Origin of the sequence: Ponticaulis koreensis DSM 19734 (genome assembly GCF_000420665.1) — a bacterium.
Classification (GTDB): domain Bacteria; phylum Pseudomonadota; class Alphaproteobacteria; order Caulobacterales; family Hyphomonadaceae; genus Ponticaulis; species Ponticaulis koreensis.
In genome coordinates this window covers 460678-518032 of sequence record NZ_ATVJ01000002.1, presented here as the reverse complement: position 1 = coordinate 518032, position 57355 = coordinate 460678, and the positions used below count along the sequence as shown (strand labels likewise).

The following is a 57355-nucleotide window of genomic DNA, read 5'->3' as shown; positions in this document are numbered from 1 at the left end:
ACGTTTTTCTGAGCCAGCACGCTGTCGATAGCGCGGGTCAGGCTTTCAAGCCGACGGAAAGTCGGAATAACAACGGAGGTGCGGATTTTTGTCATTTGACTTTAAACCCCACACGTTTTGCGGCGACTTTCGGTGTGCAGATTTCGATATCGAGTTCCCGGGCGCGATCGAGGATTTGTCGTAGCTGGCTTGGTGTCATGCCATGTTCGCTCGGTGTCTCGGAAACGTCATGGGTGAAAATGATCATCCAGCCGGGAGTGTGGTGCAGGCAATCAAGTGCCGCATAGGCCCGGTCGAAGCTGTGCTGCGTGTGATCAATCTCGAATGCGCGGAGCTGAGCGCGATCGACAACACCGCGGTTAATCCCCGGAAGTATACCACGGAGCGTGAGAAAATCGCCCGCGAGATGTTTCTTCACGTCGAAGCGCGTCTCGCCATACGGGAAGGCGAAACTGTCCACGCTGTATGTTTTACAGATCTCTTTCAGAAGTTCGATGTTATGCTCGACGTCCGCCATGACTTCGTCGTGTCGGGCCTGCGCGCAATCGAGATGCGAGTGAGAGTGTGCGCAGATCTCATGGCCAGCGGCATTCAGTTCTGCGACCTGATCGGGCGTCGTCACGAGGCCCATATGGGAGTCACGCCCCATCAGACCTGTGGCGATATAATAGCCCCCGCGAACACCATACTCTTCAAGGGTGCGTGCGCCTGTTTCCGCCGCTGAAGCCGGGCAGTCATCGAATGTGACCGAAAGAATAGGGCGATCCGTGATGACCGTAGCTGGTGCAGCCTTCCGATATTGCGTCAGGCGGCGCTCGATTTTAGCAAACAGAGACCGGTTCGGCTCATAAGGTTTAGGTGCCAGCATGACGGGCTCCTCCATAAACGGCTGCGCGGAATGTCTTCAGCGCAAGTAAGCGGATGGCGCGAGGCATCAGCCAGACCGGCATGCGGCTGACATAGCGGCTGACCTCGCGGATCAGGGAACGGCCCGGCAACCGGCTGAACATGGATGCCATGCGATAAAGCGGTGTTTGCGCCATCACATCGGGATGTCGTTCAACGGCCAGCCAGAAATTAGCGCCGGATTGTTCGTATTTTCGCAGCAAATCCTGCGCTGTGTCGAGGCCAAGGTGAGTTGCCGTATTGTCGATATGTTCAACCGGATACTGGCGTGAAACACGAATGCCCCATTCGACGTCTTCCCAGCCCCAGCCGCTGAAGGCCGGATCAAACGGGACGTCATTCATAATATCTCTGTGCGCCAGAACATTACTGGTGAACACGTAGCGGCCCGGCTCTTCAGAGCGGATCTGGGCAGGTATACATTCGGAACGTTCTGATTGGGCGCGGTGCAAATCCGTCTTCGATGAGAAAGGCGTTAGCTTCATGGAGAAGCCCCCCACAACAAGGCGAGGAGCGGGATCGTCCTGAACGCATTTCAGATAACGTACAATGAAACCTTCATCATCGGGGATCATGTCGGCATCGAGAAAGACGAGCCATGGCGCGCGCGAGCTGGCCTGAAGCCGATTTCGGCCCGCAGAGCGGCCTTTATTGTGCTCGGCAGTGATCAGACAGGCCGCGCCCGGAAAGGCATCTACGCTCTCGCGCACCGCGTCGGTCAGCGCGATATCCTGACTGCCATCATCATAGACGATGATCTCGACAGCTTCAGCGTAATGACATGCCGCCAGCATGCTCAGAAGCTGGTTGGCACTGTCCTTATAAGTCGGCACCAGAATGGACAGGCGCGGTGTCACGTCTGTCCAATTTGCGTTGGTGTGAATGGTTTCGCCGTCAGTCGCTACGGGAATGCCTGCAGAGGCAGGCGGAGCCTGACGCGCGCCTGCTTCAGCGATCATTCGTGTCATCCCCCAGTAGGCAAGGCGCTGTCATGATCATGATGTAGAGGTCGAACCAGAAGCTGGACCGGTTCACATATTCCATATCAAGACGCACACGCTCCCGAACGAGTTCGGTCGTGTGAACAGGGCCACGAGAGCCGTTGATCTGTGCCCAACCAGTAAGACCCGGCTTTACGCGGTGACGGTGCGCATAGTCGCCAACCAAGTGGTGAACCTCGGTCTCTTCGGTGGTCATGCCGACGGCGTGAGGGCGTGGGCCAACCAGAGACATTTCACCTTTCAGCACATTGATCAGCTGTGGCAGCTCATCAAGGCTGGTTTTGCGCAGGAAGCGACCAAGGCGCGTGACGCGGTCATCACCATCAGTTACCTGCGTGATGATACCTTCTTCGGCCTTTTTGTCCGGACGCATAGTGCGGAACTTCCAGACGCGGATAACCTTATTGTTGAACCCGTGACGCTTCTGTTTGAAGAAGACAGGGCCCGGGCTGTCGAGTTTGATCAAGGCGGCAATAATCAGCATGAATGGCGAGAACGCGACCAACATCATCGCGCCAATCACCACATCTGAGATGCGTTTTACAAACGCACGGCGTGCGTCGGCTGGCGCGCCGGAAACGTATGCAGCAGGTGCATCGGCAACTTCAGCGAGGCTTGCGCCTTCCGGATTATAGTCTTCCAGATCGAGCAAAAGCACCACGCGGTTCGGAAGGTAGCGCAGACGCTCGATCAGCAGGCGAACGCGGTCTTGTGCTTTGGATGTTACAGTCACAATAATGCGGTCAACGCTTGGCAGGTTGTCCCACGCCAGCAGGTCATCCAGAGTGCCGACAACCGGAACACCATGCATACGGTGTGGCGCACGGCCCAGGCGGTCATCGAAAATTGCTACGATATTCAGTTCACGGTCTTCGGAGTTCCGCTCGATCAGGCGTGAAGCGTGCGCTGTCGCACCAACAATAACGACGTTCTCCGACAGTCTGCCCTTACGGATAAGATGCTTTGTCCAGCTTACATGGTGGGCGTGTGCAGCGAGGACATAAACGCCAGCGAGCGTACCGGTGCCGGCAAAATACATGAAATTACCGCCAAGACCGATCAGCCAGCTCGCAGACAAAAGTGCTGCCAGTGTCAGGCTCGCGCCGAGGGCGACCTTTGCCATGTGGTCGAGAATTTTTTCTGTAAACGGAAAGCGATAAGCACCTGCCGACCACATGCCCCAAACCACGAGAGGCGGCATCGTCATGAACGGAAGCGCAACGCCCAGCGGGAGATCCAGAAAGGCGGTCCCTTGCGCGGAAACAGCAATCAGGGACAGCAAGCATAGGCCTACAATATCGATGATACGTGCGCCCAGACGGATTGCTTTGCGATCAATAACGAATTGCTGCTGAAACGGGCGGGCATCCTCCAGACCAGGACGCTTAGCTTCATGCACAGACAGGCGCGCCTGTTTGGGCGCGCTTTGTGTCGATGGCTGCGCATCTAGCGATTGTGCCGTCTGGTTCATATGGGTCCACCTTCTCTCCGGCATTGTGCATAGCGAATTAGAGACAAGATTGAGTAAGGTGGTTCGGTGAAATTTTATCGAATCTCGCGCAGAGGCGGCTTAATACATCCAATATCCTGCGGCATTGCTTGAATAGCCCAGCGCTTCATAGGTGGCGTCGATCAAAGACTGTCCGCGCGGGTTCAGAAGAATGCCGCCGCCCATCCGGTTCATCGAATAGGCGAAGATGAGATCTGCATCGGGATCGAAGAATACACAACTGCCACCCATGCCCACATGGCCGAACGCGTTACGCCCGATGATGAAGGATGAATCATGTCCGTGACGCAGATGGCGGTTATCCATGCTGCACATAAAGCCCTGACCGAAGCGGGTCGGGATCATCAGTGTGGCGTCATCGCGCGTTGCCGTCGAAACATATCCCATCGCGCCAACGCGTGCGTTGGAATAGAAGTCGGAAGGATGGGATGGTGACAGCGCAAGAAATAACTGAGCCATACCGCGAGCGTTAGATGCGCCGCCGGCGCCGCCGAGATGGGCTGCGCGCCCGTCGCGACTATCGATCTGCAGTGCGCCATTGTTGAAGAAGCTCTTATGCTGGAGCGATTCCGGATCAGTCAGCATTTTCTGCGTGAACGGAGAAAGCGGTGCACCCGGCTCTGGTTTGAACGGGATCATCGGCGCGACACGAGGTTCGTGTTCTTCAGGCAGTCCAATCCAGAAATCTGTGCCCATTGGTTCTGCGAGTTCTTCGCGAAAGAAATCGCCGAGTGATTTTCCGGAAACACGACGAACAAGTTCTCCTACCGTCCAGCCGAAGGTGAGGGCATGATAGCCGTTCCGTGTACCCGGTTCCCACCATGGCGTTTCGTTGGCGAGCAGAGATACAGCTTTATCCCAGTCCAGAAGTGCGCCCGGTTCTACCGCATCATGGAAGGAAGCCACGCCCGCTGAATGGTTCAGCATCATCAGAACGGTCGTATCTTCTTTTCCGTTGCAGGCGTATTCCGGCCAGTAGTCAGCAACCGGTGCATTCAAGTTCAACTGGCCACGTTGCACGAGAAGATGCGCGCAGAGCGCTGTGGCGGCTTTTGTGCAGGAGAACACAATAGAGACGGTATCTTTCGTCCAGGGCGTGCCGGTTTTGAGATCGGCTGTTCCGCCCCACAGGTCTGCCAGACATTCCCCGTCTTTATAAACGCAGAGAGATGCGCCGACTTCGCCACGCGATTCAAAGTTCTGAGAAAAGGCATCAGCGACGCCGCCAAATTCAGGATCAAATGTTCCATCCACTGCAAAATCGGCTGACATTCTCTCATCTCCCATTATTGTGACGCTACTCTGGATCGGCGCGAAGGCTGCAACAGTGACGAAAACTCACGACAATTCAATAGAACTGAGCGGATTATCGGTTCGGACGAGTAGTTTCCTGCTCGGCGTGAGCGTGGTCTTCTTTGCGCTTATCTATGCTGCAGGCTTTCATTTCGATGCAGGGTATCCTCTCAGTGAGCCGTTCTGGAGCGTTGGGTCGCTAGTGCTCGGCGTCGCGTGTCTGGCGCTGATCTGGTTCGATCTGCGGGAATTCCGTCTGCCAAACCTGATCACGCTCGCAATGGCGGTGAGCGGACTATTGTTTACGTATGCGGGACAAATGCCAAACGCGCTGTATGCTGTAGCGCTAAACGCAATTTCGGGCCTCGTCGCGTATCTTGGCATTCTTGCGTTGGCATGGGCATCAACAAAATTGCTTGGCCGACAGGGAATCGGTCTTGGCGACGGAAAGCTGCTCGCTGCAATAGCCTGCTGGATGGGACCGCAGGTTCTGCCACCTATTCTAATGATATCGAGTGGCCTTGGAATCTTCTTGTCTCTTTTGTTGCAAACTTTGCTGCGGCGATCAAAGACTCAACCGACAGGGTACATTCCGTTCGGTCCGGCCTTGTGTATGTCAGCATGGTTTCTCTGGAATTTCAGCGATTTGTGGCCGTTTATGCCATAAATCAGGGTTTGTTTGCGCTAACACAAATCGGTATTGCAAAAATACATCTAATTCCGAGCGCACCAAAATTTGTCACTGACTGTCAAAAAACCGTTACGATCGTCGCTTAATCGCCCCTTATCCGAGGGTAGCAGGAATAAAAGAAAAGCCGCTGCCTCTCTGATCGACCAAATTCGCCATAAGCTCATTTGAGGGGGCTCAACGTATGAAAATCGCAGGATCCCTGCGCGCACTTGCTCTTGCAAGCGCCGCAGCAGTTGCACTTGTCGGTTGCTCCGACACCAACATCTCATCGCCTGGTGCTCCAGCGCCGGTTCCAACACCGACACCGACGCCAACACCAACACCAACGCCAACAGCGACGATCAACCTCGTTCCTAATGCAGGCTGCCCGACAGGCACTTCAGAAGAACTGTTCGACGCGGTTGCTGCTGATGGCTTCTCTTCAGTTAGTGTTTGTACGCTCGGCTCAGCGACAGGCGGCGAACTGACAGCAGACGTCACAATCCCTGCAAACACACACGTTGCTATCCAGGGTCCTGTATTCGTTGGTCAGGATGGTGGCACTTCCGCAACCCTCACAATTGAGGCCGGCGCAGTTCTGTTCGGTGCTTCTTCTACAGGCACAGCGAACGCGACGGACGACTATCTGGTTGTGACACGTGGTTCTCAGATTGTTGTAAACGGTACGGAAGCGGCGCCTGTTCGCATGACTGCTCGTGCAGCAGTCAACGACGAAGAAACGGGTTCTTCTATCATCGCAGCTGGCACGAACGCTCAATGGGGTGGTCTTGTCATCAACGGTTTCGCACCGATCAACGACTGTTCTGACGCAACAGCAACTGGCGGCACAGCCGCTTGTGAGAAATCCGGTGAAGGTGCTTCTGGCTTCTTCGGCGGCGGCGACCCTGCCGACGATTCAGGCGTTCTGAACTACCTCATCGTTGAGTATGCTGGCGCACGCCTCACAAACGATGACGAGCTGAACGGCATCGCGTTCCAGGGCGTTGGTTCTGGCACAGACGTTGATTACATTCAGGTTCACAACAATCTCGACGACGGTGTTGAGTGGTTCGGTGGTACTGTTGACGCGAAACACGTTGTCATCACAGGCGCTGGCGACGACTCTCTGGACTGGACCGACGGTTGGCAAGGCCGTCTGCAGTTCGCTGCAGTCCGTTCTACAGTTCCTTCTTCTGGTGACCCACGCGGTATTGAGGGTGACAACCAGCGTCCAAACGACGCTCAGCCATTTTCCAGCCCGACCATCTCTAACTTCACGCTCGTTGGTACAACTGGCAACCAGCAGGGCATGCTGCTCCGTCGCGGTACACAGGGTGTATTTGTGAACGGTGTCATCACTGACTTCGCGACGGGTATCGACGTTGACGATCAACAGACATTCGACGGCTTCACAAACGGCGATCTGGTTGTTGAATCTATTCTCGTAGACTCTCCGGAGCCATTCGCAACTGACGGTGACGGCGTTCCAGCGTTCAACGCTTCTGTCGTTGCGCGTGACAACTCCCTCGTTGACCTCTTCTTCCCAGGTTCTGCTGAAGCTAGCATTACACCAACTCAGGTTGCTGCGGCTGATCAGGCATTCTTCGGCGCGAACATCGGCTATATCGGTGCGTTCGGTCCAACTGAAGATGTTGACAATAGCTGGGCGAACTTCGCTCTGCCGGGTACTCTGTTCGACGAAGCGGTTGTTGCTTGTCCAACAGGCACGACAGCTGCTGGTGACATCACAGTTGCAGCGACAAACGAAACAAAACTGCTCTGCCAGATCGACGGTACAAACGCGATCACAACAGACCTTCGTCTCACAAACGGCGACGACATTGTTTACGAACTCGTGAACCCTGTCTTTATCGGCGTTGACCGTGGTGCTGACCCTGCGTCTCCACTGCCAGGTTCTGTTTCTGCGACACTCACAATCGACGCTGGCGTAACTGTCGTGTCTGAAGGTAATGACGACTACCTTGTCATCGCTCGTGGTTCACGCATCCTGTCAAACGGTACTGAAGCTGACCCTGTTGTGTTCACAGCTAAAGGCGTTCTCGACGGAACGACTGCAACTGACCGCACGACAAAAGGTATCTGGGGTGGTCTGGTCATCAACGGCCGCGCACCAATCAACGACTGTGCTGATGCGACAGCTGTTGGTGGTACGGTTGACTGTGAGAAATCAGGTGAGGGTGCTTCCGGCTTCTTCGGCGGCGCGACATCTGACGATGACTCCGGCCAACTCTTCTACACTCGTGTTGAGTATGCGGGCGTACGTCTGACAAACACAGACGAGCTGAACGGCATTGCATTCCAAGGCGTAGGTTCTGGTACAGACGTCAGCTACGTTCAGGTCTTCAACAACCTTGATGACTGTTTCGAGTTCTTCGGTGGTACAGTTTCCGCTGACCACGTTGTTGCGCTCGGTTGCGGTGACGACTCTCTCGACTGGACTGACGGCTGGCAGGGCTCCATGCAGTACGCAATCGTCTATCCGGGCGAAGGCGACATGTCTGGCGACCCACGCGGCATCGAGGGCGACAACCAGCGTCCAAACGATCTGCAGCCGGTTTCTACACCACGTCTGTCTAACTTCACGATCATCAACTCTGGTGACGTAGCGGTTGACGCTGGTGCAGTTCTGCGCCGCGGTATGGCTGGTACGATCTCTAACGGCATCATCGTCGGCTTCGACGACGGTATCGACGTGGACGATCAGGCTACGATTGACAACATCACAAACGGAACGCTGGAGCTTCGCTCTATCTTCCTCGATAACGTCAACAACTTCCGCAACGATGGTGACAACCCACCTGCACCAGCAGCTGGCGATAACATTGTCGAAGGCACAAACACTCTGTCTGGCTTCACATTCCGTGCGGGGCGTCCGGGTGTTGTTCCTGGCGCGAACGAAACAGCTGTTCCAGCATACGACGTAACAGGCATCGGTACGCTCTCTGCAACGACTTATGTCGGTGCTGTTGAAGATGCGAACGACACATGGTTCCGCGGCTGGACTGTCAACGAAGACGGCGACGTCACAAACTAATCTGAGAAGGGGCCGGGAATTTCCCGGCCCCATTCCTCACCTGCGAAAACTACGTCACTGGGATCGCAATCCCGTTCTTTTTTATTTTTGGGGGTCACAATGTTCACCCGTAATTCGCGTGCCCGACTTGTCCTTCTGACCAGCGCGTCTTTCCTTTTCGCCCTTCCGACATTCGCTCAGGAAGCAGAGCCGGTAGAAACACCACAGGAAGAAGCAACTGATCAGCGTACACTCGAAACAGTTCAGGTGCGCTACCGCTACATTCCGGATGAACGTCGTTCGACTTCAGAGGTTTCAAGCCTTCTCGACGCTGGTGATTTCCAGCTTCAGGGCGATGGTGATGCTGCGGCGGCTCTGCGCCGTGTGGCCGGCGTTACGACAGCCGACAACAAATTCGTTTATGTTCGTGGTCTGAACGAGCGTTATTCCAGCGCGACCTTGAACGGGTCTCCGCTGCCGAGCCCGGCACCGCTTCGCCGTGTTGCTCCGCTCGATCTTTTCCCGACATCTGCTCTTTCTGGCATTCTGGTGCAGAAAACATACTCTCCGAACCTGCCAGGCGAGTTCGGTGGTGGTCTCGTAGACATCCGCACACGCGCCGTTCCTGACGATCGCTTCCTGAACGTTTCATTCGACATTAGCGGCGACACAGAAACAAGTTTCCAAACCGGTCTTCTGTACCATGGTTCTGATACCGACGTACTTGGATTTGACGATGGTGCCCGCGATCTTCCGGGCTTTGATATCGCATCGGAAAATTACGATTTCGGTCGCGCCTTCACGGACGATTCTTCTCTGCTCGTGATGCAGGAAGGTGACGTCGGCCCTAATTTCTCATTCGGCGTCACAGCTGGTGATGCATATGACCTCAGCAGCGATATCACTATGGGTATCCTTGGGTCTGTAGGATATTCAAACGAATGGTCTACGCGCGAAGGTATTCGTGGACAGGCCGTGCGTCCGTCTATCAACAGCCCTGAAATCGCAGCCGAAGAACAGCGCGACCGCCGTTCTACGCAGAACACTGTTGGCGTGAACGCGCTCGCAGTCATCGGCTTCGAGCTTTATCAGGACCATGAAGTGCAGTTCACTGCGCTTGGTACACGCTCTTCTGAGAAAGAGGCGCGTACAATCATCGGTACAACCGAAGAAGATGCAGGTGTCTTCCGTGACGACTCTCTTGAGTGGTTCGAACGCCAGCTCTGGACAACTCAGATTCGCGGCGAGCACGTCTTCCCGAACCTGATGGATCTGGAAGTTGAATGGCGCGGATCTTACTCTGAAGCCCAGCGTGATGCACCGTTCCAGCTGTCTAACCGTTACCGCGAAGACGCGAATGGCGACTTCATCCTGTCGTCATCTCCGGCTGCAAACCGCATCCAGTATTCTGACGTACAGGACGACACCACAGATTTCGGCCTCGATTTCAAACTCCCGCTACAGTTCAACGGTGACCTGTTCAGCGAAGTAAACCTGCTTGCAGGTTACTCATATGTCGAGAACGACCGTTTCGCATCTGTCCGTATTTTCGACATCACCGGAATCGGTGGTCTGCCAAACGCGACTGGTACTCGTCTCGATTACATCTACAGCGCGCTGTTCAATGGTGGTCCGGGCTCTGTTCAGGAAACGGGCGGTATTCAATTCCCTGAAGCATATATCGCGACGCTCGAAGTCGATGCTGCTTATGTTCAGGTTGATGCACAGGTTACGCCATTTGTTCGTGCAGCCATTGGTGGACGCTTTGAGTCTGCTATTCAGGCGGTCGACACGATCACGCTGAACGGCCCGGCTGAAGGCAACTTCGTTGAGGCATGTATCGAGCGTCAGGCTGACCAGAGCTGCGATAGCAAGGAAGACTTCCTGCCAGCGGCGACGATCACCGTTACGCCATTCCAGGATTTCCAAATCCGCTTTGGTTACTCTGAAACGCTGACACGTCCACAGTTCCGTGAGCTTGCGCCGACGCAGTTCGTGAACACTGAAACTGACGTATCTTTCGTTGGTAACCCGTTCCTTCAGAACGCGTCCATCAGCAACTATGACATCCGCGCCGAGTACTATTTCGACCGCGGTCAGTTCCTCACCTTCGGCCTGTTCTACAAAGAGATGGAAAGCCCGATCGAGGAAGTGCTCGTCAGCATTGGTAACGTAACAAACACAAGCTTCGTGAACGTTCCAAGCGCAGAGCTTTACGGCTTCGAAGTCGAATACGAGCAGATCCTGCCAATGTTCGACTGGACGAGCTGGGACTTCTTCCGTGACCGCGACTTCACTGTGAAGACCAACTACACTTGGTCTGACTCTGAGATTAGCGCTGACGGCACAATCGCGATCAATGGCGGCACGCCGACGTCGCCGGTTCTGTCCACTGTGTCTGCTGCGGGTCGTATCGAAGACGGTCGCCAGCTTCAGGGCCAGTCAGAGCACCTGTTCAACCTGCAACTCGGTCTGTCTAACAATGACACCGGTTCAGAAATGAACGTGCTTCTGAACTATGCAAGCGAGCGTATCCGTTCAGGCGAATCTATCGCTGATGGTCTGCCTGCGATCATCGAGCAGCCGCCAATGACTGTGGACTTTGTCTACAGCCGTCCGGTTGATCTTGGTGGTGCAGAATATGAGCTGTCATTCAACGCATCGAACATTTTTGGCGATGACTTTGAAGCCTACCAACAGGGCGGTGGTGTCACGGTTGATGTGGACACTTACAGTCTCGGTCCAGCGATTTCTTTCGGCATCAGCCGCGAATTTTGATCAGTTTTCCACTATTGTTCGTACACAATCGTGTTCGCACAATTTACAAACCCGAGCCGGGCGACGACACTCGCCCGGCTTGAACAGTAGAATGACAGAGAAAACATTTGGGTGAGTCCTCCGCACTGACTGGCAAACTGGCCGATATCGCGGCGCGTAAAGGCGCTATTGGGCGAGGTGTCGGTATCGCTCTGGACGTCGTTTTTGTAATTCTCTGTGCCTGGCTCCTGGCTCGGCTTTTCTGGTCTGTGCTCACGCCCGCCGCTTTCGTCGATGTGCCTGTCGCAAATGCTTCGGCGCGCACATCAGTAAGCCAGTCTGCAGATTTCGCGGCCAGCCCTGCAATTTTCAGAAGTTTCAATCCATTTACGCGCACGCTGGACGGTCAGGTAGAGGCGGTTGAGGAAGAGGCGCCTCAGACGACGCTGAACCTGTCGATTCGATCAGTATTTGCTTTTGGCGATTCAGAGCAGAGCTTTGTGCGCATTCATACGCCTGACAATGAAGTACGCCGCTATTACGAAGGCGATACCGTTGTCTCTGGCGTCAGCCTCGAACAAATCCAAAGTGATCGGGTTATCCTGCTGCGTAACGGCGTGCGCGAAACGCTTTACCTGAATGAACGCAATGCCATTAGTCGTAATGATCCGGAACGCGCTGCGTCAACTGAAGCAGCGCCTCAAGCCGGCAGCCCGGGGAATTACACTGTCAGCGCGGATGAATGGTCGTTCGAAACTTTCTATCGTGACGTGACCATCAGACGTGTTGTGCAGCCGGACCGGTCAACCGTGCTGCAAATTCAGGGTACATCGAATGCTGAAGGTCTTGCGCGTGTTGGACTACGCGTAAACGATAAGCTGATCACAGTGAATGGATATGACATGTCAGATGAGTCTTTATCCGACCTCTATGACGTGTTTCAGGAAGAAACCCGTTTTGACTTTGAAGTCGAACGGAACGGGCAGATTGTGCCGATACGTGTAAATGTCGGCGAGTGATGGGAATTAAGATGGCGAACTTTCTGAAAACGTCAGTGGTGTCGGGCGGCATTTTTGCGGCGCTCGCAGCTGGTAGCCTTCTCGTCTCACCGATTGCCATGGCGCAGATGGACACGCCGGCTCAGCAGCGCCACCGTATCAATCTTGATGATGTCGAACTCACCGACCTCATTGAGGATGTGTCTATCGTCATGGGCTATACATTCATCGTGCATCCGCAGGTGCGTGGCCGCGTAACTGTTACCTCGCAGACAGCGCTGACGACGGATGAGGTTTTCGACGTGTTCCTGGCGACACTTCGCGTACACCAGTTCGTCGCTATCCCGTCCGGCGATCGCACATACCGGATCGTCCCGGAAGCTACTGCCTCCAGCTCTGCCGGCATTCAGAGCCGCGGCCCGAACGGCGACAGCTTTGTCACCCAGATCGTGCAGCTCAATTATTTCAGTGCCGTCGAGGCAGCGCAGATGCTGAACCCGATCCTCAATCCCTCAGGGCAGGTCGTTGCCAACCGCAACAGCAACACGCTGGTGATTGTCGATTACGCGTCCAACATGCCGCGCCTCCGTGAAGTCGTTCGTCAGCTGGATGAGGACGGCACGACGATTGAAACCATAGCGCTTCAGAACGTACCGGCGCAGGAGATGGAGACCGTTCTCAACGGGCTGCATGACGAGTTTGCACTCAACTTTACTGCTGTTGCGTCCGATACGACCAATTCTATCATTCTGCGCGGTGAAGAACACGCAGTGGCCCGGGCGTTGACTGTGGCGCGTGAGCTTGATGCTGCCGAACGCGTACGCGACAATATTCGCGTGCTTCCGCTCTCTAACGCCAAAGCCGAAGAGATCGTCCCTGTGCTGGAGCGCCTCAGCGCTGCGATTGCTCAGCAAAACGGAGCTGGCGAAGGTAGTGGTGTTGCGCCGACAATTTCATTCCACGAAGCAACTAACTCACTCGTGCTGAGCGCAGAGTATGAGATGCTGAACCAGCTCGAGCGTGTGGTTCAGGAACTCGATGTGCGCCGTCCGCAAGTGATGGTCGAGGCGCTGGTTGTTGAAATGTCTGACAACGCGGTCAACGAACTTGGCCTTCAGTTTGTTGTATCAGGCACAGGCAATGACATTCCATTCGCCTCCACGAATTTCTCGCGTTCCGCGCCGAATATTCTGGCACTCACAGGTGCGCTCGTCTCTGATGGCGGATTGACCGGCTCTGGCAGCAACACGTTCCAGAGCGCAGCGATCTCGTCTCTTCTCGGTCTGGAAGGCTTGACCCTCGGTGGTGGCGGCATGAGCGGAGACACGCTGTTTGGTGTCATTCTGAATGCCGTTGAGAACGATGTTGAATCGAACATTCTCTCCACGCCAATGCTGATGGCTGTCGACAACGAAACCTCGTCCATCATTGTCGGCCAGGAAATACCGGTGACGACAGGCGAAGTGCTCAGCGATAGCAACTCCAATGCGTTCCGAACGATTGAACGCCAGAATGTGGGTGTTCAGCTGGATGTGACGCCTCAGATCGGTGAAGGCGATTCTGTGCGTCTCTCCATCTATCAGGAAGCGTCCAACATCGCTGATGCGGTATCCACATCGGGTGAGTTCATCACGAACAAGCGCTCTATCGAGACAACAGTCATCGCGGATGATGGCGAGATCATTGTGCTTGGTGGTTTGATTGAACAGACAAGCGCGGTGAGCGCCTCTCAGGTGCCGTTCCTCGGCGATCTGCCGGGTGTCGGGCGTCTCTTCCAGTCTGAAGGCGTAACCAATAGCCGGACCAATCTGATGGTGTTTATTCGTCCGACCGTCGTTCGCGATTCAGAGGATGTGCGCATGACGACAAGTCAGCGTTACCGCTACATCCTCGCGCAGGAATTGATGAGCACGGGTGCTGAGACGTCTAACATTGATCGCTTTGTCCAGGACGTGCTCGGCACAGTGCCGCCGGCGCAATAACCAAGATGACGAACTGAAGACAGCTTATGGCCAGCCAACGGGCAGCAACCATCTCGTATAATTTCGCCAAGGATCACGGCGTGCTTCTGCTTCCACCGGGAGCCGAAGGCGGTGAAGCGCTGACCCTTGGTGTTCGCGAGGGTGCGCGCGTCCTGTCTGTTCTTGAGGCGCGACGCGCTGTCGGTCCAGTCGCACATCTGAAGTCGCTATCCCGAACTGAGTTCGACCAGATTTTGTCGACCGTTTATGCGGCCAAAGGCATTGATGACGAGTATCAGGAAAGCGGCCTTGAAGACCGTGAAGACCTGGCCTCTCTCGTTGAGGGGATTCCACAGACGGCTGACCTTCTGGATGCTGAAGACGATGCGCCGATCATTCGTCTGATCAACGGTCTGATCTACGAAGCGGTCAAGCGCCGCGCGTCCGACATTCACATCGAGCCATATGAAGACAAGCTCTCCATCCGCTACCGGATTGATGGTGTTCTGCAGGACGTGCTCTCGCCCTCGCGTCGTCTGGCGCCGCTGCTTGTCTCACGTATCAAGGTCATGGCACGCCTCGATATTGCTGAGAAACGCATGCCGCAGGATGGCCGTATCTCTCTGGCACTCGGTGGACGCTCCATCGATGTGCGTGTCTCCACGCTGCCATCACGGTATGGCGAGCGCGTGGTTCTGCGTCTTCTCGATAAGGAACAAGCGCGTCTGAACCTGCTCGATCTGGGCATGGACCAGTCCACGCTGGATGCCTTCAAAGCCGCGCTCAAGAGCCCGAACGGCATCATCCTTGTGACGGGTCCGACCGGCTCCGGTAAGACAACAACGCTCTATTCCGGCCTCACTCTTCTGAACGACCAGTCCCGTAATATTCTCACCGTGGAAGACCCGATCGAGTATGGTCTGGATGGTGTCGGCCAGACGCAGGTGAACACCAAAGTCGGCCTCACATTTGCTGCCGGTCTGCGCGCTATTTTGCGTCAGGACCCTGACGTTGTGATGGTTGGCGAGATCCGTGACATCGAGACGGCCGAGATCGCCGTTCAGGCCTCGCTCACCGGCCACGTGGTGCTCTCAACCGTTCACACCAACTCCGCGATTGCCGCTGTGACGCGTCTTCGCGATATGGGTATTGAGCCATTCCTGCTGAGCTCAACGCTACGCGGCGTTCTGGCTCAGCGCCTTGTCCGCCGACTGTGCCCGTCTTGCCGTGAAGCCTATACGCCAGAAGACTTCGAAGTTCGTGCTCTGGGCCTCACGCCATCACCTGATCTTGTTTTCTATCGCGCCAAAGGCTGCCTCTCTTGTAGCAATTCGGGCTATTCCGGACGTGCAGGCGTGTTCGAGATGATCACGGTGGACAGCTCGCTCAAGCGTATGATCCATGACGAAGCGTCTGAGCAGAACATGGAAAACTATGCCTTCCGCGAAGCGCAAAGCCTGTTCCAGAATGGCGTAAGACACGTTTTGAACGGCATCACCACAGCCGAAGAAGTACTTCGGGTCTGTCGCCCGGAAGGAGAGGGCAATGCCGACATTTGATTATGTCGCGCTCTCACCGGAGGGAAAGCGTGAAAAGGGCGTAATCGCTGCCGATTCAGCGCGGGCTGCGCGCCGCGAACTTCGCGTGCGCCAGATGACGCCGCTCAAGCTGGAAGAGGCAAAAGAGAAGCCGAAGTCAGCGCTATCCAGCCTCAGCGCTGCGTCCGTTTCGCAATCTGATTTGCTGCTCATTACGCGCCAATGGGCGATTATGATTGGCTCCGGCACACCGGTAGAGGAAAGCATCGCGGCAGCTGCCGCGCAGGCAGAAAAGCCGGGTGTACGTAAAACGCTGCTCGCGATCCGGAACTCTGTGACGGAGGGCTATCGCCTGTCGGAAGCGTTGGGCGAACATCCGAAGGTCTTTAACGGGCTTTATCGGTCCATCGTTGCCGCTGGCGAAGCGTCTGGTGATCTGGGCGCAGTGCTTGAGCGTCTTGCAGAGTATCTGGAACGCTCGCGCAAGGTTCGTCAAACCGTGCAGACAGCGCTCATCTACCCGATGGTGCTGGCCTTCACGGCGCTTCTCGTCATGGTTGGCCTGATGACCTTTGTTGTGCCGCGGGTCATCGAGCAGTTCACGACGATGAATCAGGAACTCCCAATGCTGACGCGTATCGTCATCGGCATTAGCGATGTTCTGCAAAATTACGGTCTGATCATTCTGGCCGTCATCGTTGCTGCCATCTTTGGCCTGACGCGGCTTTTCGCGCTGCCGAAAGTGAAGCGCATAGTCGACGGGGTGATGCTGAAATTGCCGGTTATCGGCACCATGCTGACGCAGGTGAATACCGCCCGTTTCGCGCGAACCCTTTCTACGCTGCTGGGCAATGGTGCCCCGGTTCTGGAAAGTCTATCCGCAGCACGCAGCAGCCTCGGGAACCTCGTGTTTCAAAACGCGGTGTCAGACATCATTGTGAAGGTCCGCGAGGGCGCAGGCATTAGCCGCGCCATGAAGTCGACCGGCGTCTTTCCGGCGCTGATCACACAGCTCTCCTCCAGTGGTGAGGCGAGCGGTCAGCTGCCCGACATGTTGCTGCGCGGCGCGAAATATCTGGAAGACGAGTTCGAAGCGGCGACCAAGGTAGCGCTCGGCCTGCTTGAGCCGCTGATTATTCTCGTGCTCGGCGGCATGGTCGCCCTAGTTGTTCTATCTATCATGCTGCCAATTTTGCAGCTCAATTCATTCGTTATCGGTTGATCAGGAGAAAATGATGACCTGGCTAAAAACTCTGCTCGCTCGCAAATCGCAGCGCCGCAACCGCGGAGAGGAAGGCTTCAGCCTGACAGAGATCATGGTGGCCGTATTCATCATGGGCTTGCTCGCAACGGTCGTGATGATCAACGTATTGCCGTCTCGTGACCGCGCTATGGTTCAGAAAGCACGTACCGACATTCAGGCGCTCGAAACGGCGCTGTACGAGTACAATTCCGACATGCTGACATTTCCAACTACAGAGCAGGGGCTGGAGGCGCTTGTTGAAGCGCCAACAGGGCTGAACCGGGCAGAACTCTACCGGCAGGGAGGCTATCTGCTGCGTTCTGAAATTCCAGCTGACCCTTGGGGCAATCCGTATCAGTACCGCAATCCGGGTGAACGCGGTCGTATCGACATCTTCTCACTTGGTGCGGATGGCCGTCCCGGCGGTGAAGATCTCAACGCTGATGTCGGGAACTGGGGAGAGAACTAGGTGCAATCGGGCGATTTAAGATCTGATGCGGGGCTTAGCCTCATTGAGATCATGGTCGCCCTGTTCATTGTCGGGCTGGCGTCGAGCTTTGTTGTCTTGTCGCTACCGCGTTCACCGACACCGTTGATTGAAGTGCGTGGAACGCTGGACCGGCTTCTTAATAATCAACGGACGGAAGCCATACTGGGCGGCGCGCCGCGTGGTCTCCTGCTAGAGGAGAACGAGGTTCGCGTACTTGTATTTGATCGCGGTCTCTGGCGCGCGCCAACAGGCATGCGAGATACACCGGTGTTTGCGCTCCATCCTGATACTGAAGTCGTTCTTGAGGGCGATGACGAGCCGGTATTCCGCACCACGCAAGATGATGACGCGCCGGTCCTTCCGGACATCTGGTTCGATCCGTCCGGCTTTGCGACTGAAGCCTCGCTGGAACTCAACTGGCGCAATCAGAGTGTCGGGATCGATATCAGCCAGACAGGGGAGGTGACGATTCATGACGCTTCCCGCTAATCGAACCGCCAATCAAAATGATGCGGGGTTTTCACTGTTCGAGAGCTTGGTAGCGCTCGCCATTTTCGCAACCGTCGCCATCGCGACCATGACGCTGATTACACAGAATATACGCTCTTCTGGCCTGATGGCAGCGCGCACATATGCCGAATTTGTTGCGGAAAATGTTCTTGTTGAAACCTATCTGAATGATCGCCTTACGCTGGGTGGCTCTCAGGGTGAAACGGTGATGGGCGGATACGATTTCGAATGGCGACGCGACATTCAGAATACCAGTGAGGCGGGGCTTTTGGGCGTGACGGTTCGGGTGTCTCTCGGCGATTCAGAGCAGACACTTGTTCTGCGATATGGCTTTCGGAGGGAATGACCATGCGCTCTGATCACGGTTTCTCCCTCATCGAAGTGCTGGTGTCGCTCTTCATCATTTCGACCATCTCCATTGCGGGAACGACAGTGCTGCTGAGCTCTTTCCGGAGCCGCGATGCGCTGGCAGCCTCCACGGAGCAGACGCAAGCCTATGCTCAGGCGCATACGCGTATTCGTGAAGACCTTTTGCAATGGGTGCCGCGCGCCTCTGAAAGTCGGCCGGTTCTGGACCCATCCGCATCCTTTCTGGGCGGTGGGATTGGTGAAGCCGGGCTTCTGTTCGCGTTCGTTCGCGACGGCTGGACCAATCCCGGCCTGACGGAGGAGCGAAGCGGGCTTTTCGCTGTGCGCTATGTGTTCGAAAACGGTCGCCTCATTCGCAGGACGCGACCATTTGCGGACCCGCTTTTCAATGACGATTTCCGCGATGAAGTCCTGCTGGACGGGCTGGATGACGTCTATGCCGAGTTCAATCAGGGCCAGCTCTGGACGCGTGAATGGCGGGCAACGCCGGAAACGCCGATTACTTCGCCGCCCGCTGTGCGTCTCGTCGTGCGCCCCGCGGACAAACCTGAAATGGTCTGGATGTTCCTTCTGCCAGCAGGAGGTGCGATCTGATGACCTCTGGGAAACAGAAGATAAAGGGCAATGACACGGGCGCCGCTCTGCTTGTTGTGCTTTTGCTTGTCGCGACGCTATCTGTCGTCAGCGTTGGCATTCTTCAAACGGTCACGCGTTCGGTTCAGGTCGCCTCCATGACGGGCGCTCGCAACCAGATTGGATGGTATGTCAGCGGCGCTGAAACGCTTGCTGCGCAGAAAATTGCGCAGCTGAGCGAACTCACGCAAGGCAGCATTACGCGCTTCTCTCCGGGGCTTGGCCAGACAATTGCCTTTCCTATTGAGGGCGGGCGATTGATGGCGCGCGTGGATGATGCGACGAACTGCTTCAATCTGAATAGCCTGGGCCATGAAGCCGAGGACTCCGAGACAACGGCTGCGATTGATGCAGGCGGGTTCTATGTCGAACTTCTTAAAGCGCTCGATCTGCCACAGAGTGATGCGCAGCAGTTGATGCAGGTGGCGAAAGACTGGATTGATGCCGACTCAGTACAGCAGGCGTTTGGTGCGGAGAACGGCTTTTACGCGAGCCTCTCTCAGCCACGCTCTGCGGCTAACGGGCCAATAGTGACGCCAGCTGAGTTACTGGATATGCGCGGCTATACGCCGGAGTTGTATCGTATGATTGCGCCTTATGTGTGCGCTCGTCCTGATGAGGCCATTGGCGTTTTCAATATCAATACGATGGATGAACGCCACGCGCCCATTATGAGCGCTGTGTTCTCTGGTCAGGTTGGCCGTGAAAGCATGCGCGCAATTATGGAAGCGCAGGGCGATCTGGAATTTCCGGATGTCGAAACATTTCTGACCGAGCCGACGCTCGCGGCGGTGGCGCCTGAATTGCGTCATGAGACGCTACTCGGCACGACGTCGAAATTTTTCAGACTTTCCGGTGAAGTGGTTTATGCCGAAGCCATGACAAGCTATGAGGCGGTGTTCCGTCTCGGATCGGATAACAGTGTCCAGCTGGTCAGGCGGCGGATCGGAGTTGACGAATGAGTGTTCTGTTTGCGCGCCTGCCTGGCACCCCAATGGGGGATGACTGGTTCATTGCGCGCTCTGAAAATGAGGTAGAACCCGTTTTGCGCGAGACGTTGTCAGACGTCATTGCGGACCGCGTTGTTTTGCTTGTGCCGGGGCCAGACGTTTTTATGTCGACGGTCACCGCAGCTACGCGGTCTATGGCGGATTTGCGCACGGCAGCTCTTTTCCAGCTCGAAGATGATCTTAGCCAGCCAGTCAGCGAGCTTCATATAGCGATTGGACCACGTGCACCGGAAAACCCGAATACGCGTACAGTCGCCGTCGTTTCCGACGATGCCATGTCGGAGTGGCTAAGTGCCTGCGAAGTCGTTCCTGCAGAGCTTCTTGCGCGTGCTGAGCTTATTCCCGAAACGTCGCTCTTCACTGAAGGAGAGCCCTTCGTTTTCGACGGTGATGGCCGCGTCATAATTTATGACGGCGAGCGGTTCCATGGATGCGATCCGCATCTTGCGGCTGATCTTGTTCCGGCGATTTTGCAGCAGGCTGACCTTCAATCGGTTCAGCACATTGTCAGCGACGACAGTCAGCTGACTGATGTGCCGGGTGAAACGTCACGCGTGGACAGTTACGTTGCATTTATCGCGCCTAACCTGCTGGCTGGTGCAGGCATTGATTTGCGACAGGGCGCATATGCGCGCCGGTCGCAAGGACAGTTCAAGCTGAGTGGCTGGTCAGCAACCTTGGGCCTCGCTGCCGCAGCGCTACTGATATGGATTGCCTCACTTGGTGTCAGCGTAATTGGCTTGAACAAGGCGAGCGATGATCTCTATGACTCTATGGTCACCGCGTATTCCCGTGCCTTTCCTGAGGAAGGGCGTGTCGTTGACCCGTCACGCGAAGTGGCTCTGAAAATGCGTAACGCACCGGGCGGTAGCGGAGCGTCCTTTATTGAACTTTCTGCGGCTCTCTATGCGGGGCTGGAAGAAGTCGAGGGTGTCTCTCTGCAGGGCCTGACCTTTGATCGGACGTCGGGCCAGATTACGGCATCTCTGCAGTTTGCGGGTTATGAGAGCCGTGACCGGCTGAGAGATAGCTTTGAACGCCGCGGTCTCAGCCTTGAGCTTGGCGGTGCGCGTCAGGAGGGTGGTGTCATCGTCGGTGAAGCAAGCTTTGGAGGTCAGCCATGAGAGAGTGGTGGCATGGCCTGACAGGCCGCGAACGCATGATGATCCTGATAGCAGGTGGCCTTACGGCCATCCTGGTAGTGTATTTTCTGATGTTTGTCCCTCTGCGTGATGCGCATAACAATGCAGAGCGCGAGTATCGCCGCATGTCTCTTGAAGCGCAGCAGGTGTTTCAGGGTATAGCCCAGTTGGAAAGTCAGGTCGCAGCGGTTCCGTCTGGCGTCGAGACGACAAATGAAAGCCTTGAGCTTCTATTGAGCCGTACGGCTACAGCGGCAGGGCTTCAGATTGTTCGCCTGCAACCCTCTGGCTCAAACCAGACAACAGTATGGTTTGATACGGTGAATGCGCAGGCACTCATGCTTTGGCTGACCGAACTTGAGGGCAGGTATGGCCTGTCGGTTCAGCGCGCGGAACTGAGAAAGCGACCTGAAAACAACACGCTTCGCGGAAGTGTTCTCTTGCAACGTGAGGGCGCGTGATGAAGTGGTTTTTGTCTGCCGGTCTCGTTGTTGTCCTCGCGGCCATCATTGCCTTCGCGATGACGCCTGCGCGCTTTGTCATGGATCAGGTCACCAGCCGTGACCCGTCTGTGCGGTATGCTGTTGCTTCCGGTACCGTCTGGAATGGACGTGTCGAAAACGTGATGTATGGCATCCAGCCGGTTGGCGATGTTGCGTTCAGGACCAGCCTCACAGCACTGCTGACTGGAGCCGTTTCCGGCGAATTTTCTCTGTCGGGTGGAAGCATTACCGGCGAGGGGAAAGTGTCCTCTGGCCTTGGTGGTCGCACGCGTCTTGCTGATATCCGCGCCATGGGCGGAACGCGTGATCTGTTGAACCTGCAGCAGGAAGTGCGCGATCTGAACGGCCAGTTCCGCCTCAACCTCTCCGAGCTCGTGATTGATGACCAGCTTTGTGAGACGGCCGAAGGGACCGTCTGGACTGATATTCTGACGCGGACTGAAGCGCGCTGGAACTGGGTTGGACCGGAGCTTTCCGGGCCAGTGAGCTGCGCGGACGGTGATTTGCTTGTGGCGCTTTCGGGCGCGACGCCTGCTGGCGAACGCGTGAACGCGAGCCTTGAAGTTGGTCTTGATGCGCGCGGCAGCTTCTTTGCCGAAGTCTTCACGCAGAACTCTGATACGGCGAATGCATTGTCGCTTCTGGGCTTTGTTTCTGAGGGCCAGGACCGTTACACCTATCGACACTCTATTGAATGAGACTCGTCATGAATTCATTCCGGCTTTCACTCGCATCAGGCGCGCTGGCGGTTCTCGCTAGTTGTGCAACGCCAACTTCAGCGAACAATCAGGCCGGGCAGGCAGCGCCGCCAAGCCCGCTGGCACAAGTACAGACGCCGCAGCGTGGTCTTCCGGCGCAAACGCTCAATGTTGGCGAGTGTGGACTGTTCCTCTGGACGCGCCGCGAGCAGCCCGAATTTATATTCTTCTCCAAAGCAGGTTCCGAGGATGCATTGCTTTGGGTTGATGCTGCGGTTGCGGACCTGAACCGTGTTGCACTCGGCGGTGATATTTTTGGCCAGCAACTGACCGAGCAGGACTTTGCATTCGGTGACGGACGCATGGTCGAGCTTCGAATGGAACCGGGCGAGCAACTGGTCGGCGGGCAACGCGTCCCTGAGGCAAGCCTGACGGTGATCGATGCCGAAGGCTGGCGCACGATGGTTCCTGTTGCGGGTGTCACAGCATGTCAGCCCGAACAATAGTCCCTACCGTTCAAGACGTTCTCGATGCCGCGCAGCAGGTGAGAGGCGTCGTTCGCGAAACGCCGCTTTTTCGCAACGATGAACTGGATGCACGCATCGGTGTGCCGGTTTATGTTAAATGCGAACCGCTTCAGCATACAGGTAGCTTCAAGCTTCGGGGCGCCTTTAATCGCTTGTCGCGTCTGACCGAGGATGAACGCTCGCGCGGTGTCGTGGCGTTCTCATCCGGAAACCATGCGCAAGGCGTCGCCAGAGCGGCAAAAATACTCGGCGTACCCGCCACGATCGTGATGCCGTCTGATGCACCAAAGGTGAAGGTTGAAGGCGTGCTTCGCGATTGCGCGGAAATCGTTTTCTATGATCGCTTCACCGAAGACCGCGAAGAGATAGCCGCGAAGATTTCAGCAGAGAAAAACCTAGTCGTCGTGCCGTCCTATGATGATCCGCACATCATTGCAGGGCAGGGTAGTTGCGGCGTTGAGATTACGCGCCAGTACAGTGATGACACAGCGCCGCAAGCACTGGTTTGTTGCGTCGGTGGTGGCGGTCTCATCGCCGGCGTGTCTCTGGCGGTTCACAAGCAGTGGCCGGAGCTTCGAGTGGTCGGTGCAGAGCCTGAAGACTTTGACGACCATGCCCGTTCGCTGAAATCCGGCAATCGCGAGCAGGTCGATCCCGAATCGCGTTCTATCTGTGATGCGCTTCTTTCGCCCAGCCCGGGTGAGCTGACCTTTGCCATCAACAAAGAACACCTATCCGATGTCGCGCTCATTTCTGACGAAGAGGCGCGAGAAGCGGTGCGGTTCGCGTTCAGGCATCTGAAAGTGGTTGCCGAGCCAGGGGGAGCAGCAGCGCTGGCTGCGCTGCTGGCTGGCAAGGTTCAGATCACGCCTGATCAGCCCGTCATCGTGATCATCACTGGCGGGAATATCGATCCCGCCCAGATGTCAGAAATTCTTGCCTCAGCGTGACAGGTCACGTGTGAGCGTGATCTGCGTTGGCTGCCCGGCCAGACGGAATCGGTAGACCTGAGTGTTCTCAAGCACACGTTGGACGTAGTTTCGCGTCTCAGAGAATGGAATGGACTCGATAAAGTCGATCGGGTCGATCTCTCCGGCGCGTGGGTCACCATATTCGCGCATCCAGCGTGTCGGGCGAGAGGCGCCCGCATTGTAGGCTGCAATAGCCATAATGTAGGAGCCGTCAAACTGGTCGATCAGATCGCCCAGATGCGCACGGCCGAGCGTGACATTGTAGACAGGATCATCAAGCAGCCATGAGCGACGGTAAGGCTCGCCTTCGCGACGGGCCTGGCTACGCGCTGTAGAGTGCAGCATCTGCATCAGGCCATAAGCGCGGGCGCTGGAAATCGCGCGTGTGTTCAGCTCGCTTTCCTGACGCGAGAGAGCAATGGTCAGGGCCTGCTCTGCGCTGGAGTTCGGGCTTGGCATCGGAAAGTCGAATAGAGGGTAGGCTGCGCGAGTTGCTACGATATCCTGAGACAGGCCCGCTTTTGCCCCGCGAACACCGGCCATGGTGATGTGATAGCCGTCCGCGAGATCAAACAGCATTTCATACTGAGCAGCGCTGCTCAGCTGGTTGTCGAGATGGAATGAAATGCGGCGGAACTGATAGTTTTCGCCTGCTTCGGCCAGCATGCGCAGAGCGCGCACGAGATCCATGTTCTCGAATTCTTCGCGTTCAGCGTCCGTCGGCGTCACGATATCCGGTAGCTGCATCGTTGTTTCGCCAAGACGTTCGGCCGACCGCTGACCGTAAAAGGTCGTCAGATGCTGAGCACCGCGCGTATAAGCTGCGCGTGCGTCTTCCGTACGGTTCATGGCGGAATAGGCTTCACCGAGCCAGTAATGGCCACGAGAGAGGCTGATTGGAGTGGAGACACCAGCTTCGAGCGTTGCAAAGTGTTCCGCAGCTACATCGGGCTGGTTCAGATAGCGAAGCGCAATCCAGCCTGCATAGAATTCACCTTCGGCAAAGTCTGCGCCCGAGGTGAGCCCGTGCGTGGACGCAAGCTGATAGCCGACAGTCCATTCATCATCGCGAATGGTCCGGCGCAGGTGCAGGTTCTTCTCTTCCCAGATACGCTCCAGAGCGGCCTCTGGCAGATTGGACGGGTCGATGTCGAGGAGAAGTGGGCGTGCATCTTCCCAGCGACCGCGGCGACGGCGCCATTTAGAGCGCTCGTATAAGAGGCCCGGATTAAGCTGCAGGCTGTCGGGAACATTGCCAATCAGCCGGTCAACACCTGCTGCACCTGTCGCGAGCGCGATACGGGCATCAACGAGGGCATCCCAGCCGGACGGCAGATAGCGGCTCATATCGCTCGCAGCGCTACGCTGGGAACGCCAGAGCAGGTGATCGGCGCGATAAATGTGATCCTCAACGTCGAGGATTTCAGCATACTGGTTAGCGATTTCGCGCTGGCGGCTCACAAGGAAGGTATGGTTATGCCATGCATCCTTGATCAGAAGCTCGGCTTCTTCGCGTTGACCAATAGAAATATAAGCCTCGGCGAGAGCAATCTTGCCTTCACCGCTAATCGGGCCGGAGGCACGCAACCAGGCGATACGTTCGCCCGGTGACAGATCGGAATCAGCAATGGCTTCTTCGGCGCGGACGCGAATCGAGTTCATGCCCGGCCAGCCGTCGAGTTCTTCAAGTGCGCGGTCGAGTTCGGCGAAATCCGCGCCGCTCAGGCTGGAAGCCGCTGATCTCCATAGCAACAGGCGCCGTGCTGTCGGATCGTTGATGGAGTCCCTGTATGCGTCGGCGCGGCTCCAGTCGCCATCGCGCGCAGCATCCAGTCCAAGCCGTAGACGCTCTGTATCCGTGCGCGATAGCACGCTTGAGATGTATGGCGGGTTAGGCTTTCGTGAAGGCGGCTCGATTGCAGACGCTGACTGAATAGTGAAAACCGAAATCAAGCTAAGGGTCAGCAGGGAGAGTCGCTTCATGAAAATGGGGCTCTGTAATTGAGTGGTAATCTACATATATCGTATGTATATCTCCGGGTTCCCGCAACGCCTCAAAAACTGTGAGAGTGAGTTTTCATGTTTCAAGGATCTATTCCTGCCCTCATAACGCCGTTTCGTAACAATGCCGTCGACTTCGATGCGTTCGAGAAACTGGTGGAGCGTCAGATAGAGGCGGGCTCTGGCGCCGTGGTGCCGTGCGGTACGACAGGCGAATCAGCGACTCTCTCACATGAAGAGCACCGTCAGGTTGTCGAGCGTTGCGTCGAGATTGTGAATGGTCGTGTTCCTGTTATTGCAGGCTGTGGGTCCAACTCAACAGCTGAAGCAATTGGTCTGGTTCAGCATGCCAAGAAAGTCGGCGCTGATGCCGCTCTGACTGTTTGCCCATATTACAATAAGCCTGACCAGCGCGGACTCGCTGCGCACTTCTCTGCAATCGCAGATGCCGTTCAGATGCCGCTCGTCCTCTACAACGTGCCGGGCCGAACCATCAGTGATATCCAGCCGGAAACAGTTGCAGCGCTTTCATCCAACCCGAATATTGTCGGCATTAAAGATGCGACCGGCGACCTCGCGCGCGTCACCAAGCACGCTGATACATGCGAAGATGGCTTCGTGCTTCTCTCGGGCGATGATCCGACGGCGCTCGGTTTCTACGCAATGGGCGGGCAGGGCTGTATCTCTGTCTCCGCGAACGTAGCGCCGAAGCTGATGGCTGATCTCCATGCGGCGTGTCTGCACGGTGATTTCGCAGCTGCGCGTGCATTCGAAGCGAAGGCTTACCGCCTGCACCGCGCGCTCTTCCTGTCTCCTAGCCCTGGGCCGACAAAGTACGCGCTTTCACGCCTGGGCTTGTGTGAGCCGGAAATCCGCTTACCTCTTCTTCCTCCGAATGATGACGTGAAGAAGGAAATTGATGCGGCGCTGAAAGTCGCCGGATTGCTGGATTAATATGGCCGCAAAAAATCTGATCGCGGAAAATCGCCGAGCGCGTCGCGACTATGAAATCGAAGATACGCTTGAGGCAGGCATTGTGCTCGTCGGGTCTGAGGTGAAGAGCCTCAGAAACGGTAAGGCAAATATTGCTGAGTCTTATGCGAGCATCGAAGATGGCGGTTTCTATCTGATCAATGCGGACATCCCGATCTACACTGCAGCCAACCGGTTCAACCACGAGCCGAAGCGTAAGCGTAAGCTCCTTGTGCATGGGCGAGAGATTGCACGCATTGCGCAGGCAATTGAGCGTCAGGGGCGTACAGCCATTCCTTTGAAGCTGTACTTCAATGATCGCGGCATCGCGAAGCTTGAAATCGGCATCGCGAAAGGCCGTAAAACGGTCGACAAGCGTCATGCGGTTAAAGAGCGCGATTGGAACCGCGATAAACAGCGCCTGATGAAAGAGCGCGGCTAACTGGCCAGCTCTTTGGCTTTCTCAAACACGTCGTGGAACATCTCTTCGGTGAGGCGTCCGGTGTTCGTATTGTATCGCGAGCAGTGATAGCTCGACACGATATGGAGCTCGCGGTCGTGCCAGGGGGTTGTGACGGTGAAATGAGCGGCGTGCCCGAACGGGTGCGCAGAGACTTTCAGGCCGAGCGCTCGAAGCGTTGAATCGTGTGAAATTTTTCCGAGCGTCACCATCACTCTCAGATCAGGAAGCTCGGCGATACGGGATTCGAGAAACGGTCTGCAGGCGTTGATTTCTGCACCGACCGGTTTGTTTTCCGGCGGGACGCAGCGCACAGCGTTGGTAATCATCGCCTTGTTAAGCGTCAGCCCGTCATCAGGGCGCGCATCATAAGTGCCGGAACTGAAGCCGAATTTGTCGAGTGTCGGGTAGAGAAGATCGCCAGCCCAGTCGCCGGTGAAGGGGCGGCCTGTGCGGTTTGCCCCTGTGCGTCCGGGTGCCAGGCCAATGACTAGCAGCCTGGCATCGTTACCACCGAAGCTCGGAACCGGGGCGTTAAACCAGTCCGGCTCTTCGGTAGCGTTTTTTTCGCGATACGCGACAAGACGCGGGCAGAGGGGGCATTTAAGGGGGGCCTCTGCCGGTGCGTTCTTAGTCGTCGTCTTCTTCGTCGCCATAATCTGAACTCTGCTCATCGTCGCGTGGAGGACGTCCAATAAGCTTGGCCAGATCTGTCAGGTCAATAAAAGTATCGGCCGCACGGCGAAGATCGTCAGAGATCATTGCCGGTTGTGTTTTGACCGTGGAGACGACGCTCACGCGGACGCCTTTGTCTTTCACAGCCTGCACGACACGTGTCAGATCGCCATCGCCGGAGAACAAAACAATGTGATCCAGATGATTGGCGAGATTCATCATATCGACGGTGATTTCGACATCCATATCGCCTTTGACGCGGCGACGTCCGTCACGGTCCGTGAATTCACGGGCGGACTTCGTGATCACGTTGAAGCCATTATACTGCAGCCAATCCACCAGAGGGCGGATCGGAGAGTAGTCGTCGTTTTCTACTAAAGCGGTGTAATAGTACGCACGGATGAGCCTTCCGCGCTTGCGGAACTCCTCCAATAGTTTGCGGTAATCAATTTCCACCCCCACGGTTTTCGCAGCAGAATAGAGGTTCGCACCATCTATAAATAACGCTACACGTTCATTTTGATAAAATGCCACTTTACCTCGCAAAATCCAATGATTACAGGGGGCAACATTATCCACAGATCGGATTCGATCAACGATTTTGCGCACAGGTGGTAGCACGTGTCGCAGGTGACTTCAGATTGGGCGCGAAACGCTGAGACCTAAGCCTTGAAAAACTTCCCGATCCCGTATAGGGAGAAGAATTGTTTCCCAGATACTGGATGGTCTAATGGCTCGCGTAACTGTTGAGGATTGCCTCGATAAGGTCGACAACCGCTTTCAACTCGTTCTTCTCGCTGGACACCGTGCACGCATGATCCGTGAAGGATCTCCGCTCGGTCTGGACCGCGACAATGATAAAGACCCTGTTGTTGCGCTGCGCGAAATCGCAGAAGACGCTGTTGATCTGAACAGTGTCAAAGAAGCGCTGATCGCTAACCTTCAGACAGTTCGTCCTTCCGAAGAAACTGAACGCGAAGAAGACCAGCGCGCTCTCGAAGCTGCGCCAGCACAGTCTGAGGAAGACGTGATGAAGGCGTACCAGCAGGAAATCGAGTCGGCTCGCGAAGACCGCTACTAAGCTGTTCTCTAATTCGGGCGTGTAGGGTAATCTTGTCTTTATGGCCCCGGATGGAAACGCACCTGCTGTTCAGGACAAATCTGAACCTGTATTGAGCCCGCCAGTCAGTGGCGGGCCGACGAAGATTATTCGACAGTATGAACTTGTCGACCGTGTCCACGCGTATGCGCCTCAGGCTGCGGAAGACCAGCTAAACGCAGCCTATGTGTACGCCATGATGAAGCATGGTACGCAGAAGCGCGCGTCTGGAGACCCGTATTATTCCCACCCCGTCGCTGTTGCCGGTATTCTGACTGAAATCCAGTTGGACGAAGCCAGCATTGTCGCGGGACTTCTCCACGATACCATCGAAGACACAGACGCGACCTATGAAGAGATTGATAGTCTCTTTGGAACTGAGGTCGCTGAGCTCGTTGCAGGCGTCACCAAGCTGACCGAGCTTGAGTATCGCTCGGAACAGTCCAAACAGGCTGAAAACTTCCAGAAATTCATTCTGGCGTCTGTTCAGGACCTTCGCGTTCTTCTGGTGAAGCTGGCTGACCGGCTTCACAATATGCGTACGATCCACTTCGTGCCGAAGGAAGAAAAGCGGAAACGTATCGCGCGTGAGACTCTCGAGATTTATGCGCCGCTCGCGCGCCGTGTCGGTATCTATAAGTTTGCAGCTGAACTCGAGGACCTGTCCTTCCGTCAGCTCAATCCGGAAGCCTATGCCGCGATCACGCATCGTCTGAAAGAGTTGAATGCCCGCAGCGCAGACGATATCGAGCGCGTTGGTCGCGATCTTCGGGAAATTCTTGAGAGTGCGGGCGTGAAAGGGCGCGTTTTTGGCCGTCAGAAGCAGCCTTATTCCATCTGGCGCAAACTGAAGCGGAAAGACATTTCCTTCCGGGATGTCGCTGACATTTTCGCCTTCCGCATGATCGTTCAGGAGCCGGACGAGTGCTATCATATGCTCGGCATAGTGCACCAGAAATGGTCCTGTCTTCAGGACCGCTTCCGCGATTATATTTCGATGCCGAAGCCGAACGGATACCGCTCTATCCACACGACTGTGCGGGCTGCTGGCAATCGCCGGATCGAGCTGCAAATCCGTACAGAGGACATGAACCGTACGGCTGAGACCGGTATTGCGGCTCACTGGTCCTATAAGAACTCAAAATATGGCTTTGACGCGGAAGGTGCTGCAGAAGTTGGCCTTAACCCGACGGCCAGCCTGACAGCCTTCGCCGAAATGGTCGGCGATGGTGCGGATGCGCAGGAATTTTACGAGCACGCCAAGCTCGAAATGTATCTCGATCACGTCTTCGCCTTCACGCCGAAAGGACGTCTGATCGTTCTGCCTAAAGGCGCCATGCCGCTCGATTTTGCTTATGCGGTGCACACGAATGTCGGCGATAGCTGTAAAGGCTGCCGCATTAATGGCGAAACCCGTCCTTTGCGGACGGAGCTTCGTAATGGCGACGTTGTAGACATTATTCGCGGCGACGAGAAAGCGGTGGTCCAGGGCTGGGAGGCGCTGACACAGACAGGGCGCGCGAGGTCTGCAATCCGTCGTCTCGTTCGTAGCCGCGAGCAGGAAAGTTTCCACGCGCTAGGCCAGAAGGCGCTGTCGTCTGCGCTCGAAGCGCTCGATCTGACAACCAATCAGGTTGACCTTGATGAGGTCGCCAAACGGATGGAACTAAAGAGCGGCGATCAGCTGCTGGATGCGATCGGGCGGCAGACAATCGAAGTCAGCAAAGTGCTTGCCGAGGCTTTCCCTGCGCGCGCACACGATATTCTTCGCTCGTTCGAGGCGATGCGTCTCAGCGAAGCAACGGCAAACCGCCTGATTGATATTCGCGACCTGCCTTCCAGTGGCGCTTTGCATCTCTGCCATGACTGCTCGCCAGTTCTGGGTGACCGGATTGTCGGTATGCAGAAAGTGGGTGAACCGCTCACCGTGCACGTCATCGACTGTAACCGTCTTGCCGACGATGATGCAGCCGAAGCGCGCTGGTTCGACCTTTCCTGGTCCGGGCAACCGCCGGGCGGGATCATGGCACTTGGGCGTATCAAGGTGACCGCACACAACCGTCCGGGCGTGCTGGCCGAGCTTTGCGATGTCATCGCCAAGAGCGGCAGCAACATTATGGGCGTCAATTCAGGTGAGCGCTCCATTGATTTCATGGACCTTCTGTTTGATATCGAGGTTGCAGATCTCAAACACCTCTCCCTGATTCTTGCCTCGCTCAGGTCGCTGACGGCAGTGGATCGGGCCGAACGCATAAGGAACTAATCTATGACACCAGACGACGTGCTTCAGGCTTTCCGTGATGCTGATGCTCTGCTGGAAGGTCACTTCATCCTGTCTTCTGGCCGCCGTAGCCCTGTTTTCCTGCAGAAGGCTTTGGTATTTTCTCAGCCGAAGGTCTCCGAAATGCTTTGCGCTGCTCTGGCAGAGCGGGTGCGGGCTGAATATGGCGAAGTCACCGTTGTGACGGGGCCTGCAGTTGGCGGGATCATTCCAGGCTATGAGATGGCACGTCAGCTTGGCGCGCGCGCAATGTTCGCTGAACGCAATGAAGACGATGTGCTTGTCTATAAACGCGGCTTTGAATTCAACGAGGATGATCGCATCCTGTTGATGGAAGACATTGTCACGACAGGTAAGTCCTTCCGTGAGACGGTTGCAGCGCTCGAAGAATATCCGGGAACGCTTGTCGGCGGTGGCTGCATTATCGACCGTTCAGGTGGCAAGGCTGATGTCGGCACGACGCTACTGTCGCTCGCGTCTATTGAATTCCCTGACTACGATCCGAATGATCTGCCGCCAGAACTTGCTGAGCTTGAGCCTGTGAAGCCGGGAAGCCGGAGAAAGTTCTGATGAGTGAACGCATCCGGCTTGGCGTAAACATTGATCACGTCGCGACCATTCGGAACGCGCGCGGTGGTCTGCATCCGGATCCATTCCGTGCGGCGGAAATCGTAAGCGGCGCAGGCGGTGATGGTCTTACTATCCACTTGCGCGAAGACCGTCGTCACATCCGTGATGAAGATCTTCAGCGGGTTCGCGACGCATCTGAACTGCCGATCAATCTTGAGATGGCGGCGACGCCGGAAATGCTGGATATCGCTCTGCGTTTCAAACCGGAAACGGCGATGTTCGTGCCTGAAAAACGCGAGGAGCGAACGACAGAAGGCGGTCTGGATGCCGCGCGTCAGCACAATCATCTGGCGCCGTTCATTCGTCAGCTGAAAGACAATGGCTCCAAAGTGTCTCTCTTCATCGAGCCGGATATGGTTCAGCTTGCTGCAGCCCATCAGCTTGGCGCAAGCATTACAGAATTTCATACCGGTCGGTTTGTTGAGCTCTGTCAGGCGGGCGAGGGCGCGCTTGCCGGTGAAGAACTGGAACGCATTCGGGCCTGCGCTGAACGCGCTGTTGAGCTGGGTATCGAGCCGCAAGCCGGTCACGGTCTGACATACGACACGGTGACACCAATTGCCGAAATTCCGGAACTGACCGAGCTCAATATTGGACACTTCATTATCGGCGAAGCCGTGTTTGTAGGCCTCGAAGCCGCGATCCGCGAGATGCGTCGCCTGATGGATGAGGCGCGTGCATGATTATCGGGATGGGGCAGGACATGGCGGATATTCGCCGTATCCGTAACACGCTTGAACGCTTTGGTGAGCGCTTCAAAAACCGTGTCTACACCTCGACAGAGATTGCGCTTGCAGAACGCCGTAAGCTGTCTGCGGAGACCTATGCAAAACGCTTCGCAGCGAAGGAAGCTTGCGCCAAGGCTCTGGGGACGGGCGTTCCCCGCCGCGGTGTCCATTGGAAGCATATGGGCGTTGTGAATCTGCCAACCGGCAAGCCAACACTTGAGCTGACTGGCGGCGCCGCAGAGCGTTTGAAACAGATGACCCCTGAGGGCTGGGATGCCCATATCCATCTTTCAATTACCGATGATGACCCGTATGCACTTGCGATGGTCATTATTGAGGCCTTTCCGAAGGGCATGTATCCGTGAAGCCAATCCGTCCGAAACGCACACGCCTTCGCGCCAAGATCAAACAGGCTGCCCGTCTGCCGCATCTTTCTGATGAGGCGTGCGCGGCGCTTGAGGAGCGTATCGGCTACACATTCAAGGATAAATCGCTTCTCGATCGTGCCATGACGCATGCGAGCGCCGTGCAAGAGTTCTCGGCTCGTTTCTCCTATGAGCGGCTCGAATTTCTCGGCGACCGTGTGCTTGGCCTGGTCATCGCGGAGCTTCTCTTCCAGAAGTTCGAAGGCGAGCCGGAAGGCGGCCTTGCGCCACGCCTTAATGCGCTGGTCAATCGTGATGCCTGCGCGGAAGTCGCCCGCAAGCTGGAGCTTCAGGACTGCCTCATTCTGGATGCGGCCGAGGAGCGTGCGGGTGGTCGTCAAAAGAATTCCATCCTTTCGGATATATGCGAGGCGGTTCTAGGTGCCGTGTATCTTGATGGCGGCATGAAGCCCGCCAAAGCGATGATTGAGCGCTATTGGGCGCCGCTCATCAAATCGGTTGGAAAGCGGCCGAAAGACCCTAAATCTGCGCTTCAGGAATGGGCGCAGGGCGAAGGCTTTGCCACGCCAACCTATGAAATTGTCGGGCAGGTCGGACCAGACCATGCACCCGAATTTGCAGCCCGTGTGCTTGTCGGTGAATACTCACCGGTCGAGGGCCGTGGCCACTCTAAACAGGAAGCCCAACGCGCCGCCGCACGTGCGATGCTGGTCGAACGGGCAGTAGAAGGATTTGCGGCGGATGACGCCTGAAACTGATCAGACACGCGCAGGCTTTGTAGCCGTAATCGGCGCGCCAAATGCGGGTAAGTCTACCCTCGTAAACCGCCTCGTTGGACAGAAGGTCGCCATTGTGACCCAGAAGGTTCAGACGACGCGCTTCCCGGTTCGTGGCATCGCCATGCACAATGACGCGCAGATTGTTCTGCTCGACACGCCGGGTATCTTCAAAACCAAGCGCCGCCTTGACCGTGCCATGGTGAAGGCGGCGCTGGCTGGCGCGGAAGACGCTGACGTCATTCTCCATGTGATCGACGCGACCGGCTGGGTTGCCGAAATTCTGAAACGCCCGCTGACCGGTGCGCAGAAGAAGTCTATGGACGACGACCGACGCGTTATGGAAGATCTCAAAACGCTGGGCCGCAAAGGCATTCTCGCGCTCAACAAGATTGACGAATTCGACCACCTCGAAATCCTGCCTGTCATTCAGAAGCTGAATGAAGAGGGCATCTATTCTGAAATCTTCCCGATCTCTGCGGCCAATGGCGATGGAACGGCTTCGCTGCTCGATCATCTGGCGAGCCTCGTGCCGGAAAGCCCGTATCTCTATGATGCGGAGCAGACGGCTGACTTGCCTATGCGCCTTTTGGCATCTGAGGTTACGCGTGAGAAGCTGATGCTGCGTCTTCACCAGGAACTGCCATACCAGCTCATGGTCGACACCGAGACGTGGGAAGAGCGTAAAGACGGCTCCGTCAAAATCCAGCAGGCGGTGATTATTGGCCGCGAAAACCATAAGAGCATGGTTCTGGGTAAGGGCGGTCAGACGATCAAAGAGATCGGCAAGCGTGCCCGCGAAGAGCTTGAAGGCATGCTGGACCGTAAAGTGCACCTTTTCCTGTTCGTAAAGGTGGATGAGCGCTGGATGGAAAAACGCGATTTCTACACCCCTCTGGGACTGGATTTTGATGTGTAGTTTTCTGATTTGCTCTCGCGACGCCTTGCGTCGCATAGAGCGCGCTCAAGGCTGTACACCAAAAACTTCTGCGTTCATTCTGATCACCACAAGCAATTGCGAAGGCGCAGGTGCGCCAGCGGGAGCTGGCATTAGTACCGAGCAAACCCAGTAATGGAATGGCGTGATACGGGCATTGTTCTTGGCAGTCGCCGGTTTGGTGAAACCGGCCTGATCCTCGATGCCTTTACGCGTGAACATGGCCGCCAGTCCGGATTTATCCATGGCGGCAACTCCACCAAGAAACGCGCGAGCTTTGAAGTTGGCACCACGCTGGAGCTTGAATGGCGCGCGCGGAATGAAAACCAGCTCGGCAATTTCAATCTCTCCGAAGCCACGGCAAACCGCGCGGCGATGTTCATGTCCTCGCGGCTCTCGCTGACTGCGCTCAATTCGGTCACCTCACTTCTGAATACCTCTTTGCCGGACGGGCAGGCTTATCCCATGCTGTACGACGCGACCGAGTTTGTGCTCGACCAGTTGGGCGATAGAGAACTCTGGCCAGCCCTGATGGTGAGCTGGGAAGTCGGCTTCCTTCGTACCGTTGGCTATGGCCTCGATTTCTCCAAATGCGCTGTCTCAGGCCGCAAAAACGGGCTCACCCATGTCAGCCCGCGAACGGGGCGCGCCGCCTGCGGTGAGGAAGTGCCGGAATATGTCGATAAGCTGCTCCAGCTGCCGGAATTTCTGGTGAACTCAGAGGCTGACGCCAGCGCTGAAGACATAGGAAAAGGCTTCAGGCTGACCGGCCATTTCATTACCAACCGGCTCTATGCTGAAGCCCATAAACCGCCGCCAGGATCGAGAGAACTCATGCTCCGGCGGCTGTCAGATATGGAAATTGTTGTTTTTTAGGTGTGCTGTTTGTCTGCTCGACAGCGTTTCATCGCCTTCGGTTCAGACTGTCTGCGCCTTCGCTTCGCTCGTGAAGTGATAGAACGCGCTTACGACCAGATCGCTTTGGGCGTTTCGCCTTCGCGGCGCCAGTACTGCGCACGCAGGCGTGGCGCATAATGCAGGGCGAGATATGCACTCACCACGATACTGAATAGCGCCGATATCACGATACCAATCGCTGTGCCGGTCGCAGACTGCGAAATGCCGAGTGCCAGAATAAGGCCAGCGCCGAAAATCACGGCGTTAAAGAGGCCAAACAGCACAATCGACAATAGGGTATTGGTTTTCATCTCTGTTACCTCCTTTCTGACAAATCAACGGGCGAGGCGGACTGGAAGTTCCGTCAGACCTGTTGCGCCTCCAGACTCTCAACCGGTGGGGCCTTGCTGGCCACCTTCGCTGATGCCGACTGAGCCTGCGCACGAATGACTTTTGCTGTCTGCCCTTGTCCATCCGGTTGCCAGCCGGGTGGCCCGAACAGAAATCCTGGCCAGTGACGGACGGAATTTGCCCGAAGATCGCGGAAAATATTGATCCATTCATGCAGGGCGATGCGGATCGGGTTGAAGCTGCCGACGGGTTTAACCAGCCCATATTTGCACGGTTCATCTGCGTCTTCAGGCTGATAGGTGCCGAACAGCCGGTCATAGATCATCAGAACACCACCATGATTGCGATCGAGATACTTCGGGTTCACGGCATGGTGCACCCGGTGTGCAGACGGTGTGTTCAGAATACCCTCAACCCATCCAAGCTTGGGAATAAGATTTGTGTGCAGCCAGGATTGATACATGAGGTTCAGCGCAAACATCAGTGCCACATAAACCGGTGAAAACCCGAGCAGGCTCAGCGGCAGGAAAATCAGGCTGCCCATGGAAAGCCAACCGGTCCAGCCGAACCGATACGCAGCGAGAATATTCATCTCCTCAATGGAGTGGTGCACGCTATGGGTCGCCCACAGCCAGCGGATTTCATGGCTCAGTCGATGATACCAGTAATACGCAAACTCGAAGGCCAGAAACAGAGCCGGCCAATACCACCAATCGGTCACCTCAAGTTCGAAGAGACGATAGTTCTCAAATGCATAAAGCGTAGCCAGCGGCACAAGTGACAGCGGCAACATCGAGATGACGCGCTGGACGACTGCAATGGAAATCGAAGCCAGCGTGTCACCCTTCGTATAGAGTGACTGACCGCGTGCACGCCCGACAAAATACTCGGCTGCGATCATGAGAAGAAAAACCGGTCCGAAATAAATCAGGTAGGAATAAATGCTCATATGTCGTCTCCTCAGATGGCGTGTCGCTGGCTTGAACATTGCCTGTTCTGGAATAATATGAGTAATCCTCAGTTTTGAAACTCGTATTTGAAAGGGCAGGAAAGCTGTCTCCTCAGTTTTTTCAAAGGTCTGATAAATATGAGAAAAAAGCCAAATCAGGCACGGGCAAAAGCGACAGTAACGGCTATTCTGGATGCAACGGCTCAGCTTTTGGCGGCGCGCAAAGAGGCAGAGGTTACGACCAACCGCATTGCCGAAAGGGCGGGCGTGTCCATCGGTACGCTGTACCAGTATTTCGACGGGCGCGACGCAGTGTACTATGCTCTGGCACGACGTGAGGGCGAGCGGATTGCGCACCAGGTCATTGAGTGTCTGCATGTGCCGCAGACTGAGGTTCGCGGTGAGCGGGCGCGCAACATCGTCCGGCTTCTGATTGCGTATTTCTCCGACACGGATGTCATCGGGCGGGTGGCCTTGCTTCGATACCTTGCCGGTTTGCGGGAAGGCGAGCGCGACGATGTTATGGATATCGTCTCCGCTGAAATCGAGACCCTTCTGAACACCAGCATGGGCGGTCCGGGCAGCTTGTCTCGCGTGAAGTCCTATATTCTGACCCGGTCAATTTTGAATGTCGTGCGGTCCGCCATGATGGATGACCCTGACATGCTGAAAAGCCGGGAATTCGAAGACGAGCTGGTGCTTCTTATCCGCGGATATCTGACAGCGCCTCGCCAGAGTGATGCTTAGACAAGCACTATCGGCCCGCATGTGTGATCACAGCGGGCGAATAGCAGGTGGTTGGAAATGTGTGAGCCTGGGGAGGGCGTCATTTGCGCCGGGTGGCGGTATGCCATAGCCGGTTGTGTTCAGCCCTTCGCGGGCAAGGTGATGAAGATAGTTTAGGTCGCCCCGTTCCTCCTCATCCTCGCTGGAGGCCCATAACTCTTCGGGCGGCAGCCAGTTTTCAAACGGCTTATAGAAGAGTGGCTGTCTTTTGCTTTTCTGCTCGCCAGCTAATCCAATCCGTTGGATTGGGCTGGCTGCGCCTGCGCGGTCGCTTGTCATGGTGCGGGGCGCTTCGGGATGACAATTGAGTGCCTTCCACACCAGGCGTTCGGCCAACAGGTCTGCGCGTTTCAAAACGCGCGGCAGGCGCGCCATTCGGGCCATGAGATCGGCAATCGGCACCACGCTCAGCGGGTCTGGCCGGAAGCTCAGCCCGCGTCGCTCTGATGCTTTACGACTATTGGAAAAGTCAGGCGTGGTGACGCTGAAACCACCAATGCGCGGCGTTTCGCTGGTCAGCCGTCTCAACTCCAATTCCTGCTTGCGGATGAGGCCCGTCAGGTCTTGTTCCGGCGCGGGATGCGATTGCCGTTCTGGCGGGGCAGAGGGCATAAAGCCGCGCTCGATCAGCTGTGCGGCGAGCCACAGTATGTAACAGCGCAGCGTGTATTCCACCCGGCGGATGTGGGTGAGAAAGCGCTGTTTATAGCGCAACTGCATGTGGGGTTTACTCGTTTGCTCGACAGCGTTCCCTCGCCACTGGCTCGGGCTGTCTGCGCCTTCGCTTTGCTTGTGCGGGTAGATTGGCTGTGAGGTCTCACCAGCTCGACCGGCCTGCGCCTGCGCGTTGCTTGTGGTGTGCCCACTATCTCGCTCATCCCTGCGGAGGCAGGGATCTGGTTCCCCCTGATCGTTCGGGATTCCTGCCTGCGCAGGAATGAGCGAAGCCCGGAAAGCCTCGGGCGGCGCTTCGCGGTAATCCTCAACAAAGCCGGAGAGGCGAGCGATATAGCCCGCCAGCCGCCGCGCTATGGCGAGCGGCGTGAAACGGTTCGTCTCTGTCTCCGGTGAGGTTTGCATGCCGGAAGTATGGGGGCGGGATCAGGGACGGGGGATAAGTTTGTGATACGCCATGAACAGGTTCGTCGTGCTGGTTTCCAATTAACATCACGTCGACAAAATCTACGATAGAGGTTTTTTAGAGATAGGAATCGGATAGCGTGAACAATACCTCTTCTGGGGATCGAGTTGCAATAAATTTCTACTCTAAGTGGATATTGATTTGCGATTTAGTTTGTGCAATGAGAACAAATAGTGATCATTTGGGATGCGGCTCATGTCTAAATCTGTTATCGATTTGTTTTGCGGTGCGGGCGGACTTTCGGAAGGATTCCGCCAAGTTGGCTACTCGGTCTTAGCAGGTAACGACATTGACGAAGCGGCGGGTAAAACCTTTGACCGGATGCATCCGGAAGCGCGCTTCTTGAGCGGTCCTATCGAGAACCTGTCAGCGAAACAATTCCTATCGGCTGCGGGTCTGAAAAAGAGCGAATTAGACGTTCTTATCGGCGGGCCACCATGCCAAGGCTTTTCAGTCTATAACCACCAACGCGGCTTACACGATGAACGTTCTTCGTTGTACCTTGAATACCTACGGATAGTGGAAGGGTTAAACCCGAAATGGGTAGTCCTTGAGAACGTAACCGGCATGCAATCAGCCGGGAACGGGGCGGCTATACAAGCGATTATAAAAGGGCTCGAGGACCTAGGTTATCGTGTCGAAGCTAAAACCCTGAAAGCCGAAGAATATGGTATCCCACAGGAACGCCGCCGCATTCTCTTTGTAGGTAATCGCCTAGGTCTTCCTGTTCACTGGCCTATGCCTACGCATGGTCCCGGCCTGTTACCCTTCGTCACTGTCAGAGACGCTATCGGCGACCTTCCAGAGCTTGAGAACGGCGGTACATACGAAGGCGGCAAGTATGGAAGCCGTGCTAAAGGCGACTTCCAGAAATATGTACGAGAAGGTTCTAAGGGCGTCACGAACCACGGCGCGCCACGCCTAGGCGAAATCAACATGCAGCGCTTAGAGCATATTCCACAAGGCGGTTCGTGGCGCGATATCCCGTTCGACCTTCTTCCGAAAGGTATGAAACGGGCCAAGCGTTCAGACCATACAAAGCGCTACGGGCGTCTTCGTTGGGAAGGGCTGTCTTCGACCATCCTCACAAAATGCGATATCCATTGGGGCGCTTATATCCACCCGGAGCAAGACCGCTCTATCAGCGTTCGCGAAGCCGCGCGCTTCCAATCATTCCCTGACTGGTTCGAGTTCTCAGGATCTAGGACTGAACAGTACGTGCAAGTCGGTAACGCTGTACCGCCTCTGTTAGGCCGGAAGATTGCCGAAACGATTATAGCGATTGAATCGGGCGAAGAGATTCCTAGCGAACCTATTTCCCTTAGCGCTTAGTTAGCTTAGCCGCCTTCTGAATCAGTAGGTTTTCATAGGCGCCTTCCGGCGGTAGGTTTTGCGGCGACACGAATGCATAGGCTAGCTGGTCTACGGTCGTCGTAAAGCGCTGCACGAACTCTAGCGGGCGTGTCCCCTCTGCATCTTCGTCGCCAAGCTTATAGGTCTTGAACGTCACGGTACCTAACCCCTGCGGATATGCTGAGAGCTTCCCGCCTAGGCGTGTAAGAATGCGTTGAAATACGGCGTCTGGTAGGATGAAAAACAATCCGTGTGTCGCCAAACGTTCGCGGCGTAGGGCATGGCCCTTATAGATCACCTGCGGAAGAATACGCTTGTTGACGTTTTCCCAATTGAAGCCCGCTGTCGTCGGATGTGCGGAAGGGACTATCGGCACTTCGGGCGGCGTGGCGTAGAAGGTGTTCGACGTGTCTTTATAGCTGTTCGTTGTGTCGATACTCTGGACCTCGATAGCAACGATAGCGACCGGGCTGAGGTCTTCGGACGATGGTTTTGCTAGGATATAATCGACTTTAAAGGACCCGCGACGCCCTTCCGGCGACGGCGACGCAATGCTGATCTCTTCCGCGAAACCTTGTCCGTAGACCATGATTTCGTTTCCGGTCATAGTTCCAGCGGCGAAACGGCTAGCCATTTCATCGGGCGATACAGTCTCAGACGCCGCGCCGAAGCATTCTTGCGCGACTTCTGCGATAACCTTGAACCTGTCACCGTAGAGCCTGTTGGGACAGATAATAACGGGCTCTTCAGTCGCGGACTTAAGCGCACATGCGCCGCCTGAACGGGTTTTCTTGCATTTAGTATCGACGAAAGGACACCACCGCGAATCTGCGTTTTTACGACTCTTCGACGTACCGGGAGTTGCTCCGTGAAATTCTTCTATCCAAGTAGCCAACGTTTATCCCCACTAATTTGAACGCTACTTATAGAAGGAATTGTTGCCTCAGCAAGCTTCGGTGGAGTTGTGCAATGTTCTCTACGTGCTTATTTCGCAAACCGATATCCCCACCAATCCTAGCTTATCCACACGACATTGCCGCCGACTCATATAGAGTAGCGGGTCAAGGAGTTTCCCAATGTCTGACCTGATGGATTCTGGCGAAGAGAACATCATCGATGAGAGCATGAACGAAGCGCTGTCGCGGCGCTATCTGGCTTATGCTCTGTCCACCATTACCAGCCGGGCGCTGCCGGATGTGCGCGACGGTCTGAAACCGGTTCAGCGCCGCATTCTGTATGCGATGCGCGAGCTGAAGCTGAACCCGGACGCAAGCTATCGTAAGTGTGCGAAAATCGTCGGTGAGGTGATGGGTAACTATCACCCGCACGGTGATAGCGCGATTTACGACACGCTGGTGCGTCTGGCGCAGAGCTTCTCGGTTCGCTATCCGCTGGTCGACGGTCAGGGCAATTTTGGCAATATTGACGGCGATAGCGCGGCGGCCATGCGTTACACCGAAAGCAGGATGACGGCAGCGGCCAAGCTGCTGCTGGACGGGCTGGACGAGAACGCTGTCGATTTTCGCGACACCTATGACGAACAAGACTCAGAGCCAGTTGTTCTGCCGGCGGCCTATCCGAACCTGTTGGCCAACGGCGCGACGGGTATCGCCGTGGGCATGGCGACCAGCATTCCACCGCATAATGCAGCCGAGCTGATCGATGCCTGCCTGATCCTTGTCGACAATAAAAACGCCGAGCTGGACGAGCTTCTGGAAGTGATGCCGGGCCCGGACTTCCCGACGGGCGGCACGCTGGTCGAGAGCAAGGAGACCATTCGCGAGGCCTATGCGACGGGCCGTGGCGGCTTCCGCATCCGTGCGAAATGGGAAAAGGAAGACCTTGGCCGTGGTACCTGGCAGATCGTCGTCACCGAGATCCCATATCAGGTTCAGAAAGGTAAGCTGATCGAGCGCCTGGCTGAGCTGATCGATGCGAAGAAAGTGCCTCTGCTTGGCGATGTGCGCGATGAGAGCGCCGAAGACATCCGCCTCGTGCTGGAGCCGAAATCCAAGACGGTTGACCCGGATATGCTGATGGAGAGCCTCTATAAGCTCTCCGATCTGGAAAGCCGTTTCTCCATGAACCTGAACGTGCTGGATAAGGGCGCGCCGAAAGTGATGAACCTGAAAGAGGTTCTGATGGCGTATCTTTCCCACCGTCAGGAAGTGGTTGTGCGCATTGCCCAGCACCAGCTGGATAAGACGCTCGCCCGTCTTGAGGTGCTGGAAGGGTATCTGGTTGCCTTCCTGAACCTTGATGAGGTGATCCGCATCATCCGCGAGGAAGACCATCCGAAATCCGAGCTGATGGCCGCCTTCAACCTGACGGAAAATCAGGCCGAAGCTATTCTGAACATGCGTCTGCGCTCTCTTCGCAAGCTGGAAGAGATGGAAATCCGCGGCGAGCATGCTGAGCTTGAGAAAAAGCGCGACAAGCTGGAAGCCCTGATCAAAAGCCCTGCCAAGCAGTGGAAAGAGGTCGCCAAGGGGCTGAACGAAGCGCGCAAAGTGTTCGATCCGGAAACAGAGCTTGGCCGTCGCCGGTCTCTCTTCGGTGAAGCGCCAGCCGCTGATGTGGGCGATATGATCGCTGAAGCGCTGATCGTGCGTGAGCCGATTACGGTTGTCCTCTCAGAGCAGGGCTGGATCCGCGCGCTGAAGGGCCACAATAACGATCTCGATAAGGTGAAGTTCAAGGATGGCGACGGGCTGGCGCTGAGTTGTCAGATGGAAACCACCGACAAGCTCATCCTCATGTCGTCAGACGGGCGGGCCTTCACGCTGGGCGGTGACAAGCTGCCGGGCGGGCGCGGCGCAGGCGAGCCTATCCGCTTCCAGATTGATCTGGAGGACGAACATTCCATCACGGATATGTTCCGCCTCAACCCTGAAGGTAAGCGCTTTATGGCCTCCAAGGCCGGCTATGGCTTTATCTGTCCAGAGGCTGATCTGGTCTCTGCGCGTAAGGCGGGTAAGCAGGTGGTGACAACGTCGACTGACAGCCCGCTCTTCATCTCCAAGGTCGCTGTGGGTGATAAGGTCGCCGTGATTGGTGATAACCGTAAGCTTCTGATCTTTGACGTCATTGAATTGCCTGAAATGCCGCGCGGTAAGGGCGTGAAGCTGCAATCCTATAAGGATGGCGGCCTGCTCGATGCGATGGTGTTCAGCGAAGCGGACGGCTTCGTCGTGACAGAGGCTTCTGGCCGTCAGCGGACCTTCCCGGATTGGCAGGACTGGATCGGCCGACGGGCAGGGGCAGGGCGCATGGTGATGCGTGGCTTCCCGCGCAGCGGTAAGTTCGACGGTTAATGTCGGAGTTGGCTTATTGGAACATGCCTTCACGCAGATTGATGCCGTGTTCCTTCCAGGCTTTCAGGGCGCAGAGCATCTGCGTCCAGCCCATGCAGTTTCCGTATGACCCCTGAAGTCCGGAAGCGGTATTCGGCCAGCCCCATTCCGAAATGGTCACGAGCGTGCGGCCATCTTCTGTCGGTTCGAAGGCCATCTTGAACGTGGTTTTATAGTCCGGCGTTCCGGGGCCGGGCTCATAGGCATCCCATCTCATGGTGATGAGGCGGTTTGGTTGGACTTCGTCGACCTCTACCGGAAACTCGCCTGGGCAATCATGAAATGACCACATTACGGTAGAGCCCTTTTCAATCCGGCCCTTCGCGCCGCCCGTGGTGAAGAATTGAGACAGGTTTTCTGGGTTCACCACGGCTTCGAACACCTCTTCAACCGGTTTGTTGATGCGCGCGCTGACTTCGAATTTCAGATCCATGACCCACTCCATCCTGACCAGCTTTCGTGCCGGAATTGGTTGACCTTCATCTCATAATGTTATAAAAATATAACATGTCAAGCGAAGCGTATGAGGATAAAGTTTTCAAGGCACTGGCTGCACCGGTGCGGCGTCAGATCATGGATGCTCTGCGTGATAACCCTATGACGACGGGAGAGTTGGCCGAAAGGTTCAGCCAGATAGACAGGACGACCGTCATGCAGCATATGCGTGTGCTGGAGACCGCCGATCTCATTATCTCCGTAAAGCGGGGACGCGTGCGCTGGAATCATCTCAATCCGATGCCGATCAAGGCGATTCATGAGCGTTGGATCGGACCAATGGCTGCCGGGGCTGTCGACAAACTCTCTGCACTCAAATCTGAACTGGAACAGACATCCGAAATCAGCGCTAAGTAAGCGTAAGGCGTGATGTTTTAATCTGATGCGGATGGATAGTCATGGGCTGATCTATTGGCTGGTCCTCAAGTCCTCTATGAACTGAGCGTCCATCCAGAAAATGTTCGCCTCGGGCACGTCCAGATCGATCCTTTGAAAGAAGAAGTACTTTCCATCTGGCGTGATGGTTCCATAGGTATCATCGCCTTCTGTGTTGACTTCAGGCCCCATGTTTATTGCTGGGCCCCAGAACCCGTCGCTCTTACGGAAACTGATATACAAATCTGACTCGCCATATCCGCCGTCGCGTTCGCTGTCCCAAATCAGATAGCTCTCATCCGGTGCGATAAAGGGGTGGGCCGTAAGCCTGCCTGAGTTGATCTCCGGTCCGAAAGGCTCCGGGGCTTGATGTACGCCGTCAATTCGCTGAGAATATCGAAGAATTCCATATTCTTCGCGCTCGTCGAAAACATAGGTTTCGTTCGCGGATGCCGTGAGGCGCATGATCGGATATCCTTCGAACAAAGGCCCCAGACTTTGCGGCTCAGACCATCCAGAATCCGTTCGCTCGCGATACTGGTTCCCAAGAAACATGCTCTGGCCGTCCACAGAAATGAACAGCTCTCCTATGCGTTCGGAGAATTCTTCTTCCAGCCAGACGTTATCTTCCAATCGGTAACGATAGATTCTGGGTTCGACGCCCAGTACCTGCCGGACGAAATAGAATTCGTTCATCTCAGGCGTAAAAACCCCTTCAATCTCAAGATTGTCAGTTGAGACTTCGCCTGGCGCAAACCGCTCAGGTGTCATACCTGGAGGCGTTTGACCGAGGTAAGAGACTGAGTGCAGCGTGTCGTCTTCCGGAGCAGAAGCTCCGCAGCCAGCTAAGAGTAATATAAAAAGCGGAAAGAGACTTAAAGAAAACTGGTGCAAACGTTATTTCCTGAGGTCTTGTTTTGAGTCGAACGAGTAAAATTGATCGTATGTATTCAGCTGTATGGCATGCACGGTGTGTTTTGAACATGCCGGGTGAGCTGCAGTCAGACCTGTAGGGGGCAATGCGGCTGGCGGATGAAGTCAGCGCATCAAGTCGACGGCACATATGCATCAGAGTGATGTCAGGATCGCGCCGAGGAGAGCCTCCGGCGCGTCTTCCTGTATCAGATGGGCTGCGCCGGATATGGGTGTAAAACTGTCTGCCTGAAGAAGGTCGGCCAGCCGTCTTCCGCGCTCGATCGGGATAAAGCTGTCTTCCTCGCCCCAGATAATGTGCACCGGAAAGTCGGGCTTGGCATAAAGGGGCTCCAGGGCAGCAATATTGTCATTCGAGGCATGGGCGATCTGGCGATAAAAGGCGGGTCTGCCCGTTTCGCCGGAATAGGGGCGAAGATAGATATCAGAGATCTCCTCGCTCAACGGCAAATGTGCGGCGTTCTGGATATAGGCTCGGAACAGCGCCTCATGTGCGTAGTCGGGTAAGCCTGCAAAGGCCTCTTCATGCGCGGCGACGTGCCGGTAAAACGGTGATCCGGACGGCAAGAGCGCGACGGCATCAATCAGGTGCAGAGAGCGATACTCCAGACCGTGAATGAAGTGCGCGCGAAGGGCGGCCAGCCCGCCAAAGTCGTGTGCGATCACGCGGGGGCGCTCAAGCTGCCAATGAGCGAGCAGCTCCACCAGCAAATCCGACTGTGCGGATTCATCAAGGCGCGTATCAGCTGGCTTATCTGACTGCCCCGTGCCCAGCATATCGAACACAAATACCTGATGCGATTTCGCGAGCCATGGCGCGAGTTTCCGCCAGCACTGGGACGACCATGGAAAGCCATGCACCAGCACAAGGGGCGGGCCGCTGCCAAGCGATCCCCACGCGATTTCGTATCCGCGAAACGGATAGCGCTGGTCGAGTGTAAGCATGGTCATCCTCATAAATTGACATATAGCAAAACTTCTATATGAATATGGATATGTCAAGGCGTGAAGATCAGATCAAGGCGATGAGCAGCGAGGTGCGGATGGAAATCCTGCGCCTGCTACGCGATGCGAAACAGCAATTTTCTCATCAGGAAACGGCTGATCCCGAAGCCTTTGGTGTCTGCATCAATCTCATCGCTGAAAAGCTGAAACTCGCCCAGCCGACTGTCAGCCGTCACATCGATATTCTCAAACGGGCAGGCTTCATCACTGTGCAGCGATACCAGAAATGGTCTTACTGCCGACGCGATGAAACGGCGCTTAGCGAGTACCGCGACTGGCTCAGTGAAACGCTGAGTATTGGGTGAGGCGAGTATGTGCCGCCTGAAATCCCCCAAATCGGGGGTAGCGAGCTTGTGTAAATCGTCAGAGAAATGAGCTGGATGCTTGCCGCTTCCTGCGGTTCTCAGTAATCTTTCGCTCTACTAAGTGGGGAGTCAGTTTTCATGACTGGTTTATACGTAATTCTGGGCATTATTGCCCTTCTCGCCGTCATTGTGATCGGCATCTATAACGGCCTTGTGGCCAAGCGCCAGCAATGCCGTCAGGCCTTTGCCGATGTAGACGTTCAGCTGAAGCAACGTCGCAACCTTATCCCGAACCTCGTGGAGACGGTGAAGGGCTATGCCAGCCATGAGCGTGAGACGCTGGATGCAGTAATCTCTGCGCGTAACTCTGCGATTGCTGCAGGCTCGCCGGCTGAATCGGCTGCGGCTGAGGGCATGCTTTCTGCGGCGCTGGGTAAGATGTTTGCACTCGCTGAGGCCTATCCGGACCTCAAAGCGAACACGAACTTCCTGGAACTGCAGAAAGAGCTCTCCACAATTGAAGACAAGCTCGCTGCGGCGCGCCGCTTCTACAACTCTGCTGTTCAGCAGTACAACACAGCGCGTGAGACATTCCCTGCGGCTGTGTTTGCGAGCATGTTCGGTTTCGAGCCGGAAGAGTTCTACGACCTTGGCGACGAAGTCCGCGAACAGCTCTCTGTCGTACCAGACGTGAAGTTCTAGAGTTGATTTGTTTTGACCGCCCGCTTCGTGGCTTTCGCCACTTTCGCGATGGGTCGTGCTCAAGGCTGTCTTCAAGAGGTGTTCTCGTGAAACAAAGTTTCACTTAGAGCGCGCTCAAGGCTGCAGAAATAAAATAAAAAAGCCCGCCGGGATGGCGGGCTTTTTGTTTTGGGAAGTGGTGCTGGACTATGCGGCGAGCACAGACACGGCTTTCGCGTTGACGAATTCCTTCATGCCGAAGCCGCCATGTTCGCGGCCAAAGCCTGAATTCTTCACGCCGCCAAATGGCAGGTTCGGCGCGGCAATGTCATAGCCATTGATGACCACCATGCCGGTGTCAAAATACGTCTTCGCAAGCTTCTCGGCACGCTCCACATTCGTGGAGAAGATGCCGCCGCCAAGGCCGTAGCGGCTGTCATTGGCAATGCGCATCGCGTCTTCGTCATCTTTGGCTTTGATGACTGACGCGACGGGGCCAAACAGCTCATCATCATAGGCAGGCTGGCCGGGCTTTACGTCCACCAGAACAGTCGCCGGATACCAAGCGCCCTGCATGTCTGGGATTTCACCGCCGCATAGGATTTTCGCGCCTTTCTCGACACTCTCCTTCACTTGCTCGTGCAGGTCATCACGGAGCTCTGAGCGTGACATAGGGCCAAGCTGCGTGTCCTTCACCATCGGGTCACCAAGGTGAATGCCTTTCATCGCTTCGGTGTATTTCTCCACGAAGGCATCATAGTTCTTCTCAGTCACGATGAAGCGTTTGCCGTTCACACAGGTCTGGCCGTTATTAAAGATGCGGGCCGTGACGGATGTTTTGACGGCAAGGTCGAGGTCTGCATCGTCGAGTACGAGGAAGGCATCATTAGAGCCAAGCTCGAGCACGGTTTTCTTCAGCATCTCGCCAGCTTTTTTGGCGACGATTTTACCGGCTTTATCTGAGCCGGTGAGGGTAACGCCGCGTACCAGATCGTTTTCGATCACATCGTCTGATTGATCATGGTCGATCAGCAGCACAGTGAAGAGGTGTTTCGGCAGGCCTGCTGCCTCGAATACTTCACGCAGCATCAGGCCGCTACCTGTGCAGGCTTCGGCGTGCTTCAGCAGGACGCCATTGCCCGCCATGAGATTGGCGATGGAATAGCGGATGGCCTGATAGCACGGGAAGTTCCAAGGCTGGATGCCATAGACCACGCCGATCGGGGAATAGGTGACGGTGGCACGCTCGCCATTCGGGTGGTCGCGGGTCTCGTCCGCCAGTTCAGACGGGCCGTTTTTGGCGGTGTATTCACAAATACCAGCGCACAGGTCGATTTCCTGCTTACTACCAGACAGTAGCTTGCCGGTTTCCTTCGTCATCAGCTCGGCGAACTCGTCTTTGCGGTCGCGCAGAACTTCAGCGACTTTGTTGATGATTTTCGCGCGGTCCTCATACGAGGTGAGGCGCCAGTCCAGATAGGCTTCGTGACACTGCTTTACCGCTTCAGCGACCTCTGTATCGCTCATCAGCGGGTAGGTGTTGAGTGTTTCGCCAGTTGCGGGGTTTACGGTTTTCAGTTCGGTCATAATTGTCCTGTCTGTGTTTGGGGTATGCCTTTCAAACACATGGGCAGGACGGGAAGTTCCGAGTTTTTAACGGGTTAGCCGGTCACAAAAAGTGTGATGAGCTAAAGGCTAGACGATGGGCGCAGTCGAACTAGCCAACAGTTATTGAACCTTCAACCGCTCATTCTCCGCAGCAAACATGGCGCGGACACGGTCGCCATTGGTCGGCTCTTTTTTCAGAGTTTCCGGATCCCATTGATGGCGATGGGCATCAAAATAGTCGCCGCCATAAATATGGATGCCGCCGGTGAAGCGCAGGAGCGGGTTCGTCACGGAATGTATCGCATCCCGCCCGAGCGTCGCCACATCGCCTTCGAACAGGCAGTTGGCGCCGCGTGCCTGCAGGCCGTTTTCAGTTTCTTTCCAGAAGATGTTGTCTTCGCGGCCGGTATAGATCCCGATCAGCGCCCACATGTCATGATCGTGCGGAAGCAAGTTCATGCGCGGTGTCCAGGTCGCGGCGAAGATGGTCAGGGTAGGCGAGCGATGGAGAATATCCATGCCTGCCTGTGTTGGCTCGCCCATGCCACGCAGGACGACAGACGGATCTGAGATTGCGCGTGTCAGCACCTCGCGGACCGCGCCCATGGAGTCATTCTCGGAACGGGCGTTGATACAGTCCGCAACGAATTGGTCTCTATCAAATCCCGCCATGATGGCCTCCTATTGCGTGAGGCTCGGAAGCCATGTCGCGAGCGCCGGAATGGCGATCACAGCGATGATCATGAGAAGCTGCAAGCCGATAAATGGCAGCGCGCCGCGCCAGATTTCCATCGTCTTCACGTTGTCAGGGGCTGCTCCGCGCAGATAGAAGAGGGCAAAGCCGAATGGCGGCGTGAGGAAGCTCGTCTGCAGGTTCAGCGCCATGATGATGGCAAGCCAGACAGGGTCGAAACCGGCGATAATCAAAGATGGCGTGACCAATGGTACGACGACAAAGACAATCTCGATGAAGTCTAGGAAGAAGCCCAGAATGAACATCACCAGCATGGCGATAATCAGCGCGCCCCATTTGCCACCCGGAACAGCGCTCAGAAGTTCATGCACCAACTCGTCGCCGCCAAAACCGCGGAAAACAAGGCTAAACAGGCTCGCGCCAATCAGGATGAGGAACACCATGGAGGTGATCTCAACCGCGCTTTTCAGCGCTGGCAGAAGCTGATTGTGATGGTGCAGCACAAGGCCGCCTGCAAACACGCCCGCGACGAAGACGAGTGCTGCAAGGAAAGTGATGATCATGCCGGCCATATTGACCGCGCTGATATGCTCGACGCCCATGCGCAGATCGAGCACGTTTTTCAGGACGATGATCACAACGATGGAGATAAAGGCTGCGACGATGACACGGGGCAGGCCTGCATCCTTATTATCGGAGAGGCGAAGCCCGGCGAGCATAATCGCACCCGCCGCGCCGATGCTGGCCGCCTGTGTTGGCGGGGCAATGCCTGCGAGGATTGCGCCGAGAACGGCGATAATCAGAAACAGCGGCGCACCAAGGCCAAAGATGATTTCTTTCGCTGTGAGCGGCGGGCTGTCATCCTGTTCGATAGGCGGGCAGGCACTCGGACGGAAGATCGACGTCAGGAAGACATAGAGCAGATAGAGGCTGACGAGCAGGAAGCCCGGAAGAAGCGCGCCTGCAAAGAGGTCGCCTACGGAGACAACGAATGCCGTGCCGGTGCCCATCTGGCTTGCTGCTTGTGACGCCGAGTTGGAGACTGCGTCTGCGAGCAGGATCAAAACGATAGATGGCGGGATGATCTGGCCAAGCGTTCCCGAGGCGGCAATCGTGCCGGTCGCAAGGCGAGGATCATAGTTCTGGCGCAGCATGGTCGGCAGGGCGATCAGCGTCATGGTGATCACGGTCGCGCCAACAATGCCCGTAGATGCCGCCAGCAACGCACCAACCAGAATGACCGCATAGCCGAGGCCGCCGCGCACCTTGCCCAGCAGGCGAGAGGCGATGTGAAGCAGGTCTTCAGCGACTTTGGACCGTTCCAGAATGACGCCCATCAGAATGAAGAGAGGCACCGCGACCAGCGTTTCGTTCTGCATGATGGAGCCGCCCATAATACGGCTCGGCAGGGCAAGGAGGTGAGGCTCTGGAAACACGCCAAGGCCAATGCCGACGAGGGCGAAGATGAGCGCGATGCCGCCAAGCGTCAGCGCAACAGGATAGCCGAGCAGAAGTGCGCCAATCGCTGCGAGGAACATGCCTACAGCAAGAATGATCTCAAGCTCCATATTCGCCTCCACCGGATTGGGTGTGGTCGATATCCGGCATTCTTCCTGTCAGGCGGAGCGAGGCTTTGAGCGCCTCAGCAAGGCCCTGAGACAACATCAGCACGGCAAATAGCGGCACAAGCGTTTTGAAGACGAACATAATGGGCAGGCCATCGCTTTCGCGGGAGCCTTCAAAGATCGCCCAGGTGCGCGTGAGGCCTTGCTCGCCTGTCTCCAGAATACGGATGCAGATCGGGAAGAGCAGGAGGTAAAGCCCTGCAAGCTCGATCCAGTCCATGCCTTTGGAGCCGAATTTCGGACGAAGAATATCCACGCGCACATGGGCGTTATCGCGAAGGGCAACGGCCGCGCCGACCATAAACATGGTTGCGAATGCGTAGATGACGAGCTCTGTCAGCCAGGTCCATGAAAGGCCGAACGCGTAGGCGGCAATGACCGATGTCAGCTGGAAGAAGAGCAGCAGAATGCTGGCGGCAATTGAGATCACCAGCGCGATGTCTGTGATCTTTTCAATGATGCTGACTAGGCCTTTGGACAGGCCTTCCGTCAGGTCCGGCAGGATGAGCGTGATTAGCGGGATGATGAAGAGCGGCAAGCATATGAAGCCAGCCCATTTCAGCCATCCGCCTAGCGTGAGGAAGAGTTGTGGGTCCATCTGTGAAGTCCCCGCTATCCGCGAGCGGCCTGCGCGCCGAGTTCACGGGCGCGATAGTAAGGGCCGTCAGAAATGTTCGCCCAATTGCGCATACGGCGCAGGTTCTCTTCAAAACTCTCATAGATCCGCTTTTCGACACCGTCGCGACCTGAGGCAGCGCGGACATCGGCTGCAGCTTCCCACATGGCGGCAACGACATCATCAGGGAAGGAGCGCAGTTGAACGTTATGCTCATTGCGCAGCACGTCCAGATAGACGGAGTTCTGGAAGGTGAATTCACCAAGCGAAGTGTGGTTCACACTCTCGCAGACAGACTGGATAAGGCGCTGTTCACCCTCGGTGAAGCTGTCCCAGACATTCCGGTTGATGCCGACAGCGAGAGATGCGCCCGGCTCATGGAAGCCCGGTCCGTAATAATATGGGGCCTCACGATAGAAACCGAGGGAATAGTCATTCCACGGGCCAACCCACTCGGTCGCGTCGATATTGCCGGTCTGGAGTGCCTGATAGATTTCGCCGCCCGGAAGCGCAATCGCAGAGCCGCCTAGGGCGCGAAGTACGTCGCCGCCTTGTCCCGGAATGCGCATTTTCAGGCCGACCAGATCGTCAAGGCTGTTGATCTCGCGGCGGAACCAGCCGCCCATCTGGTGACCGGTATTGGTTGCCTGAATGCACTTAATGCCGAACTGGCCGGAGAGCTCATCCCAGAGTTCCTGACCGCCGCCAAAATCGATCCAGCCCATCAACTCCTGCGCGGTCATGCCGAACGGAACCGTGGTGAAGAACGGGAAGGCGGTGGATTTGGACGTCCAGTAATACTCGGCGCCGTGATACATGTCGGCAGAGCCGTTCGCGACTGCGTCGAAAGCCTCAAACGCAGGCACGAACTCGCCCGCGGCATAGACATTTACCTCGATCAGGCCTTCAGACACTTCCTGAATGCGGGAGGCAACACGCTCAGCCGCTTCGCCAAGTCCCGGAAGACCTTTCGGCCAGGTTGTCACCATGTTGAGGCGACGGCGGTTGCGTGAAATCGCTGGCGCGGCGAGGTTTGCTGCCGTTTCAGGGTTGGCAAAAGCCGCAGCTGCGCCGCCTGCGCCAAGAAGGCCAGCACCGATCAGATTGCGTCGGTTGATCATATTTCCTCCCCGGCCGGTCTGGCGGCCTTATCCCATCTCATGCCCGTGAGACGCTTACTCGTCTTCTAGTCTACGCCACTCTTCAGCGTCCAGCACCTCAATCGGCCGGAAGGCGGCTTTGTAGTCCATTTTCGGGCTGCCCTCGACCCAATAGCCGAGATACACATAATCCAGTCCGAGCTCCTGCGCATAGCGGATCTGGTCGAGGATCATGAAATTGCCCATTCCGCGATCAGTGAGCGACGGATCAAAGAAGGAATAGACCATTGAGAGGCCATCCTTCAGCACGTCTACCAGGGCAGCAGCCATAAGCGGCGCATCATCGGCATCGCCTGCGCGGTATTCAAAAATTACAGTCGGAACGGGTGAGCCTTCGACCATGGAAACATAGTCACGCAGCTCCATACCCGCCATGCCGCCATCGGCGTGACGGCTGTCCAGATAGGTTTTCAGCAGACGATACTGTTCGCGCGATGCAGACGGACGGACCGCCGTGCGCACAAGCTCTTTGTTCTTATTGAGGACACGGCGCCAGCGTTTGGTGAATTTGAACTCGCTGACAGGCACGCGCGCCGCCATGCAGGCTTTGCAGCTTGCGCAGGCCGGACGATAGGCAATCGACTGCGAGCGACGGAAGCCACCATGAGACAGCGCATCATGCAGAGATTGCGCGTCTTCCACGGCGAGATTGGTGAAGACTTTCCGCTCGGTCTGGCCTTCCAGATAGGGGCAGGGAGCCGGGTTCGTGATGTAGAACCGGACGCGTCTCTGACCAAGGCCTTTCAGTGCAGGTGATTCACTTATCTTCATAGGCGATCACTATGACATTCAAAGGTCGAAGCGCAAAGGTGCTACGAACGTAAATACCAGCCAGAGCACGATAACCAGCGGCCCGCCAAAGCGCAGATAGTCCAGGAACTTGTAGTGGCCCGGCCCCATAACCAGAAGGTTGGTCTGGTAGGCAATCGGAGTCGCGAAACAGCAGTTCGCTGCATAGATGACCGCTAGCACGAAGGGTTTCGGGTCAACGCCGAGCAGATTGGCGGCCTGAATTGCGATAGGTGTGAACAGGACGGCCGTGGCAGAGTTGCTCAAAACGTTCGTCAGTACGGCCACGACAAGGAAGAGCACCGAAAGTACTGCCACCGTGCCAAACGGCTCTATAAAGTTGACGACTCCCTGCGCAAGCGCGAGCGCCGCACCGGTATTTTCAAGCGCTGTACCCATGGCGATCGCGGCAGCAATCAGCGTGAAGATACGAAGGTCCAGTGAACGTGTCGCCTGACGAATGTTGAGACAGCCCGTCAGGATCATTGCAACAGCACCAATGACAGATGCGTGCAGGATATTCAAAAGGCCGGAAGCTGCGAGCACGACAACGCCAAGCGTGATCCAGCGCGCATAATGGCTTTTTTCGGTTGCGGGCAACTCGACCTGAGACCATTCCAGAAGCAGAAGGTCGCGGCTTGCGCGTAACTCTCTGAAGGATGATGACGAGCCACACAGTAGCAGTGTGTCGCCGGCTTCAAGACGGATTTCACCAAGGCGTGCCCGCATCATACGGGACCGGCGCTGAACACCCAGAACAAGCGTATTGGTCAGGCGGCGGAAACCCAGTTGTTCGATTGCACGGCCAATCATGCGTGAGCCAGGGGCCACGACAGCCTCAACAAGCATCAGACGCGGTGTGCCGCCATCTTCGTCCATACCGTCGCTGTCTGCGCCTTCGCGCGACTGCCACATCTGGCGGAGCAATTCCGGCTGTGAGGAGAGGGTGTCTGTCAGCGTCTTGCGGGTCGCTGCAACGATGATGAGGTCGCCAGACTGGAGTGAGACGTCTTCGAACGGTGGCAGGAAGGAGCCTTCGCCGCGTTGAATCATGCGGACCGTCATGCCTTCCAGGTCGGGGAACATGCCCGCGACAGCTTTCTGGCCCACAAGAGGATTGCCGTCCGAAATTGCAATCTGCGCGATGAACTGGCGGCCTGAGCGGTTGACCAGATTAGCTTCCATGCCCTCTCGACTCGGCAGCAGGAAACGCGAGGCGACGATCATATAGACAAAGCCAGCGCCCGCCAGAATGAGACCGATCGGTGCGAGTTCAAAGAAGCCGAGCGAGACACCTGCTTTTTCTTCGTAAATGTCAGCGGCCAGAAGGTTGGTGGACGTACCAATGAGTGTCGTCATACCGGCGAAGACGGATGCAAAGCTCAGGGGCTGCATCAGCTTTGACGGGGAGACTTTCATCTTCTCTGCGAATGCAGCCATGATTGGCAGAAACATCACCACGACCGGCGTGTTATTGATGAAAGCTGATGTCGCAAACACAGCTGCAAACGCGCCGACAAGCGTGATCATCGGTCGGGCAGAGTAAGATGACATCATCAGTCGGGACGGGCCGTCCAGCGCGCCGGTCTGGAATAAGCCCTGACCGACCACCAACAAGGCCATGATGGTTATCAGCGCGGGATTGCCGAACCCCGCGAGCAGCGCTTCTGTCGATACCGATTCAGAACCTGGTGTCGTGTGGTCGACAATATAAAAGAGAAGAAGAAGAGCAGCGATAATTCCGACGGAAATGAGCTCCATCGGCATGGTGTCGCGCATGTAAAACACGATCGCCAGCACCACGATGATTACGCTGACATACATCGGCCAATTGGCTGAGAGGTCCGCGATCATATTCACTCCACATCAACAGGGCCCAGACGAAAATGGCCTCTGAGGATCAGAGACCATGATCTGGCGGAAGTACAGGTGCTTCCCGAAGCAGGACTATGCTTATCCTGCGGTTTCCTGGCAAGTCAGGATCGTCCGGATAAAGTGGTTCTGAGCCTGCGCGACCGCTAACGCGTGCAATTCGATCAGGCACAACGCCGTTCTGAGCGAGAATGCGGCGGGCCGCATTGGCGCGATCAGATGAGAGTTCCCAGTTCGAGTACTCCTGATTGTCGCTCGCGCGGCTATCGGTGTGCCCGGAGATGGAAATCCGGTTTGGAAGGCGTTCGACAATGCTGCCGACAGCCTCAAGAAGGCGGCGGGCACGGGCGTTCGGTTCCGAAGAGCCCGGATCGAACATGGATCGACCTTCCTGATCGACAAGCTGGATACGCATGCCTTCAGGTGTCTGATCGACAATCAGATGACGCGAAAGTTCTGCCAGCTCCGGCAAATTCTCGATCGCCTGACGCAGTGATTGCTCGGCGCGATCAAACTCGGCGCGCTCACGGATCGCCATCGCAGCGTTGATGGCTGATTCGGAGACATCCATATTGATGCGGTTGATCGCCTGGCTCGGATCGCGAATCTGCTGAACTTCACGAGACACAGTTCGCGGCGTTTCAGGAGAAAGCTGCTCGATGATAGAGCGAGAGCCCTGAGAGCGGGAGCCTTCCGTCGAAATCGCGGTGCCACCGAGGACACCACCTGTGCCTGAAGTCGAAGACGAAACCGCTGCAGGCGCAAAATAATCCGCGATACCGCGTTTCTGCTCTGGACTGGTCGTATTGATGAGCCACATGAGAAGGAAGAAGGCCATCATAGCCGTCACGAAGTCAGCATAAGCCACTTTCCAGGCGCCGCCATGGTGGCCGCCGCCTGAAACCTTCTTGACCTTTTTAATGACGATCGGTTGATTGCCGGCCATGGTGTGTCATGTCTCTCTTCTTTGGGTATACCCGTAACACCGCATAGTTAAGGCCGAGTGCATGAACATTGAAAAATCCAACCAATCCGGTTTCGATTCGCGCGCTTATCGCGATGCACTGGGTTGTTTTGGAACGGGAGTTTGTCTCGTCGCTACTGACGACGCGAACGGCAAACCAAGAGCGATTACAGTAAATAGTTTCTCAAGTGTGTCGCTGCACCCGCCCATCATCCTCTGGTCCATCGATAGCCAGTCTGATCGCTACAACCTGTTTACCGAGTCAGAATTGTTCTCGGTAAACGTGCTGCCAGCGAGCGATGCAGAGGTCTCCACTCATTTTGCACGCTATGTAGAAGCCGAACTTAAAGGCGAGCAGCTTGCGCGCGATTCCAACGGTGTGCCGGTCTATACAGGCGCGCTGGCCCAGTTTGTGTGCCGGACGAGCTGGCGACAAAAAGCCGGCGACCACGTTGTCATCTTCGGCGACGTGATCGGCTTCAACTCTCGCGATGGCGACGCGCTCGGCTTCTTCCGTGGCAATTACACGTCTCACTCAATTCCCGACCTGAAATAGGAGACCGGTCTCATGGCGAAATGCAGTTTTCTTGGTCTTGGTGTCATGGGTGCGCCGATGGCGGGGCACCTTTTGAAAGCTGGCCATGAGGTCATTGTCTGGAACCGGACGGAAGCAAAATCGGACGCCTGGGTTGAG

The 57355-nt window shown here is 56.1% G+C and carries 58 protein-coding genes (2 of these 58 running past the window's edge); 35 read left to right on the top strand and 23 right to left on the bottom strand.

Annotated elements, in window-relative coordinates:
- The 5 genes from G523_RS0114290 to G523_RS0114270 form a co-directional block, all read right to left on the bottom strand.
- Window positions 1-95, bottom strand: the beginning of a protein-coding gene (locus G523_RS0114290) for a glycosyltransferase family 2 protein (RefSeq protein ID WP_022695747.1). The gene continues 832 nt to the left of window position 1, outside the view; 95 of the gene's 927 nt are visible here — the first part of the coding sequence; its start codon is at window positions 93-95; its stop codon lies off the left edge, out of view.
- Window positions 92-868: a polysaccharide deacetylase family protein gene (locus tag G523_RS0114285; RefSeq protein ID WP_022695746.1), complete on the bottom strand. Its 777-nt coding sequence runs from the start codon at window positions 866-868 to the stop codon at window positions 92-94. The genes G523_RS0114290 and G523_RS0114285 overlap by 4 nt, the downstream gene beginning before the upstream one ends.
- The gene (locus G523_RS0114280) at window positions 855-1865 is read right to left on the bottom strand and encodes a glycosyltransferase family 2 protein (RefSeq protein ID WP_022695745.1); all 1011 of its coding nucleotides are present in this window, start codon (window positions 1863-1865) and stop codon (window positions 855-857) included. The genes G523_RS0114285 and G523_RS0114280 overlap by 14 nt, the downstream gene beginning before the upstream one ends.
- Window positions 1855-3378: an exopolysaccharide biosynthesis polyprenyl glycosylphosphotransferase gene (locus G523_RS0114275; protein WP_022695744.1), complete on the bottom strand. Its 1524-nt coding sequence runs from the start codon at window positions 3376-3378 to the stop codon at window positions 1855-1857. Before G523_RS0114275 ends, G523_RS0114280 begins: the two co-directional genes overlap by 11 nt.
- A 99-nt stretch (window positions 3379-3477) precedes the next feature.
- A complete protein-coding gene (locus G523_RS0114270) occupies window positions 3478-4689 on the bottom strand; it encodes a serine hydrolase domain-containing protein (RefSeq protein ID WP_022695743.1) in 1212 nt (403 codons plus the stop codon).
- Between the two features lie 55 nt (window positions 4690-4744).
- Between G523_RS0114270 and G523_RS0114265 the strand changes: the two genes are divergently transcribed.
- From G523_RS0114265 to G523_RS0114185, 17 genes are all read left to right on the top strand, one after another.
- Entirely contained in the window at window positions 4745-5377 is a 633-nt protein-coding gene (locus G523_RS0114265; protein ID WP_022695742.1) for a prepilin peptidase, read from the top strand.
- A gap of 205 nt (window positions 5378-5582) precedes the next feature.
- Window positions 5583-8435 carry a hypothetical protein gene (locus G523_RS0114260; protein WP_022695741.1) on the top strand — a complete coding sequence of 951 codons (2853 nt, stop codon included), beginning with the start codon at window positions 5583-5585 and terminating at the stop codon, window positions 8433-8435.
- A 99-nt stretch (window positions 8436-8534) separates the two neighbouring features.
- Window positions 8535-11192, top strand: coding sequence for a TonB-dependent receptor domain-containing protein (locus G523_RS19450; RefSeq protein ID WP_022695740.1), 2658 nt, complete (start codon window positions 8535-8537; stop codon window positions 11190-11192).
- A gap of 107 nt (window positions 11193-11299) precedes the next feature.
- Entirely contained in the window at window positions 11300-12190 is an 891-nt protein-coding gene (locus G523_RS0114250) for a type II secretion system protein N (protein WP_022695739.1), read from the top strand.
- Window positions 12191-12201: 11 nt separating this feature from the next.
- Entirely contained in the window at window positions 12202-14151 is a 1950-nt protein-coding gene (gene gspD, locus G523_RS0114245) for a type II secretion system secretin GspD (RefSeq protein WP_022695738.1), read from the top strand.
- A gap of 26 nt (window positions 14152-14177) precedes the next feature.
- Window positions 14178-15689, top strand: coding sequence for a type II secretion system ATPase GspE (gspE, locus tag G523_RS0114240; RefSeq protein WP_022695737.1), 1512 nt, complete (start codon window positions 14178-14180; stop codon window positions 15687-15689).
- Entirely contained in the window at window positions 15676-16890 is a 1215-nt protein-coding gene (gspF, locus tag G523_RS0114235) for a type II secretion system inner membrane protein GspF (RefSeq protein WP_022695736.1), read from the top strand. Before gspE ends, gspF begins: the two co-directional genes overlap by 14 nt.
- Before the next feature lie 13 nt (window positions 16891-16903).
- Window positions 16904-17380: a type II secretion system major pseudopilin GspG gene (gene gspG, locus G523_RS0114230; protein ID WP_022695735.1), complete on the top strand. Its 477-nt coding sequence runs from the start codon at window positions 16904-16906 to the stop codon at window positions 17378-17380.
- Window positions 17381-17890, top strand: a complete 510-nt coding sequence (locus G523_RS0114225; protein ID WP_022695734.1) for a prepilin-type N-terminal cleavage/methylation domain-containing protein — start codon at window positions 17381-17383, stop codon at window positions 17888-17890.
- Entirely contained in the window at window positions 17874-18257 is a 384-nt protein-coding gene (gene gspI / locus G523_RS0114220) for a type II secretion system minor pseudopilin GspI (RefSeq protein ID WP_022695733.1), read from the top strand. Before G523_RS0114225 ends, gspI begins: the two co-directional genes overlap by 17 nt.
- 2 nt (window positions 18258-18259) lie before the next feature.
- Window positions 18260-18874, top strand: a complete 615-nt coding sequence (gspJ, locus tag G523_RS20450) for a type II secretion system minor pseudopilin GspJ (protein WP_051134850.1) — start codon at window positions 18260-18262, stop codon at window positions 18872-18874.
- Complete coding sequence (gene gspK, locus G523_RS0114210) at window positions 18874-19875, top strand: type II secretion system minor pseudopilin GspK (RefSeq protein WP_022695731.1); 1002 nt, start codon at window positions 18874-18876, stop codon at window positions 19873-19875. The genes gspJ and gspK overlap by 1 nt, the downstream gene beginning before the upstream one ends.
- Entirely contained in the window at window positions 19872-21047 is a 1176-nt protein-coding gene (gene gspL, locus G523_RS0114205) for a type II secretion system protein GspL (protein WP_022695730.1), read from the top strand. The genes gspK and gspL overlap by 4 nt, the downstream gene beginning before the upstream one ends.
- Window positions 21044-21526 (top strand): type II secretion system protein GspM, encoded by a 483-nt coding sequence (gene gspM / locus G523_RS20445; protein WP_022695729.1) that lies wholly within the window; start codon window positions 21044-21046, stop codon window positions 21524-21526. Before gspL ends, gspM begins: the two co-directional genes overlap by 4 nt.
- Complete coding sequence (gene gspN, locus G523_RS0114195) at window positions 21526-22266, top strand: type II secretion system protein N (RefSeq protein WP_022695728.1); 741 nt, start codon at window positions 21526-21528, stop codon at window positions 22264-22266. The genes gspM and gspN overlap by 1 nt, the downstream gene beginning before the upstream one ends.
- A gap of 8 nt (window positions 22267-22274) precedes the next feature.
- Entirely contained in the window at window positions 22275-22772 is a 498-nt protein-coding gene (locus G523_RS0114190) for a hypothetical protein (protein WP_155802775.1), read from the top strand.
- Window positions 22754-23743, top strand: coding sequence for a threonine ammonia-lyase (locus G523_RS0114185; RefSeq protein ID WP_022695726.1), 990 nt, complete (start codon window positions 22754-22756; stop codon window positions 23741-23743). The genes G523_RS0114190 and G523_RS0114185 overlap by 19 nt, the downstream gene beginning before the upstream one ends.
- Here G523_RS0114185 and G523_RS0114180 read toward each other — a convergent pair.
- Window positions 23735-25747: a lytic transglycosylase domain-containing protein gene (locus G523_RS0114180; protein WP_027441773.1), complete on the bottom strand. Its 2013-nt coding sequence runs from the start codon at window positions 25745-25747 to the stop codon at window positions 23735-23737. The genes G523_RS0114185 and G523_RS0114180 overlap by 9 nt on opposite strands.
- Window positions 25748-25843: 96 nt before the next feature.
- Here G523_RS0114180 and dapA point away from each other — a divergent pair, with 96 nt between their 5' ends.
- Window positions 25844-26719, top strand: a complete 876-nt coding sequence (dapA, locus tag G523_RS0114175; RefSeq protein ID WP_022695725.1) for a 4-hydroxy-tetrahydrodipicolinate synthase — start codon at window positions 25844-25846, stop codon at window positions 26717-26719.
- 1 nt (window position 26720) lies between these two features.
- Window positions 26721-27179 (top strand): SsrA-binding protein SmpB, encoded by a 459-nt coding sequence (smpB, locus tag G523_RS0114170; RefSeq protein WP_022695724.1) that lies wholly within the window; start codon window positions 26721-26723, stop codon window positions 27177-27179.
- Here smpB and G523_RS0114165 read toward each other — a convergent pair.
- Window positions 27176-27853: a uracil-DNA glycosylase gene (locus G523_RS0114165; protein WP_022695723.1), complete on the bottom strand. Its 678-nt coding sequence runs from the start codon at window positions 27851-27853 to the stop codon at window positions 27176-27178. The two genes, smpB and G523_RS0114165, sit on opposite strands and share 4 nt — an antisense overlap.
- Entirely contained in the window at window positions 27828-28406 is a 579-nt protein-coding gene (locus G523_RS0114160) for a LabA-like NYN domain-containing protein (protein WP_022695722.1), read from the bottom strand. The genes G523_RS0114165 and G523_RS0114160 overlap by 26 nt, the downstream gene beginning before the upstream one ends.
- 196 nt (window positions 28407-28602) lie before the next feature.
- Between G523_RS0114160 and rpoZ the strand changes: the two genes are divergently transcribed.
- From rpoZ to recO, 8 genes are all read left to right on the top strand, one after another.
- Window positions 28603-28953 carry a DNA-directed RNA polymerase subunit omega gene (rpoZ, locus tag G523_RS0114155; protein ID WP_022695721.1) on the top strand — a complete coding sequence of 117 codons (351 nt, stop codon included), beginning with the start codon at window positions 28603-28605 and terminating at the stop codon, window positions 28951-28953.
- 40 nt (window positions 28954-28993) lie between these two features.
- Entirely contained in the window at window positions 28994-31234 is a 2241-nt protein-coding gene (locus G523_RS0114150) for a RelA/SpoT family protein (protein WP_022695720.1), read from the top strand.
- 3 nt (window positions 31235-31237) lie between these two features.
- On the top strand, window positions 31238-31822 hold the full coding sequence (pyrE, locus tag G523_RS0114145; RefSeq protein WP_022695719.1) for an orotate phosphoribosyltransferase: 585 nt from the start codon (window positions 31238-31240) through the stop codon (window positions 31820-31822).
- A complete protein-coding gene (locus G523_RS0114140) occupies window positions 31822-32565 on the top strand; it encodes a pyridoxine 5'-phosphate synthase (RefSeq protein WP_022695718.1) in 744 nt (247 codons plus the stop codon). The genes pyrE and G523_RS0114140 overlap by 1 nt, the downstream gene beginning before the upstream one ends.
- The gene (acpS, locus tag G523_RS0114135; protein ID WP_022695717.1) at window positions 32562-32975 is read left to right on the top strand and encodes a holo-ACP synthase; all 414 of its coding nucleotides are present in this window, start codon (window positions 32562-32564) and stop codon (window positions 32973-32975) included. The genes G523_RS0114140 and acpS overlap by 4 nt, the downstream gene beginning before the upstream one ends.
- Window positions 32972-33748, top strand: a complete 777-nt coding sequence (gene rnc, locus G523_RS0114130; RefSeq protein WP_022695716.1) for a ribonuclease III — start codon at window positions 32972-32974, stop codon at window positions 33746-33748. Before acpS ends, rnc begins: the two co-directional genes overlap by 4 nt.
- On the top strand, window positions 33738-34691 hold the full coding sequence (era, locus tag G523_RS0114125) for a GTPase Era (protein ID WP_022695715.1): 954 nt from the start codon (window positions 33738-33740) through the stop codon (window positions 34689-34691). The genes rnc and era overlap by 11 nt, the downstream gene beginning before the upstream one ends.
- Window positions 34692-34844: 153 nt before the next feature.
- Window positions 34845-35585 carry a DNA repair protein RecO gene (recO, locus tag G523_RS0114120; RefSeq protein WP_022695714.1) on the top strand — a complete coding sequence of 247 codons (741 nt, stop codon included), beginning with the start codon at window positions 34845-34847 and terminating at the stop codon, window positions 35583-35585.
- A gap of 89 nt (window positions 35586-35674) precedes the next feature.
- Here recO and G523_RS0114115 read toward each other — a convergent pair whose 3' ends face one another.
- Together G523_RS0114115 and G523_RS19435 are read right to left on the bottom strand one after the other, a co-directional pair.
- A complete protein-coding gene (locus tag G523_RS0114115; protein WP_022695713.1) occupies window positions 35675-35917 on the bottom strand; it encodes a hypothetical protein in 243 nt (80 codons plus the stop codon).
- A 53-nt stretch (window positions 35918-35970) separates the two neighbouring features.
- Window positions 35971-36906: a sterol desaturase family protein gene (locus G523_RS19435; protein ID WP_022695712.1), complete on the bottom strand. Its 936-nt coding sequence runs from the start codon at window positions 36904-36906 to the stop codon at window positions 35971-35973.
- 138 nt (window positions 36907-37044) lie between these two features.
- Here G523_RS19435 and G523_RS19430 point away from each other — a divergent pair, with 138 nt between their 5' ends.
- Complete coding sequence (locus tag G523_RS19430; RefSeq protein ID WP_033233222.1) at window positions 37045-37653, top strand: TetR/AcrR family transcriptional regulator; 609 nt, start codon at window positions 37045-37047, stop codon at window positions 37651-37653.
- A 27-nt stretch (window positions 37654-37680) separates the two neighbouring features.
- On the opposite strand, the gene G523_RS0114100 is transcribed toward G523_RS19430, so the two are convergent.
- Window positions 37681-38772, bottom strand: a complete 1092-nt coding sequence (locus G523_RS0114100) for a hypothetical protein (RefSeq protein ID WP_022695710.1) — start codon at window positions 38770-38772, stop codon at window positions 37681-37683.
- A 256-nt stretch (window positions 38773-39028) separates the two neighbouring features.
- Here G523_RS0114100 and G523_RS0114095 point away from each other — a divergent pair, with 256 nt between their 5' ends.
- Complete coding sequence (locus tag G523_RS0114095; protein WP_051134871.1) at window positions 39029-40165, top strand: DNA cytosine methyltransferase; 1137 nt, start codon at window positions 39029-39031, stop codon at window positions 40163-40165.
- Here G523_RS0114095 and G523_RS0114090 read toward each other — a convergent pair.
- Complete coding sequence (locus G523_RS0114090; RefSeq protein ID WP_022695708.1) at window positions 40155-41081, bottom strand: NotI family restriction endonuclease; 927 nt, start codon at window positions 41079-41081, stop codon at window positions 40155-40157. The two genes, G523_RS0114095 and G523_RS0114090, sit on opposite strands and share 11 nt — an antisense overlap.
- 181 nt (window positions 41082-41262) lie before the next feature.
- On the opposite strand from G523_RS0114090, the gene parC reads away from it, so the two are divergent.
- A complete protein-coding gene (gene parC / locus G523_RS0114085) occupies window positions 41263-43500 on the top strand; it encodes a DNA topoisomerase IV subunit A (RefSeq protein WP_022695707.1) in 2238 nt (745 codons plus the stop codon).
- Between the two features lie 13 nt (window positions 43501-43513).
- Here the strand turns inward: parC and G523_RS0114080 are convergent, their stop codons facing one another.
- Window positions 43514-43972, bottom strand: coding sequence for an SRPBCC family protein (locus G523_RS0114080; protein ID WP_022695706.1), 459 nt, complete (start codon window positions 43970-43972; stop codon window positions 43514-43516).
- Window positions 43973-44046: 74 nt separating this feature from the next.
- On the opposite strand from G523_RS0114080, the gene G523_RS0114075 reads away from it, so the two are divergent.
- Window positions 44047-44391, top strand: a complete 345-nt coding sequence (locus G523_RS0114075) for an ArsR/SmtB family transcription factor (RefSeq protein WP_022695705.1) — start codon at window positions 44047-44049, stop codon at window positions 44389-44391.
- A 51-nt stretch (window positions 44392-44442) separates the two neighbouring features.
- Here the strand turns inward: G523_RS0114075 and G523_RS0114070 are convergent, their stop codons facing one another.
- On the bottom strand, window positions 44443-45180 hold the full coding sequence (locus tag G523_RS0114070; RefSeq protein ID WP_155802772.1) for a PD40 domain-containing protein: 738 nt from the start codon (window positions 45178-45180) through the stop codon (window positions 44443-44445).
- A gap of 297 nt (window positions 45181-45477) precedes the next feature.
- Window positions 45478-46287, bottom strand: coding sequence for an alpha/beta fold hydrolase (locus G523_RS0114065; RefSeq protein WP_022695703.1), 810 nt, complete (start codon window positions 46285-46287; stop codon window positions 45478-45480).
- Between the two features lie 50 nt (window positions 46288-46337).
- Here G523_RS0114065 and G523_RS0114060 point away from each other — a divergent pair, with 50 nt between their 5' ends.
- Both G523_RS0114060 and G523_RS0114055 read left to right on the top strand, forming a co-directional pair.
- Window positions 46338-46652, top strand: coding sequence for an ArsR/SmtB family transcription factor (locus G523_RS0114060; RefSeq protein WP_051134870.1), 315 nt, complete (start codon window positions 46338-46340; stop codon window positions 46650-46652).
- 138 nt (window positions 46653-46790) lie between these two features.
- Window positions 46791-47354 (top strand): LemA family protein, encoded by a 564-nt coding sequence (locus tag G523_RS0114055; RefSeq protein ID WP_022695701.1) that lies wholly within the window; start codon window positions 46791-46793, stop codon window positions 47352-47354.
- Between the two features lie 186 nt (window positions 47355-47540).
- On the opposite strand, the gene G523_RS0114050 is transcribed toward G523_RS0114055, so the two are convergent.
- From G523_RS0114050 to G523_RS0114015, 8 genes are all read right to left on the bottom strand, one after another.
- Window positions 47541-48920: an NAD-dependent succinate-semialdehyde dehydrogenase gene (locus G523_RS0114050; protein ID WP_022695700.1), complete on the bottom strand. Its 1380-nt coding sequence runs from the start codon at window positions 48918-48920 to the stop codon at window positions 47541-47543.
- 141 nt (window positions 48921-49061) lie between these two features.
- The gene (locus G523_RS0114045; RefSeq protein ID WP_022695699.1) at window positions 49062-49613 is read right to left on the bottom strand and encodes a hypothetical protein; all 552 of its coding nucleotides are present in this window, start codon (window positions 49611-49613) and stop codon (window positions 49062-49064) included.
- A gap of 9 nt (window positions 49614-49622) precedes the next feature.
- Complete coding sequence (locus G523_RS0114040) at window positions 49623-51203, bottom strand: TRAP transporter large permease (protein WP_022695698.1); 1581 nt, start codon at window positions 51201-51203, stop codon at window positions 49623-49625.
- Window positions 51193-51858, bottom strand: coding sequence for a TRAP transporter small permease subunit (locus G523_RS0114035; protein ID WP_022695697.1), 666 nt, complete (start codon window positions 51856-51858; stop codon window positions 51193-51195). Before G523_RS0114035 ends, G523_RS0114040 begins: the two co-directional genes overlap by 11 nt.
- A 14-nt stretch (window positions 51859-51872) precedes the next feature.
- Window positions 51873-52997: a TRAP transporter substrate-binding protein gene (locus G523_RS0114030; protein WP_022695696.1), complete on the bottom strand. Its 1125-nt coding sequence runs from the start codon at window positions 52995-52997 to the stop codon at window positions 51873-51875.
- Between the two features lie 54 nt (window positions 52998-53051).
- A complete protein-coding gene (locus tag G523_RS0114025) occupies window positions 53052-53807 on the bottom strand; it encodes an arginyltransferase (protein ID WP_022695695.1) in 756 nt (251 codons plus the stop codon).
- An 18-nt stretch (window positions 53808-53825) separates the two neighbouring features.
- A complete protein-coding gene (locus G523_RS0114020; protein ID WP_022695694.1) occupies window positions 53826-55679 on the bottom strand; it encodes an SLC13 family permease in 1854 nt (617 codons plus the stop codon).
- 46 nt (window positions 55680-55725) lie between these two features.
- Window positions 55726-56643 (bottom strand): flagellar motor protein MotB, encoded by a 918-nt coding sequence (locus G523_RS0114015; protein WP_022695693.1) that lies wholly within the window; start codon window positions 56641-56643, stop codon window positions 55726-55728.
- Between the two features lie 61 nt (window positions 56644-56704).
- On the opposite strand from G523_RS0114015, the gene G523_RS0114010 reads away from it, so the two are divergent.
- Together G523_RS0114010 and G523_RS0114005 are read left to right on the top strand one after the other, a co-directional pair.
- Window positions 56705-57217 (top strand): flavin reductase family protein, encoded by a 513-nt coding sequence (locus tag G523_RS0114010; RefSeq protein ID WP_022695692.1) that lies wholly within the window; start codon window positions 56705-56707, stop codon window positions 57215-57217.
- A gap of 12 nt (window positions 57218-57229) precedes the next feature.
- Window positions 57230-57355: the start of an NAD(P)-dependent oxidoreductase gene (locus G523_RS0114005; RefSeq protein ID WP_022695691.1), read on the top strand. 759 nt of this gene lie beyond the right edge of the window; only the first 126 of its 885 coding nucleotides appear in the window; its start codon is at window positions 57230-57232; the stop codon falls past the right edge of the window.

Bases quoted from the DNA above. Each gene is read 5' to 3' on its own strand.
- G523_RS19435 (WP_022695712.1), bottom strand. From the start codon at position 36,906: ATGAGCATTTATTCCTACCTGATTTATTTCGGACCGGTTTTTCTTCTC.
- pyrE (WP_022695719.1), top strand. From the start codon at position 31,238: ATGACACCAGACGACGTGCTTCAGGCTTTCCGTGATGCTGATGCTCTG.
- G523_RS0114080 (WP_022695706.1), bottom strand. From the start codon at position 43,972: ATGGATCTGAAATTCGAAGTCAGCGCGCGCATCAACAAACCGGTTGAA.
- G523_RS0114070 (WP_155802772.1), bottom strand. From the start codon at position 45,180: ATGACACCTGAGCGGTTTGCGCCAGGCGAAGTCTCAACTGACAATCTT.
- G523_RS0114115 (WP_022695713.1), bottom strand. From the start codon at position 35,917: ATGAAAACCAATACCCTATTGTCGATTGTGCTGTTTGGCCTCTTTAAC.
- parC (WP_022695707.1), top strand. From the start codon at position 41,263: ATGTCTGACCTGATGGATTCTGGCGAAGAGAACATCATCGATGAGAGC.
- dapA (WP_022695725.1), top strand. From the start codon at position 25,844: ATGTTTCAAGGATCTATTCCTGCCCTCATAACGCCGTTTCGTAACAAT.
- gspI (WP_022695733.1), top strand. From the start codon at position 17,874: ATGACGCTTCCCGCTAATCGAACCGCCAATCAAAATGATGCGGGGTTT.
- G523_RS0114045 (WP_022695699.1), bottom strand. From the start codon at position 49,613: ATGGCGGGATTTGATAGAGACCAATTCGTTGCGGACTGTATCAACGCC.
- gspN (WP_022695728.1), top strand. From the start codon at position 21,526: ATGAAGTGGTTTTTGTCTGCCGGTCTCGTTGTTGTCCTCGCGGCCATC.
- acpS (WP_022695717.1), top strand. From the start codon at position 32,562: ATGATTATCGGGATGGGGCAGGACATGGCGGATATTCGCCGTATCCGT.
- G523_RS0114015 (WP_022695693.1), bottom strand. From the start codon at position 56,643: ATGGCCGGCAATCAACCGATCGTCATTAAAAAGGTCAAGAAGGTTTCA.
- G523_RS0114165 (WP_022695723.1), bottom strand. From the start codon at position 27,853: ATGGCGACGAAGAAGACGACGACTAAGAACGCACCGGCAGAGGCCCCC.
- G523_RS0114060 (WP_051134870.1), top strand. From the start codon at position 46,338: ATGTCAAGGCGTGAAGATCAGATCAAGGCGATGAGCAGCGAGGTGCGG.
- G523_RS19450 (WP_022695740.1), top strand. From the start codon at position 8,535: ATGTTCACCCGTAATTCGCGTGCCCGACTTGTCCTTCTGACCAGCGCG.
- gspK (WP_022695731.1), top strand. From the start codon at position 18,874: ATGACCTCTGGGAAACAGAAGATAAAGGGCAATGACACGGGCGCCGCT.
- G523_RS0114275 (WP_022695744.1), bottom strand. From the start codon at position 3,378: ATGAACCAGACGGCACAATCGCTAGATGCGCAGCCATCGACACAAAGC.
- smpB (WP_022695724.1), top strand. From the start codon at position 26,721: ATGGCCGCAAAAAATCTGATCGCGGAAAATCGCCGAGCGCGTCGCGAC.
- G523_RS0114075 (WP_022695705.1), top strand. From the start codon at position 44,047: ATGTCAAGCGAAGCGTATGAGGATAAAGTTTTCAAGGCACTGGCTGCA.
- G523_RS0114100 (WP_022695710.1), bottom strand. From the start codon at position 38,772: ATGCAAACCTCACCGGAGACAGAGACGAACCGTTTCACGCCGCTCGCC.
- G523_RS0114095 (WP_051134871.1), top strand. From the start codon at position 39,029: ATGTCTAAATCTGTTATCGATTTGTTTTGCGGTGCGGGCGGACTTTCG.
- G523_RS0114180 (WP_027441773.1), bottom strand. From the start codon at position 25,747: ATGAAGCGACTCTCCCTGCTGACCCTTAGCTTGATTTCGGTTTTCACT.
- G523_RS0114150 (WP_022695720.1), top strand. From the start codon at position 28,994: ATGGCCCCGGATGGAAACGCACCTGCTGTTCAGGACAAATCTGAACCT.
- G523_RS0114020 (WP_022695694.1), bottom strand. From the start codon at position 55,679: ATGATCGCGGACCTCTCAGCCAATTGGCCGATGTATGTCAGCGTAATC.
- G523_RS0114035 (WP_022695697.1), bottom strand. From the start codon at position 51,858: ATGGACCCACAACTCTTCCTCACGCTAGGCGGATGGCTGAAATGGGCT.
- G523_RS0114285 (WP_022695746.1), bottom strand. From the start codon at position 868: ATGCTGGCACCTAAACCTTATGAGCCGAACCGGTCTCTGTTTGCTAAA.
- gspJ (WP_051134850.1), top strand. From the start codon at position 18,260: ATGCGCTCTGATCACGGTTTCTCCCTCATCGAAGTGCTGGTGTCGCTC.
- recO (WP_022695714.1), top strand. From the start codon at position 34,845: ATGGAATGGCGTGATACGGGCATTGTTCTTGGCAGTCGCCGGTTTGGT.
- G523_RS0114040 (WP_022695698.1), bottom strand. From the start codon at position 51,203: ATGGAGCTTGAGATCATTCTTGCTGTAGGCATGTTCCTCGCAGCGATT.
- G523_RS0114280 (WP_022695745.1), bottom strand. From the start codon at position 1,865: ATGATCGCTGAAGCAGGCGCGCGTCAGGCTCCGCCTGCCTCTGCAGGC.
- G523_RS0114185 (WP_022695726.1), top strand. From the start codon at position 22,754: ATGTCAGCCCGAACAATAGTCCCTACCGTTCAAGACGTTCTCGATGCC.
- gspE (WP_022695737.1), top strand. From the start codon at position 14,178: ATGGCCAGCCAACGGGCAGCAACCATCTCGTATAATTTCGCCAAGGAT.
- gspG (WP_022695735.1), top strand. From the start codon at position 16,904: ATGACCTGGCTAAAAACTCTGCTCGCTCGCAAATCGCAGCGCCGCAAC.
- G523_RS19430 (WP_033233222.1), top strand. From the start codon at position 37,045: ATGAGAAAAAAGCCAAATCAGGCACGGGCAAAAGCGACAGTAACGGCT.
- G523_RS0114010 (WP_022695692.1), top strand. From the start codon at position 56,705: ATGAACATTGAAAAATCCAACCAATCCGGTTTCGATTCGCGCGCTTAT.
- G523_RS0114025 (WP_022695695.1), bottom strand. From the start codon at position 53,807: ATGAAGATAAGTGAATCACCTGCACTGAAAGGCCTTGGTCAGAGACGC.
- G523_RS0114030 (WP_022695696.1), bottom strand. From the start codon at position 52,997: ATGATCAACCGACGCAATCTGATCGGTGCTGGCCTTCTTGGCGCAGGC.
- G523_RS0114055 (WP_022695701.1), top strand. From the start codon at position 46,791: ATGACTGGTTTATACGTAATTCTGGGCATTATTGCCCTTCTCGCCGTC.
- gspD (WP_022695738.1), top strand. From the start codon at position 12,202: ATGGCGAACTTTCTGAAAACGTCAGTGGTGTCGGGCGGCATTTTTGCG.
- gspL (WP_022695730.1), top strand. From the start codon at position 19,872: ATGAGTGTTCTGTTTGCGCGCCTGCCTGGCACCCCAATGGGGGATGAC.
- G523_RS0114190 (WP_155802775.1), top strand. From the start codon at position 22,275: ATGAATTCATTCCGGCTTTCACTCGCATCAGGCGCGCTGGCGGTTCTC.
- G523_RS0114260 (WP_022695741.1), top strand. From the start codon at position 5,583: ATGAAAATCGCAGGATCCCTGCGCGCACTTGCTCTTGCAAGCGCCGCA.
- G523_RS0114140 (WP_022695718.1), top strand. From the start codon at position 31,822: ATGAGTGAACGCATCCGGCTTGGCGTAAACATTGATCACGTCGCGACC.
- gspF (WP_022695736.1), top strand. From the start codon at position 15,676: ATGCCGACATTTGATTATGTCGCGCTCTCACCGGAGGGAAAGCGTGAA.
- G523_RS0114050 (WP_022695700.1), bottom strand. From the start codon at position 48,920: ATGACCGAACTGAAAACCGTAAACCCCGCAACTGGCGAAACACTCAAC.
- G523_RS0114270 (WP_022695743.1), bottom strand. From the start codon at position 4,689: ATGTCAGCCGATTTTGCAGTGGATGGAACATTTGATCCTGAATTTGGC.
- gspM (WP_022695729.1), top strand. From the start codon at position 21,044: ATGAGAGAGTGGTGGCATGGCCTGACAGGCCGCGAACGCATGATGATC.
- rpoZ (WP_022695721.1), top strand. From the start codon at position 28,603: ATGGCTCGCGTAACTGTTGAGGATTGCCTCGATAAGGTCGACAACCGC.
- G523_RS0114065 (WP_022695703.1), bottom strand. From the start codon at position 46,287: ATGCTTACACTCGACCAGCGCTATCCGTTTCGCGGATACGAAATCGCG.
- era (WP_022695715.1), top strand. From the start codon at position 33,738: ATGACGCCTGAAACTGATCAGACACGCGCAGGCTTTGTAGCCGTAATC.